This is a genomic window from Clostridium lundense DSM 17049 (assembly GCF_000619945.1).
GTDB lineage: Bacteria > Bacillota > Clostridia > Clostridiales > Clostridiaceae > Clostridium_AO > Clostridium_AO lundense.
On sequence record NZ_JHVC01000015.1, the window covers coordinates 1 to 57671 of the forward strand.

Below are 57671 nucleotides of genomic sequence, written 5' to 3' on the forward strand. Positions count from 1 at the left end.
CTAGGGTGTTCTTGACATGCAATTCATTGTTAATTATATTGTAATTAAGGCATGGAGTTTTACCATGACCTCCATGCCTATAAAATAATTATCATAGAAAGCTATTTACAGAAAAACTTTCACACTCTCTTACTCTTTGATATTTACTTTTAAAAAACGACTTCAGCCTTTTAGACAGAAGTCGTTTTTTAAATTTAGAAGTTAATTATTTTTAAAAATTTATATTTCTATTTTCTATTTCATGTATCATGTCTATTCTTCTTTGATGTCTTTCACCTTGGAAAGTTGCACCTAGCCATGTATCTAATATCATTTTAGCTAAATCTACACCTACAACTCTTGAACCCATAGCTAATATATTTGTATTATTATGTTCCTTGGACAACTTTGCAGTATAGCAGTCACTACATACTACCGCTCTAACTCCTCTTACCTTATTAGCAGCTAAAGATATACCAACCCCAGTACCACAAAGTAAAATTCCTTTTTCGCATTCTCCACTAGCAACAGCTTTTCCAACTAACTCACCATATATTGGATAATCAGTTCTCTCTTCACTGAAACATCCATAGTCTTTATATTCTAATCCTTTTTCTTCTAAATATTTTTCTATTTCTTTTTTTAAAGCAAATGCTGCATGATCACTACCTATAGCTATCACTATTAAAACTTCCTTCCTGATTTTGATTTAATTCTTCCATAGCCTTAAAAGCTGCTCCCAATACTCCTGATTCCTGAGTTTGAGAAGAATATATAAATTTTAAACCTTCTGCTGGAAAAGGCTTTCTTGAGTGTTTATATACACACTCTTCTAAAAATGGTTTTGGGAACCCCTTCATATTTACTACCCCACCGCCAATTATAATATTGTCTGGATCAAATATATTGATTTCTGTAGCAATAGGAATAGAAATTTTTTCTATAAACTCTTTTAGGACTTCACTATCCTTATGTCTCACAAATAATTCACTTATATTTGTATCTTTAAAGTTATCTTCTTTTATTCTTCTTAGTGTCTTTCCAGATGCATATAATTCTATACATCCCTTGTTTCCACATCCACAAATATCATTACAATTTAATACTGGAATATGGCCTAACTCTCCAGCAACACCATTTTTCCCACTTAAAAACTCACCATTTATGCATATGGAATTACCAAATCCGGTCCCTATATAAAAACCTAAAGTTACTCCTTCTTTACTAATACCTTTGTCTATCATGTCCCACTTTAACAAACAATTTACATCCTTGTTTAAAAATATAGGTACTTTAATTTCATTATATAAATAATCTACTACATTTACATTATTGAAGCCTGGTAAATTAGGGGTCGAATAAACTTTTTTCTTATCCTTACTAATAGTTGATGGTAATCCAATACTTATAGCTTTTAATTCTCCTGATAAATTTTTCTTAATGTATTCTAATAAATATTCTTTAAGACTAATTAGAGAATTGCCTGTTTTATTTAATATGGAACTACTTTGAATTATATAACTACACAAGTTTCCTTCCTCACTCACTAATCCAATTCTAAAATTAGTCCCTCCAATATCCACTCCAACTACAAAATTATTCTGCATATCAATCACCTTATTCCAATTTTTTCCTACTCTTTATAAGAAAGTGAATAGTTAAAATCAGACATCATCATTTCCCAAGCTTTTTCTAAATCTTCATCTTTATTAAATAACCCTGATGAACCTACTACAAATACTTCTGCTCCTGCTTCTTTTAACTGTGCAAATGTTTTTTCATTACATGAGCCATCAATTTCTATTATATATTTATATCCTTCTTTTTCTTTAATTTCTTTTAGCTCTCTTATCTTATCTAACATTTCTGGTATAAAAGCTTGTCCTGCAAATCCTGGATCTACAGTCATAACTGTTATCTTATCAAGTCTATTTATATAATGTTTTATTTCATCTATAGGAGTAGCAGGATTCAAAACAACTCCTACCTTCATCCCTAGTGATTTTATTTTGTTAGTAATTCTAAAAACATCTTTATTTATAGTTTCAACATGTAGTGATACATAGTCTGTTCCAGCCTTTTTCAATTCATCTAGAAAATCATTTGGATTTTCTACCATTAAATGTGCATCTATTGGAATCGTTGCCAAAGGCCTTATTTGTTGTATAAAAAATGGGGATAAAGTTATGTTTTTTACATAATGCCCATCCATTATATCTACATGATAAAAATCTGCTTTTTTATTTAATATTTTTATTTGTTCTTCTAATTTTAATATATTCATACACATTAGAGAAGGCGCAAAACCATATTTCATCTAATATCATCCCTTCTTTTTACTAAATAATTTATCTAAAGATACAGCACCAATTATTAATGCTCCCATTACAATTTGTTGATAATAAGTTGCAACATTTAATATGTTTAATCCATTGTTTATAACTCCTATGATTAATCCTCCCATTACAACTCCAAATATCTTTCCTTTTCCTCCAAAGAAGCTTGTTCCACCTATTATTGCTGAAGCTATAGCAAAGGTTTCAAAACCTACACCTGCTAGTGGCTCTGCTGCTCCTAGTCTAGCTGTCATTACTACTCCTGCAATTCCTGAACAAACACCTGAAATTATAAATACTATTAAAGTATGCAATTTAATATTTATTCCAGAAAACCATGCGGATTGACTATTTCCTCCTAACGCATATATATTTCTTCCTAACTTTGTCTTAGTTGTTATAAAAGTCAATATAAGTGCTACTAGTAAGGCTATAATTACTGGAATAGGTATTTTCCAGCACCATCCTGCCAATCCGCTAGTAAAAGATTTGGGGAAACCAAATACTGGTCTGGCATTTGAAATAATTAAAGTGATACCTCTGTATATAGCTTGGGTACCCAATGTAATTATAAATGGATGAAGTCCTGTTCCATTTACTAAAGAACCATTAATTGCTCCAAGTAATGCTCCACAAAGAATTCCTCCAACTAAAACAGCTATTATTACCGGAGTACCACTTATCATCATTTTTGCTGTTATCATTCCTGTCAATGCTATAATAGAACCTACAGATAGGTCTATTCCAGCTATCAATATTGCAAAGAATTCTCCGCAAGCAATTAGTATAGTTATTGAACTTTGCAATGCTACTTGAACAAGATTATTAGGCGTTAAAAAATAATCTGGTGATAATGTGCCTAATAAAGCTGTAATTAAAACAAATATTCCTAATGTCCCATATTTCTGCCACATACTACTAAAATCTTTTTTCATATATACTACTCCTTTTTACATCTAATTTTCAGAAGTAGCAGCTAGAAGAATTTTTTCTTCTGTTGCTTCCTCACTAGTAAAAATAGTTTTTATTCTTCCATCTTTAAATACCGCTATTCGGTCACATACTGAAAGTAGCTCTGGTAATTCTGATGATACCATAAGAACTCCTTTTCCATTTTCAGCTAGCTTTCGCATTATTGAATATATTTCACTTTTAGCTCCAACATCTATTCCTTTAGTTGGCTCATCAAATATTATTAAATTTGACTCTGCTGCTAACCATTTACCTATAATTACCTTTTGTTGATTTCCTCCAGACAATTCAGCAATGTTTTGTTCTATAGAGGAGCACTTTATATTTAAATATTCTTTTTGTTCTAATGAATATTTTTTTTCTTTTTCTATACTTGTTAATCCCCAAGTTCCCTTTGCTTTAGATGTTTTTAAAAAAGGAACTATGGATATATTTTCTTTTATACTAAAATTTTTAAAAAATCCCGTTTCTCTTCTATTTTCAGTTATTAGACCTATGCCAGCCTTAATAGCATCATAAGGCTCTTTAATATCTAATTTCTTACCAAACAAGTACATCTCCCCAGAAGATACAGCTTCTGCTCTAAAAATAGCATTCATAAGCTCACTTCTGCCTGCTCCAATTAGTCCTGCAAATCCTAGAATTTCTCCTTTATACAATTTAAAACTTACATCTTTTACTCTATTATCTCTTCTAGTTAAATTATTAACTTCAAAGATAACTTCATTAGTTCCTTGATAACTTTTATCATTATTTAAATATTTTGATTTTAACTCACGACCAACCATCATTGTAACCAACTCTTCTTCTGTTACATTTTTTGCATCTCTTGTTCCAACATAATTACCATCTTTTAAAATAGTAACCTTATCTCCTATTTCTACAATTTCCTTTAACTTATGAGAAATATATACGATACCTACTTTCTCTTTTTTTAATGCCTCAATTATTTTAAATAAATTATTTGTTTCTTCAATAGTAAGAGAAGATGTAGGCTCATCCATAATTAATACTTTTGCATTCTGTGCTAATGCTTTTGCAATTTCAACTTGTTGTTTTTCAGAAATACTTAGTTCTTCCACTGGAGTAGCAGGATCTCTATTTAGTCCAACTCTTTTTAGAAGTTCTTCTGTTTTTTCTCTTATATATTTATAATCTACTACTGATACACCAAACACCTTTTTTTCTGGTAATTTACCAACAAAAATATTTTCTTCTATTGATAAATCATCTATTACGCTTAATTCCTGATAAATAATGCTTATTCCATTTTCCTTTGAATCCTTTGGAGTAAGGCTTGAATACTCTTTATCACCTAAAACAATAGTTCCTTCAGTTGGCTCATATACTCCACTTAATATTTTCATCAAAGTAGATTTTCCTGCTCCATTTTCCCCTAAAAGCACATGAACTTCTCCAGGTGCTAGCTGAAAATTCATGTTATTTAAAGCAGTTACTCCTGAAAACTTTTTTGTTATATTTTTCATTTCAACTAAAAGATCCATATACTATCCTCTTCCTATTTATCCGGACGCCCGGTTATTTATTTGGGGATAGGCCTTGATAATACATCAAGACCTATCCTTATTTATTATTTATATTATTTAGCTATTAAATTTGAATCTACAGATAAAACTGTTGGTTCCTTATCTGGTGACATTTCTGGTTTATCTTTTATAGCTTTTAATAATTCATTTAAGCTTGCAACACCTATTTGAGCTGGATCCTGAGCTACAGTTGCTCCTAATTTTCCATCCTTTACAGACTGAATTGCTTCTGGAGCACCATCAGTACCAACTACAACTATTTTGTCTTTTTTGCCCGCATTTTCAACAGCTTGTACTACACCAAGTGCCATTGTATCATTTGCACAATAAAATGCTTTTATATTAGGATATCTTTGCAACATATTTGTAGCTACATCTAAAGCCTTTGATCTATCCCAATCTGCTGGCTGGCTAGCTACTAATTTTATACCTTTTGTTGATTCAAAAGCTTTTTTAGCTCCTGCTTTTCTAGCTTCTCCAGAAGCATTTCCTGCTTTTCCTTCAATTATAGCTACGTCTCCTCCAGCAGCTCCTAATTTATCAGTTATAAATTTTGCTCCTTTTTCTCCAACCTTTACATTGTCAGTAGTTATAAATGATACTACACTACCACCTGCACTCTTAAGTTCTTTCATATCAACTTTTTCATCAATATTAACTACATATATTCCTTTTTTGTTTGCCTGTGCTATGGCAGGAATTAAGTTAACAGGTGAAAGAGGTGCTACACCTATAGCTTTATAATTCTTGTTTGTCAAGTTTTCAAGCAATTTAAGTTGTTCCTGAACATCTTCTTCTGAAGCTGCAGCAAAAACATCTACCTTAATATTTTTAGCCTTTGCTTCTCTTTCAATTCCTTCCTTCATTGATACCCAGAAAGGATTAGATAAAGTTTTAAGAATTATAGCTACTTCTGTTCCTGATTTTTCCTCCTGTTTAGTTTCTTTGCTAGCCTTTCCTTCTGTAGGGCTTGTCTTGCCACACCCTACTAATAGTGAGCCTGTAACCACTACACTAAGAGCAAGTGCTACAAGTTTTGAAATTTTTTTCATGATTTCCCCTCCTAAAATATTTATGTAATAATTCATCAGAAAGATAAATTATCTTCATAATATTATGACATCTGAAAACTTGAGTAATCGATTACCCAAAACTTATGAGTCTACCTTTTAATTTAGGTAGTTTCTCTTAATATCAGCTTTACTGGTAGAACTAAATTCATTTCTTCTTTAGTCCCATGCTCAATAATATTAAGCAAAGCTCTTGCCGCAGTCCTCCCTAATTCATTCCTATCTTGCTCTATTGTGGAAATTGACGGATGACTATATTTAGATATGGATATATTATCAAATCCTATAACTTTAACTTTTTCAGGAATACTGATGTTACTTTCTTTTAAAGCAGCTATAGCTCCCATAGCTAACCAATCAGTACAGGCAAATATCCCATCAAATCTTACTTTCTTTTCTATCAAATCTTTTACTACATTTCTAGCCGAATCAAAGTTAACCTTAACATCTGCTATAAGTTCTTCTCTAAGCTGTATATTGTGTTTTTTAAGTGCATCTTTATATCCTAAATAACGCATATTTACAGTAGATAATCCTCTATAGTCTTTTAGTATTAATATATCTCTGCACCCTTTTTCTATAAGTGTTTCTGTTGCTATAACTCCTCCTTTATAATTATCAGAAGTTATATGTACAACATCATCACCAATATCAGGCTTTCTATCTATACACACTATGGGTGTATTAGAAAAATCACTTTCTTTTGATATCTTATCTCTTTTACCAGATATATATATTAATCCATCTACTCCCTTTGAAGCTAAATCTGTAAAATATGCACTTTCTTTCATATCATCTTCATTAGTATTGCATACAAATACAGAATACCCTTTAGGGAAACAGTAACTTTCAATTGCTAAAACTAATCCAGCAAAAAATTCATTTGTTATATCGGGAACTATCACTCCTATAATATTTGATTTACTTGTTCTCAAACTTTTTGCTACCATATTAGTTTGATAGTTAAATTTATTAATTATATCCATTACTTTTTTTCTAGTTTCCTCTGAAAATCTCCCATTGTTATTTATAACTCTAGACACGGTGGCAACTGATACTCCACTTAATCTAGCAATTTCCTTAATTGATATACTTTTTTTGGATCTCATCATTAACCCCCGAGAAAACGATTACGTAATTTATCTATAATTTTACAGCCAATATTTTCTATTGTCAATAGATTTTGAGAAAAACTTTCGAATATTTGTAGAAAATATCAAAATAATGATAATTACCAAAAATTTTACTTATATGTAACCACCAATACTTTTATAACTTAAATCTGTTCACATTCCTGATTTTTACTGTATAAATTTCTTCTGCTTTTCATAACAGGTACTATGTACTTAAATAAGCTTCAAATGGAGTAGATACTTTTATAATTAACTCCATCTGAAGCTTAAAGTTACTTTGTAATATTAACTTGTCTTTCTCTACTATTTACCAATGAATATAATCTTTCTATTGGTAATAAAGCTATAATTATTAAACATATAATTCCATCTGGACCTACTATACTTGTATTTACACTTAATGAATACATTAATGGGGATGTACCTTTTGGTGCATATGAACCAAAAAATATAACTCCAGATATTACATGACATATATATCTCATAAATATTGCTATACCACATCCTAGTAATTTATTGTTTCTAAAATATCCTGCAATACCTAATACTAAAAAAGGTAGTGGATAATCAAATAAAACCTGTGTAGGATGTACTATAAATGGATCCATAATTAGAGTAATTATTCCATATAATCCACCAGTTAAAAATCCTATTTCAGGACCATAAAAAAGTGACATTAGAAGAATAGGAACCATACTTCCTATAGTTATACTTCCTCCCTGTGGAAAATGATATACTCTGCATATCTTAAGTACAGTAGCTAAAGCTAGCATTACACCTATTTGGGACATAATTCTAATATTTAGTCGCACCTTTTTTATTTTAATTAGCGCAAGCAGAATTAAAATTAACCCTGCTATAGTTAATATAGATATAGGTTTAGAAAGAATCTCTTGTATATTCTTTCCAAGATTAATAGATTTAAAGTTGTTAATAATGTCTGTTAAAGTTTGCATAACAATAACCTCCTCATCTTGATTAAGGAAGCTAGTATTGATCAAAAAAATAATCATATTCCTGATTTGAATATGATTTAATAACCAATAGAAGCTTTCCTACGCTGGCATTATCCAGATCAGGTACAAGGGTTATAAACAATAATTTAATATTATTATTTAACTCTCAGCCTAACGGCACCCCTAGCATATATTTAATTAATAATATGTCTCCAAATGAATTTTATACCAAAAACTACAATTGTTCAAGTATGAAATCAAAATAAGTATATCTTTTATTAAACTTCAGCTATCATATTTTAGGTCATTTGTATATAGGTAATATAATGAATATTATTCCTATACAACCTTATATATCCTGTATAATTTTTCGAAAATATAAATTATAATTAATATTATAACATTTTTGGAGGTGCTTTTTTTACATGAGTATTAAACAAGAAGAATTACTAGAAAAAATTTTAAGAGAACTTCAAGATATTAAAGTTATACTTCAAGAAAATTCCCAAAACATTAATCTTCTAACGGAAAAAGAGGACAGCCTAGACTAATTCTATGAATTATTTGGTAGATATTTCTCTTAAATAATCCATCTCCTAAATCAGATACATATGAAATTGCTAATTTTAGCAATATCCTATTGCCTAAAAAAGGAAAGAATTTTCACAAAGATAAAATTCTTTCCCTTTTATTATTACTAAACTACTAATAATATTCTACTATTAGATAATCTTCGGAAAAATTTCCTACGGATAGATCAAAATATTTATGATTTACATGTCGTTCAAAATTATAATTACTACCTACACATCCAATCATATCATGGCCTATGGCTAGGACATTTTCTTTTGAAACACTCACTCTTAAACTATTGTATCTTCTATATGTACTACCTTTTATGTTTATTTTGCCATTATTCCACTCCTCATTTTGATAATGTAATTGTTTCCAATTATACCGTAAAAACACTACATGATAGTACACTTTTCAAACTTATTGCCAATATTTTTCCCAAAGTCCCAATACTTGGTATGTTTGTTTTATATGCAGGTTTTTGTTATAATTTACATAATACTAAATTCACAAATTTAGTTGGTATCATACATAAAAAGGAGGGCAAAATATGATAAAAATTGTAAAACACTTTAAAAGAGCAAAATCAATGCTATGCTTGTTGGTTAGTTTATGTGTTATTTCTCATCCCTTTATTAGCTTTGCTAAAGCACCTACTGCCAATTCAGCTAGTGTAATAAGCACCCCTAAGGATATTGATTTAGGTATATCAAACCTAAACTATAATAAAGATGAGATTTTATCTGTAAATGGTGATAACATAGAAAGTTTTGTTCCAAAAGAAGGTTTAAAATCAAATGAAAAATTTGTAGTGATTGAGCGTAAGAAAAAATCCCTTACAACATCACCAGTAGATATCTCAATTATTGATTCTGTAACTGATCGTACATTTCCAGGGGCATTGCAACTTGCAAATGATGATTTCGTAGAAAATAGGCCTAATGTATTAATGTGCAAAAGAAAGCCTTTAAATATTAGTATAGATTTACCAGGTATGAAAAAAGAGAATACAATAACAGTACAAAATCCTACATATGGTAATGTATCTGGAGCAATAGATGAATTAGTATCTACTTGGAATGAAAAATATTCATCAACACATACTTTACCTGCAAGAACACAGTATTCCGAATCCATGGTTTATAGCAAATCTCAAATAGCAAGTGCTCTTAATGTTAATTGTAAAGTTCTTGATAATTCACTTGGAATTGACTTTAATGCTGTATCAAATGGAGATAAGAAAATGATGATAGCAGCATATAAGCAAATATTCTATACTGTAAGTTCAGAGCTACCTAACAATCCATCAGATCTTTTTGATGATAGTGTTACTTTTAAAGAATTAACTCGTAAAGGAATAAGTAATGAAGCTCCACCTGTTATGGTATCAAATGTGGCTTATGGTAGAACAATTTATGTAAAATTGGAAACGTCATCTAAGAGCAAAGATGTACAAGCCGCATTTAAAGCACTACTTAATAATAACAATGCAGAAACTAATGCACAGTATAAAGATATCTTTGAAGAAAGTTCATTTACTGCTGTAGTATTAGGCGGAGATTCAAAAGAACATAATAAGATTATCACAAAAGATTTTGATGAAATACGAAATGTAATTAAGGGAAATGCAGAATTTAGTGTTAAAAATCCAGCATATCCAATTTCATATACAAGTGTTTTCTTAAAAGATAACTCAATTGCTGCTGTTCATAACAAAACAGATTATATTGAAACTACATCTACAGAATATTCTAAAGGTAAAATACTTATTGACCATAGTGGTGCATATGTTGCTCAATTTGAAGTATCCTGGGATGAATTTTCATATGATGAAAACGGAAAAGAAGTACTAACCCATAAAACTTGGGAAGGAAACTATCAAGACAAAACAGCCCATTACTCTACAGCAATACCACTTCCACCTAATTCAAAAAATATAAGAATTTTAGCAAGAGAATGTACATGCCTTGCTTGGGAATGGTGGAGACCAATTATTAATGAATATAATGTTCCATTAGCAAATGAAATAAAAGTTTCAATTGGAGGAACTACATTATATCCAAGCGCTAATATTAGCTATTAGTAGACAACAAGCTTCCAGTTATGGCTATAATATAACGTGCCTTAACTGGAAGTTTCTATTTTTTCCATATTCTATTCTTTTTTCATTATATAATTCTCCTTGTATCCTTTAAAACAAAATTATAGAACATTATATATAAATTTGTTAAAATAGATTTAGTTCATATCTTAAAATTATTTAGGAAAATTTTTATGAAACTATGATGTATTATTTTAAAAATACGTTAAGGGTGAACCAGTATGAAGAAAAATTTAAAATTTACTACCATAATACTAATTTTTTTAGTACCTACTATAATAATTCTTGTAACTATACTAATTAATGATATAAATAGTAAGAACAATTATAAAGTTCATTATGATAGACTAGATTATTTATACTCCAAGATTAATGTAAAAACAATAGATTTTAAACATGAAATCTTGAACAGTATAAATGAAACAAGGGATAGTTTAATGTTAGGAGAATATTATGATGCGCTAACTAGATATTATATATTAAATAATAATTTACAAAAATCAAAAATATATTCAGATAAAACAATGAATGAATATAGCAAAATTAAAAATGCAGATAACTATATCTTAAATGCTTTTAAAAATGCCAGTATTTTAGATATATGGGATCCTAATAGTAATAGGTCGTTAGCTTATTATAATAGGATGTTAAATATCGCAAAAAAGAAAGATATTATATCAAATAGTAATTTTACAAAGGAAGATATACAGGGTTTAACTTACTCTATGCTTAGCATATTTTATTGCAAAAGTAATAATTTTAATAAAGTCAATGAATATTTAAACCTCTTAAACAACCTAAACAATAAAAATATTCAGGATAAGGAGATAGGTTATATAATAAATTTTGCCAAAGGCATATACAATATATGTTATGGTGATATAAAAAAAGCTGAAAAGGATTTATTACTGTTAAGTAATCAACTTGATAATGAACCTATGAATTTAATGTATATTAAATCAACTGCATATTTAAATACATCAATAGTTCAAATACTTAATGGCGATTTCAAAAATGCTTTAATAGGTATTGATAAAACTGTTAAGTTAAATAAAAATATTAAAAATAATATACTGATTGAGTGTCATATTGCTTATGGATTTTATTATGATAGACAAAACATTTTTGAAAAAGCTAAAGCAAATTATGAACAAGCTCTAAATATATCAGAAGAAACAGCTAATAATATAGGGGCTATAAGGAGCGTCGGATCTTTAATAGCATTATCTCAAAAGAGTAATAAGTCTATAGATAATGAAATACATTATAAAAAATTTTGGGATTTATCAAATGTTAGAGAAAATAGTATTCAAAGTTATATAAATAATATGATAGATTTAAATAATAAGCTTAGTAATGAACGTCTTTCAATTGTAGAAAATGAAAGAACCTTGGAAACAGAAAAGCATAAAATTTTAAATTTAGCCTTAATCATATCAATAGTTGCTTTAATACTTTTAAGTTTAAGTGTACATAGATTATGTTGTGAAGTAAAGGTTAGAAAAGAAAGTGAGTTAAAACTAAAAAAAATTATAAATGAGGATTATTTAACTAAAGCTTCCACTAGAAGCTATGCCTATAATAAACTAAAACATATGGTAGAAGCTAAAGATTCAATATATCTTGCTATGGTTGATTTAGATAATTTTAAAAAAATAAATGATAATTTTGGGCATGACATAGGTGACAAGGTATTAGTAAATTTTGTTCAAATTTGTAATTGTTTTATAACTAATAAAGACTTTGTAGCAAGATTTGGAGGAGAAGAATTTCTAATACTATTAAAGGATAAAACTAAAGAAAATGCTATAGAAATTATAGAGAACATATCCCAATCTTTAGAAAATAAAGATTGGGATATAGATGGCCTAAGGGTTACCGTAAGTATAGGTTTAGTTTATAATAAATATGAAAATGTAGATATGCTCATAAAAAAAGCTGATGAGTTACTTTATATAGCAAAAAAAGCAGGTAAAAATAAAGTCCAGATGTAATAAACTTTTAGTGTGAAAGTCTATTACATTGCTAACAATCTCTAGCATACTGGAACTATGATTTTAAAAAACAATTATAATTTTTGAAAACCCTTATAAAATCTACTTCAATGTCATGTATATCTTCGTACATTAATTTGATACCAAGAAGCTTTTTTAAAAACACTTTTTGTTCAAATGTCAGTAATAATTCCTCATACCATGGCATTTTTTTATGTTTCCCTTTTATTTCGAATGATGAATACAGTAAGTATAATAAAAAATCTCCTAAATAAGAAAAATCCAGATTATAAGGATATTGATTATTATCTACCCATCTTGCTAGACCAAAATCAATAAGATATACTTCTCCATTGTCCACCAAAACATTAGGTATTCTGATATCCCTGTGAACAACACCATTTTCATGGAGATACATTATAATTCTAATTAATTTAATTCCTATGTTAAAAAATTCTTTCCGATTAAATTTATGTTTATATTTAAAAAGTATATCTTCTACAGTACTGCCATTCTTAAATTCCAAAACAAATCCATAAAAGCCCTTTTCATTTATTACGCCTAAAAACTCAGGAATTCTTTTATCCTTTAACTGCGATAATATAATCGCCTCATATGCATTCTTCTCTGAGTTTTTTTTAAAAAGACTCCTTTTGAATTTCTTTATAGCAACCATTTGCCCCAGGTCTGACTTTGCAAGAAAGCATAATCCATATTTGCCTTCACCAATAGGTTTTTCAATAGTATATCTACCAAACTGTTTACCAACATATTTTATTTTTTTGTATAACCACATAATCTTACTTACTTATTCTGTTGCCACACTTAAGACAGAACTTAGCATTAGGAGGTAATTTTTCACCACAGTTCATACAAAACAATACATCACTAACCTTTTCACCACATTGTAAACAAAATTTTGAGCCTGCTGGAATCTTAGAGTTACACCTTCTACAAATTATAGTATTTTGATTCATTACAGGCTGATTATACATAGGTTCATTATTATATTGATTTCCATAATTATTATAATGACCATGAGAGCAACTTCTTGAAGTAATAATATCAAACAATTTACCCAAAAAACCTTTTTTTTGATAATGCCTACTTCCATAATGCCCATTTCTATAATGTTTTCCATTTGATGATCTTGATGAAAAGCTCATATTTATACCTCTTTCTTTTTATAGTTTAAATTAATATACCCATTAAAAATTAGTTTTAATCTTTGCTTTAATGTGTAAATTCAAATAAATATGCATTTTATTTACTTTATTATACCAAGCAAAATATATTAATTACAACTAAATTATTATTTTATATCTTTTAAGATCTTACGTATTAATTGACATTATATTTTCATAGTATTTGCCACAATTTTGCCTAACTTTTACGGAGATTTTCACTTACTTAATAAATTATACTGAACATATAATTTATTAGTTTAATAGATAACTAATTACCATTGAATTAAGGGAGGCGTTTTTAAATGAAAAAAGTATTATCTAAAATATTATTTGCATTAATTATTATTAATATGTTTTCAGTACCAAATAATGCTTTTGCTGCAACAATGAGGTATTATGATAATGTCAAAGTAAATGATTTCCCCGAAAGATTAAAACAGAACTTATCTGTCCATCCATGGCAAGATGGATTTCTTGATATTACAAAATCACCATACAATGCTAAAGGAGATGGAAAAACAGATAACTCTGATGCTATTCAAAAAGCTATTGATGATGCGTATGCCAGTAATCTTATTGTATATTTTCCACAAGGAACTTATTTAATATCAAAACAATTAGTATTAAATCAATACCCAGCATATTGGTTTCAAAAAGAACAAGGTATAAAATTCGACAGCCAAAGAAAATTTGGAAACATACTTGTTGGTTCAACTCAAAATGAACAGAGACCTAAAATTGTTTTAAAAGATAACAGTAATGTTTCTAATAATATATTATTACTATACAGATACTATAACCCCAATGCTAAAGAACAAGATGTCAACGACAGAGCAAAACATTATATAGCAACCCTTAGAGGAATAGACATAGATATGGGAAGCAACCCCAAAGTTAGTGCTGTTTCAATGGATGGTGCACAATACTGTACTATTCAAGATGTTAATGTAACTGGGAAATCTTTTTATGCAGGGATACGAAAAATCCCTGGGGCAGTGGGCAGCGTAATAAATGTTAAGGTTACTGGAGGAGATATCGGTATCTTAAGTGATTCATATGTTCCTGAGGCTCTTGTATCAGGAGTTATTCTTGAAGATCAAAAGGAATACGGAGTAAAAATACTTGATAGTAGAAATTCCCCTGTAAACTTAGTTGGATTTAAAATTATAAGTCCAGATTTGCCAAGTGAAAATTATCGTGCAATTTATGTAGATGAACGAGGTGTTACTGAAAAAGTAGGTGGAAAACAAAGTCGTGCACATGTAACTTTGACCGATGGTACCATAGAAGTAAAGGGCGACAACGGAAAAGCCATAGAAAGTTATAATCAGTATGTAGTAATGAAAAATGTTTATGTAAAATCTAATACTATTATAGATGCAGGTATTAAAAATCCACCTATTGAAAAATTACAAGGAGATAAAAACAATTGGAAAAAGATAAATAATTATGCCTTTGTACCTAAGGAGAACAATGGATCTATACATGTTGATGGAAAAGAATTAGGAAACTCTAATTCTGATGTTCAATACTATGATCCTATATTAAATGAAAATCCTGCTGAAGATTTTATAAAAAAACATATTTGGCCTGTAAAAATGCCATCATATGATGATACAAACAAAGTAAATATTGTTACTGACTATGGTGCAACACCGTACAACAATGATGATGATGACTCTGTGCCCATACAAAAAGCAATTGATGATACTACAACAATAGGCAATCCTAACTTTGGAAAAGAAGTGTTTATACCTAGAGGTCATTTTCAAACAAAAAATATCATTACACTAAAAAAAGGGACAAAAATATTCGGAGCAGGAAAAAATATTTCTGTAATTCATGAGAGTCCATCCTTTAAAATGTCTAGAAACACTTTTATTGTTGATACTGTTGATGACAAAGAAGCTAATATTGTTATGTCCGATTTTGCAATATTAAGACAGGAAGCTTCAAAATCAAAAGGACTTGAAAATAACAAATATTTATTAATGCTCAGAATAAGAGGAAATAATACTGTATTTAGAGATGTTCAATTAGCTGGAGTTGAAGAAAAGCAAGATAATTATTATTTAAATCCTGAAGTGATTTTTACAGGTAATGCAGGAGGAAAAATTTACAATTTAGCAGTTAATACCAATGTAAGAGCTGAATTAGGCGGAAACATACATGGAGATTACAGACGTGTACTTATTGATGGAATAAAAAATCCTCTAAGCATATACCAATGTGGTGTTAATAATTCTGAAAAAGCTTATATGATGGAAATAAGGAATTCCAATAATATATCAATATACGCAATAAAATTTGAGGAACAAAATCAACTATTAAAAATAAAAGATTCTTCAAATATTTCTGTGACGGGAGGATATGGATATTTTACAATTGTTGATAATGTTGATTCTATAATAACAATTGAAAATTCCAAACAAATTTATTTGGCAGGTATCGGAAGAAGTTCCATGAAAAAATATGATGAACGAAAAGATAAGAATTGGATTATAAATGGAAAAGATTCTATAAAAGATGATTTTGATATAATACTTTACAAATCTTCTGAAATATATCCTACACAAACAAGTAAAGAACTACTCCAAAATAATAACTTTGAAAAAGGATTAAATAATTGGAAATCAAATAGAAGTTCTCAAATAAAAGAAGAAACTGCACACGTACATGAAGGATTAAAATCTATTAAAGTTACTAATAGAAAAACCGCAGATGATGGTATAATGCAGGATATAACATCTATTTTACAAAAAGAAGGTCCTGGAAGTTATAATGTAAGTGCATGGATTATGAATGATTTTCAAAAATTATTAAATGTAAATTCAAATAAAGAAAAAGATACAGAAGACAAAAATCAGACTAAAAAAGCTAATAAAAACAAAGATTTAGAAAGTAATAAGATAAAAAATAACGAAATTAATTCTTCAAAGATATATATTAGAATTGAATTAAAACACGATGGTACTACTGAATACTTTACATTAGAGGACAAAGCCTTTAATTATTGGAACAGAACCAGTGGCATTGTGAATTTATCTTGGAAAAATCTTGACTCGGCTAAAATATATATAGAAAACTCCAGTTCAAAAACAGATTACTTTGTAGATGAAATGAGTTTTTCAAAAAATGCTAATATTAGCAGCAATTCTTCTAATAACTATAATAATATAAAACCATACAAACCACTTTATTATATAGGCTCTATTGGTATAGTTGGTCTAGCTATAGGTTTATTTAAAGAATTTAGGCCATAATTTTATTATGTACAAATAAGCATGAAATAATTACATTAGTGGAAACCAATGTAATTATTTTTTATTTTATAATATAAAAAATAACTTAAAAATTAAGGATTTTCATTACTGCATTTAAAAATTATGATATAATAATTCAAAATAATTATATGAAAAAGTAAAGGCAGTGATATGATGGAACCAAAACTTATATATATTGGTGATGATGAAAAAAAAATACAAGATATTATTAAAATGTTTCTAAAAAAGGAAGGTTATGATGTAGAAACTTTCTCTAACGGAAGCACCCTACTAGATGCCTTCAAAAAAAGAGCTGCTGATATGCTTATTATAGATATAATGATGCCTAAACTTGATGGACTAGCTTTGTGTTCAGAAATTAGAAAAGAAAGTAATGTTCCAATTATTATAATCTCAGCTAAGGATAGTGAATCTGATAAAATAGCAGGATTATTGCTTGGTAGTGATGACTATATGACAAAGCCCTTTAGTCCTGTTGAACTTGTATTAAGGGTAAAAAGTATATTTAGACGTATGCAATTTGAGAATATTAAACATAGCACCTTAGATATCATAAATATGGCAGATATTACTATTTATACAGAAGGTAGATATGCTACTTGCAATAATCAAGATTTAAAATTAACACTTATGGAATTCAATGTTCTTTTATACCTTACAAAAAATGCAAATAAAGGTGTAAGCAGAGAAGAACTTCTCAATAGAGTATGGGGTTTTAAAAATTATGTGGATACTAGGGCTACAGATGATGTAATAAAAAGAATTAGAAAAAAATTATTAAATCTAGGTTCCTCTTTAAAAATAGAAACTTTGTGGGGTTTCGGATTTATCATATCAGATAAAAATTAAATAGAAAGGATTTAGTTATGAAAATTTCTAAAACAACCATAAGGAATAAAATATTTTTTTCACATCTAAGTATAATAATAATTTTCCTTATTTTAACTTTTGCCTCATTTAATTTATGTCTTAATTCTTATATAAATAAGCAAAATAAAAGGTCACTTATAACAGCTGGTCAACTCATTAAAAACTCAATGATTAAGTACTCAAACCACCTAAATGTCAATCAAATAAATGAAGACTTAGATCAAATACAATCTTTTTTAGATATTAAATATCTAGTAATAGGTCCTGAACAGCAACTTATATATCCAGAAGAAAAAATAAATGAAGAATATAATTCTATAAAAAACGCCTTAATTTCATCAATAAGTGAAAAACAATGGTTTAAATCAGAAAAAATTAAAAGCTCTGATTTTTATTTTAATGCTTTAGGTAAAAAATATCAGGCCAGAGTATTTCCATTGAAACTATCCAATAGTGTTAATTATTTGATAATATATTGTGATTTAATTAAAACTAGTAAATTTATTGAAACTGTAAATATATTGCTTTTAATAATACTTATTATAACAGCAGTTATTGCTATATTAATATCAAATAATGTATCTAAAAAAATATCCTCTCCTATTTCACAATTAATTAATTATGCAAAAAAAATTGGTAACAGACAATATGATGCTGAATTTATACAATGTGATAGTAAAGATGAAGTAGGCGAACTATCTCACACAATGCATTTAATGGTACAAAAGCTAGTTACCTATGATAATACAGTGAAATCTTTTATACAAAATGCATCCCATGAATTACGTACTCCTCTAATGTCTATACAAGGATATGCTGAAGGCATAAAGTATGGTGTTGTTGACTCAGAAGCTATAGCAATTGATATTATAATTGAAGAAACTAATCGGTTGTCTAAACTAGTTGAAGACTTATTATATTTATCAAAGATAGAGTCTATAAAAGAACATCTCAACTTTGAGGAATTAGATATACAATATGTTATACAAAATAGTATAGAAAAAGTTAGTGGGATTGCCTTAAAAAATAAAAAAGCAATCAATTTTTTACCTATTAAAAATAGTATAGTTATCAAAGGGGATCAAGAAAAGCTAACTAGAGCAATAATAAATATACTTGGAAATTGTCTTAGATATTGCAAAAAAAATATAGATATCATATTAAAAAATGAAGATTCAAAAATAATTATAATAATAGAAGATGATGGTTGTGGTTTTGATGAAGAAAGCATATGTAATATATTTGATAGATTTTATAAAGGTAAAAATGGAAATTTTGGTCTTGGTTTAACCATATCTAAAAGTATTATTGAAAAGCATGGCGGAAATATAGTTGCACAAAATATTACTAATGGTGGTGCACAATTTAAAATAAGTTTTGTGTTATAGTAGTAGGATTTCTTTTCCCCTTACTACTACAACATTATTTTGAACCTATTATCATAACTCACCTAACTTCTTTTTTAAATCTGAGATATATGTATTTTGAATTTTCTTTAAGTCCATAAAGAAATAAGATAAAATTTTAATAATAGGATTTTTAATAAAAATAGTTTCCTTAAAGATTATTTTTGTTCCACCAGTGTTTGTTTCAAAAAATTGTCCTATCCAAGAACCAGCAAACATCTTATTTTCCATATTAAATGCATATTCACTATACTCATTCTTTTTAGTAATAATAAATTTTGTAGCATGACCACTATTGGTATATTCAATAAATTCCCTTTCATCACTAAGAATTTCAATTTTATCAAGATCACTGCGCCATTTATAATCCTTATTATTAGTGACCACATTCCAAACAGAATTTATATCTGAATTAAAGTATGCTGTTATTTCTGCTATTCTCGCTTTTCCCAAAGGTATTCACCTCACTTAACATCATTTGTAATAATTCTCTCATTTGGAATTAACTATGTCAATACCTATTACATATTAATACAACTTATATTTTAATAAACAAATAAGGATACTTGTGATATTTTAAACACAGTATCCTCCCTTTATCTTTACTATCTATATATATTAATATGCAAATTAACTTCTATAAAATTTAGTTTTTAGTTACACAGCAGCTCCCTATTATACATGCTTATTTAAATAAATCATATCTCCACATTAATATTCCTTGATACATATGATAAATTTTACTAAAACCATTATCCATTAATGACTTTACTCCAATAGTACTTCTCATTCCGCTTCTGCAATAAACTAAAACCGCCCTATCTTTATATTGTTTAATAAAATTTATATTTTCATTTATTTTATCATAAGGAATTAAAATTGCATTTTTTATATGCCCTGAATTATACTCTTCTTTTGTTCTCATATCAAATATAATTAATTCCTTATTTTCATCTATAATTTTTTTTGCTTGTTCAATATTAACTTTTGTTTCTATATTAGAATTATCTATTTTTATTTTACCCCCTTCATCTTTTGAGAATGTAGTTAAATTAGAGCAATCTAAACTTTTTATAAAACCTGCCATAATATATAGCACCCACCTTTTCATCCTAATTCTCCAATACAACAGGGACATAGTAAATATTTTGTTCTTTCTTCTCTATTCTATTCACTTTATATTATTTGTGTGTTTTTTTATAAGCATATTTATTATAATATTTTTAGATTATAGTCTACTAACTTACCACAACTTCTCTAATACCAATAATGCTAATCTTCTTTTACTTACTAAAAAAAGAGCCCTTTTAAGAGCTCTTTTAAAGTATTTTTATTACACTTTATTTTTATTTTACAGCTGGTTTAATTACAGTTTTTGATTCATTATAAGCCTCATTTAATTGTTGTATAGGTGAATCATAAGGTTTAGCCCAACCTTTAGATACAGCCAATTCTGTAAGAGCGGTATGTCCTCCAACTATTTGATTTAAACTAGCAGAATATATAGCTCTCAACTCTGGAGTACTGCTTGTTAACGTAGCATCGAGATATACATCAGCTGCAGCTTTTCCAGAAGACAGCATATTTGTAGATATAACCTCATCATTAATATCAATGTTATTTTTAATTAAATTTCCAATTACATTTGCCATTCTATTGTACCTCCTCTGAAACTGATACTTGATTTTCGTTAACAAATTGCTGTAATCCTTTTATTCTACCCTCTGCTGCTAACACACTAGCTTCACCTTGTCTTTTTAAATTTTCATCTGTTATCAGTGTATTTACTGCTCTTTGTACAATTAATCCATCTTGCTCCATCTTCAATAGTGCTGCTAAAGATTGCATTTCTACTTCTGAAAGTTTTCTCATATTGTTACCTCCACTAAATATAATTTATATACACTTATATCATGTGATTTTTATAAAATTAATAATCATGTTAAATTTATCCTATAAGTTAAAACTTATTAATTCATATTTTCAATAATTAAAAAAGCCTAGATATACCATTTATCTAGGCCTTTTAATATAATTTTTTCTATTATAAATCACTATCACTAATCTATCTTTGCTTTAACAAAAGTTACTGCCTTAATTCTTCTTACATCTATATTCTGTAGGCGTTATTCCTTCTATTTTTTTAAAAACTTTAGTAAAATAACCACACTCGTAATATCCAAGATCTGACGCTATATTTACAATAGGTATATCTGTATTTTTAAGCATTGACTTAGCTTTTTCTATTTTATATTTTGTTACATAAGCTGTAAAATTCATTCCCATTTCTTTTTTGAATAATTTGCTAAAGTAATAAAGACTAAGATTTGAAATATTCGCCACATCTTCTAGTAATATTTGTTCTCCATAATTTTCTTCAATATATTTCAATGCTGGTTCTAATATTTTATTTGAACACTTTAATCTTAGAGCATCATCTTTCTTTGTTTTCACATTTATTTCTGGTATTTCTAAAAATGTTAATGTTAGAACAGTATATGCATAATTACAAATGGATTCCATATCTTTAAAAGATTTAAGTTTAATTAAACACTCTTCTTCATTTATCCATTTATGATTTCTAAATCTAAATTTAGAAACTACTTTAATTATTTTTTCTATAAGCAATTGAATCTTTTGCTTAAAATATTCTACATCCTCATTACTTCCTAATGTATAGCTTTCTATGATGCTATTTAATAGTGCTTTTGCCTCATTTTCTTCTTCAGATATAATTTTATCCATTAACAATAATTCTTTTTCTTTAATTCTACTCTTGTTAGTTTTTAGATTATCAATCTGAAGGGATAAAATCTCTAATAACTTTTCTCTTTTAATGGGTTTTAAAATATAGTCGTTTACCCCCAAAGTTAAAGCTTTATGTATTAAATCAAAATCATCATATGCAGTAAGCATAATGATTACCTTATTTTCATTTTGTTTTTTTATAATTTCCGAAGCTTTTATTCCGTCTATACCAGGCATTTTTATATCGATAAATATTATATCTGGATTTAGTTTCATATCAAGTTCTATTGCCTCTCTGCCATTTTCTGCTTCTCCTACAATTGTCACTTGATTATTTAATTTTCCCACCATTATTTTTAGTGCTTCTCTTTCTAAAATTTCATCATCTACTAATAATATTTTATACATTATAGATCTCCTGTATATGCCCTATTTGGGTAAAATTATTTTAACCTCTGTGCCCTTATTTATGATACTATTTATATTAAGATAATAATTGTCTCCATAGTGATGTGTCAATCTTTGTCTTATATTAATAATCCCTATTCCACTTGAGGTATTTCTTTTATATTCTTCTTCTTTTCCAGAATTTATTAATTCAATCATACTATTTTTAATTCCTATTCCATTGTCTTCTATACATATTACTATAGAATTATTGGATTCATAAACGGTTATTTTTATCATTCCGCCTTGTTCTTTTAATTCTAATCCATGTATTATGGAGTTTTCTACAAATGGTTGAATAATCATAAAAGGAATTTCAACTTTTTTACATTCTTCTTTTATATCAATATAAAATTCTAATCTGGATCTAAATCTTACCTTTTGAATCTGTAAGTAAGCCGTTACATAATTAATTGCGTCCTCTAGTTTTACCATTTGATCTACTTTCTTTAAAATATATCTAAGCATTTTTGCTAAATCACAAATAACCTCATGTGTTTTTGGTGCTTCTTCAATTAAAGCCAATGCGGAAATACTATTTAAAACATTAAATAAAAAATGAGGATTCACCTGAGAATATAATGCCTTTAACTGTGCAGATTTTAACTCTTTTTCAATTTCTACTTGCTGTCTTTTAGCTTCCATATATTCAATATTTTTTTCATTAAGTTCCTTTTGTACTATTTTTAAAACACTTTCATTTACAATATAATTACTGATGTGAAACATCATTTGAGCAATGGATTGAATTTTATCAAAAGGAATAGTTTGCAACCTTTTATATGCTTCCATAAGTTCTTTATCCTGTTGTATATTTGTATCACATTGAGTAATACTCTCTAACTCTAAAATTTTACTTTCCTCGGTTAAAACCTGTCCCGCCATTAATGCTCCTAAATATTGACCTTGTACAATAATAGGTACTGCAAAATCTACTAATCCCATGTGGCATTTATATATATATGGTTTACCTTTTCTTACTGCCTCAAGACCTCCTCTTGAGTCACATTTCTCACATAGTTCTCTTAGCTTACTATCTTTACGTATAATGCTACAAAACTCAGTACACCTGCTATGGCTAGTTACAGGTTTTCCTTTGTAATCTGTTGTAATAATTGATAAACCTGTAGCGTTGGCTATATCATCCTGTATTTTCTGGAACATTTCAATTTCTATAATATTCTGCAAATTAGGTGTGTAATTCAATATTTTCTCCTCCAAGTAGATTGTTTTTTATAAAGCACTACTTAAATTATATTAAAATTATTCAAAAAATTCAATTACATTAACTTCATGATATAACATTATTATACAACAAATAAGCATTTATTACATAAAGAATCTTCTTGTAATTTAATTCATTAAGAAAAGTATATACAAGAAGATTCCTTTTAGATTATTAATAAATTTTTATGCAATTTAAAATATGCCTTAATATTAACATATACTGTAATTATCCTAGAAAATTATGCTATAACTTACTGCTGCTATTATTCCTCCAACTATAGGAGCTACTACTGGAATCCATGCATAGCCCCAATCAGAATCCCCTTTTCCAGGTATAGGCAAAATATAATGTGCTATACGTGGTCCTAAATCTCTAGCAGGATTAATTGCATACCCAGTTGTTCCCCCTAAAGTAAGTCCCACAGCCCAAACTATTCCTCCTACAACTATAGGAGCTAATCCGTTAACCATAGGCGTATTTGCAATGCCTAATATTCCAAAGACCAAAATGAAAGTGCCAATTACTTCACATATAAAGTTTGAAGCTGTGTCCCTAATTGCTGGCCCTGTACAAAATACAGCAAGTTTTGCCTCTTTATCTTCTGTTGCTTCAAAGTGAGGTCTGTAGAATATCCAAACTATTACCGCTCCTAAAAAACCGCCAATAAATTGAGCTATGAGATAACTAGGTACATTTCCCCAAGAAAATTTTCCTATTACAGCAAGTCCAAGTGTTACTGCTGGATTAAAATGAGCTCCACTAATAGTTCCAAATATAAAAACTGGTATAACAACTCCTAAAGCCCATCCTGTTGTAATAACAATCCATCCTGAATTTTGAGCTTTTGTTTTATTCAATACTACATTAGCTACTACTCCGTCGCCTAAAATTATGAGAATCATTGTTCCTAACATTTCTGCTAAAAAGTTTTCCATGATGTATTCCCTTCTATGTTAAAATAAATGTTTGTGTAAACTTTATATAATACTTTAATTAAAATGCAGCCTTAAATATTGAAATTATATCTTTTTCATTTCCTTTTCTTGGATTACTGAATGCATTACCATCCTTTAGTGCCATTTCAGCCATGTATTCAAAGTCTTCTTCTTTAACTCCCATTTCCTTTAGGCTTGCTGGAATTCCTATATCTGATGAAAGTTTGAACATAGCATCTATAGCTTTTTCTGCAGCATCCATAACTGATAATCCATCAATATTTTCTCCCATGAATTCAGCTATATCAGCAAATTTTTGTGGATTAGAAATTAAGTTGTATTTTTCAACATGTGGAAGAAGCATAGCATTAGCTACTCCGTGTGGCATATCATATAATCCACCTAATTGATGAGCCATAGCATGTACATATCCTAAGTTAGCATTATTGAATGCCATACCTGCTAATAATGAAGCATATGCCATGTTTTCTCTAGCTACTAAGTTTTCTCCTAGGGCAACTGCTTGTCTTAAGTTTTGAGCTATTAATTTTATAGCTTGTATTGCAGCCGCATCTGTTACAGGATTAGCATCTTTTGATACATAAGCTTCAACAGCATGAGTTAAAGCGTCCATTCCTGTAGCAGCAGTTAAAGCAGCTGGTTTCTTAACCATTAACATTGGATCATTGAAGGATACTAAAGGTAGGTTTCTCCAACTTACTATAACAAACTTAACCTTTGTTTTTGTATTAGTTATAACACAGTGTCTTGTAACTTCACTTGCTGTTCCAGCTGTAGTGTTTACTGCAACTATTGGAGGAAGTGCATTTGTTAAAGTTTCAATTCCTGCATAATCATAAAGGTCTCCTTGATGAGTTGCAGCAATACCAATACCTTTACCACAATCGTGAGCACTTCCTCCTCCAACTGTAATAATCATATCACAAGCTTCTTTTTTAAATACTTCTAAACCTTCTTTTACATTTGTATCCTTTGGATTTGGTTCTACTCCATCATAATATGCAACTTCTATTCCTGCTTCAGTTAAATACTTAGCAGTTAACTCAACTGCTCCACCTTCCATATTTCTTAAGAATTTATCTGTAACTATTAGAGCTTTTTTACCACCCAATATTTTACATCTTTCACCAACTAGGCTTATGCAACCTGCTCCCATAAAATTTACATTTGGTACTAAATAATCATACATTCTCATTTTAAATTTCCTCCTAAGTTTATAATTTATCTTTTATTTATTAAATACTTCTACAGCAACCTGTGCTATAGCCATATCTTCTTCAACAGTTCCACCACTTACTCCAACTGCACCAACTACTTGTCCATCTACTACTATTGGAAAACCACCACCAAAAGGTACTATTCTACAATTGTTAGTTAACTGTAATCCATAAAGACTTTCTCCTGGCTGAATGTTTGGAGTTACTTCATGAGTTCCTATTTTTAATGCTGCTGAAGTAAAAGCTTTATTTATAGCTATATCCACACTTGTTATAAAAGCATTTTCCATTCTGTGCATAAGCATTAAATTTGCACCTGCATCTACTGCTGCAAATACTACTGGTACATTCATGCCAGCAGCTTTTGCTTCAGCTGCTGCAGCCATTTCTTTTACTATCTCTAGGCTTAATTGTTTTAGTTCATTTAATTTTTTCATATTGATTTTCCTCCTTTGTAAATAATCTATTATTTTTCCTCTTCAAATCTAGCCATAGCATATAAAGCATCTGAAAGTCTATTTACATATTTTCTAATCTCTTCCCTAACCTTGTCTTCCCTACTCAAAGTTATTATTATTCTTTCTGCTCTTCTTGCTACTGTTCTAGCTACATGCAACATAGCTGACTGAGTATTTTTCCCTGGAGTTACAAATCCCTTAAAAGGCCCTGCCTTTTCCATATATTTATCTATAATTTTTTCTAAATAATCTATATCACTCTGATTAATTAATTTATTTAAATATTTAATCCCACTTTCATCACTAGCAAGTTCTGCACCTAAAACAAATAGTTTATTTTGTATCTCTACTAATTCAGCTTTAAGTTCTTCCTCTTCTATAAATGAATAAGCTATACCCATATTAGAAATCACTTCATCTATAGTTCCATAAGCTTCAACCTTTAAACTGTCTTTCTCTACTCTGCTGCCACCAAATAAAGCTGTAGTTCCCTTATCTCCAGTTCTAGTATAAATATTACTCATATAACCACTCCCTAAAATTTACTTAAAAGCTATTCCCTTAACCAATCTTCCTGCATTAGCTCCTAAATTCCTTAAAACATCTTCTCCAGAATTTAAATCAGCAGTAAATAATGGTGCTTCTTTTTTTAGCTTGTTAAATGTTAGTGTTATTTTCCCACTTAAATGAATTCCTATACCCACTGCTAATCTTGAATCCTGAGCAGCCTTATAGCTTAATTCAAGAAAGTCTAATCCATTTTGAGCTTTAACTTCACAAGGAATACCCTCTTCTTCAATGCCAAATAATATATCATTAAAGATTGATATATCACTTATTTCAGAGGAGTAGTAAATATATATACTTGGTTTCTCATATTCATAATAGTTAATTAGTTACCTTCTCCATTTCCATTAAAGGCTAATATAAGTCCTGTAGCTACAGCATTTCTTGGTCCCTCTAGTCCTCTTATGTTACCTCTTCCTGCTACTACTCCATACTGAGATAATGCATCTGTAACTAATTGAGGCACTTCAAAGTCTAATGAAGATCCACCTACCAAAACTACAAATTCTATATCTCTAATATTTCCTGTTGGAGATACTATACTTAATGCTCTAAGACAATTGGTAACAAATACTTTCTCTTTTGCACATCTTCTTATGGTTTTTATCTTTTCCAATGAGTTCTGTCCATCTATTGGAATCAGCATACCTTCTTTCAATATGACTACCTTTGCAAATACAGAAGGCTCCAGTGGCTCTTTAAAAAACTCTACAGTACCATCTTCATGTCTTATATGAAATAAACTTTCTACTTTAGCTAAGGGATATTTCTTAATATCTTCTGCTAATTTAAAATCTTCTAATCCTAATTCTGATTTAATTAACATTGTTACCATATTTCCAGCACCAGCTAAATGTATAGAACATATTTGTCCTTGCTTATTTATTATAGATGCATCAGTAGAACCTGCTCCCATATCAAGTATTGCAAGAGGTGTGCTGCTTCCTGGAGTAGTTAATGCTCCTCTTATAGCCATGTCCGCTTCTACTCCTCCAACTTCTACAGTAACCTTTAATTTTTCTTGAAGTTTGTCTGCAATCATCTGCATTTGAAGCTTGTCAGCCTTAACCATAGCAGCTATACCTACTGCATTTTCCATGGAAAACTCTTCTGCTAAGCCTCCCTTAACTTTTTGAGGTATAAAAGTATCTACTGCTAAAAGATCTTGAATCTTGATATCGGTTATCTTCTGATTAGTAAGCTTTGCCATTACTTGCCTTACTCTTTCAAGCATTCCACCAGCATTAGTACCAGACTCACCTTTTATATCTTGCACAGGAACACAAAGTTTAACTGCTTCCATTATTTTTTCAGCGCCTTCTTCTACATCTACTAGTTCTTTACGCTTTAATCCGTCTACATGAATTTTTCCTGCTGGAATTCTTTTTTCCTGTACATCTCCTTTAGGTGTTTTTATAACTACCGCTGACCTGTTTCCTATAAGTGCTCTAGATATAGGAACTATAAGCTTTGTTTCTTCTGAAGTTAGTCCAAATACTGTAGCAATACCATAAGGGTTTGATAGAGTTTCAACTACTCCACCTTGCTCAGCCACTTCAACTGCTGCTTTCATTTTTAACGGAACTTTTTCCAAAAGCATTACTTCATCAACAATAGGTATCTTTTTTTCTAATCTATTATTTATTAAAACTCCGTCATCTCTTTGAACCACGGCTGCTGTTATATTTATTCCTTTTCTTACTGCTGCATTTATCCTTGCAGCTGCTTCTAAGAAATTAACTTTGTTTAATACCAAAACTATAAATTGGTCTTCTTTAGCTAAATCTTCTACATTTAATGAATCCAATTCTTCTACATATATAGTTTTTCCTATTCCAAGACCTATTCCCCCTGGTGTGGAAGGATTATGCCCTATCATAGTAGACTCTGTTATTATAGTTTCAGTTATAGTCTCCATAGCTACATCACCTATAACTGGTGCAGCTTCATTTATCCTTACCAAATGGAGATCTTTTATATCCATTGATACTTTTCTTAAAGCTTGCTTTAAGGAGGAAAAAACTCCTTGTATATTTTCCTCTGTACCTTTTATTCCCGTAGTTGGGACTATCCCGCTAGAAAGGAATTCCGCCTTTTCCTTATCTACCCTAGCTAAGGCCACTTCTGTAGTAGCGTTTCCTATGTCAACACCTGCAATGATTTTCATATTTTTTCCTCCTTAATTAAAGCTTGCTTACTCTTGTCTTAACTTTTGTCTTTTTTCATAAACTTCTGCGGCTTCTTTTACAAAATCCGCATTTACTTTTGCATTGTATTTAGTTTCAAGCTCTTCTGCTATAGCTAAAAGTTCTGCCTTTGTAGAACGATATGGTCTTAGTGCATTATATATTTCTAATATTCTATCATCTGGAACTGCTATAAGCTCTGAAGCTCTTCTAAAGTTTCTAGCTATAGCGTGTCTATTCATTCCTTCTGCAATTTGAGCTTGCATTTCTAAAGTTTCTGGTGATATTCTAACGTCCTCTGGTTTAATTTCTCCGCTTAATACATTTTCCAAAGTTACATCCTGTAGCTTTTTCCCAGTTGGAGTTTTTATAAATTCAGGTCTTTTAGTTGCTAAAGGATAATCCTTCGGATTCATCTTTCTTTGTTCCATAAAATTTTTCTCCCTTCCAAATTAAAACTTAACTTCTATTTCTACAGGTTTTGCATCAACTCTTACATGCTTAGTTTCTTTAATATGAAGTAATGCTGCTTTTGCCATGAACTTAGGTCTTGCCATCTGATCATTCTTAGTTGGAACTGGTGTTGGTGATTCTCCCTTAGCATATTTTGCCGCATTTTTTCCTATTAATCTAAAAGTCTCAAGTGTTATAAGTGGTGCTTGTGGAAATAGCTCTAAGTTATTTAAAGGAAGTAAATCTTTTTGGTGTATAACTGTTGTTCCCTTTGACTGAATTCCTATTCCTATTCCTGATCCACTTAATTTAGCTGCATCGTTAGATATAAATGAAACATCAGATGTTCTAATTATTCTAACTACACGAGCAGTTAATCCTTCTTCTTCTATACCTGCTATAACTTCTCTTAACACATCGCTGTGAGGAATATTAACTATAGTTTTGTTTTGGAACTTATGAAAAGCTGGTGCTAATCCTATGACAACTTCATCTATTTTTGTTCCAACCTTTGCTTCGCCTTTTTCTGTAAGCTGAAGTTCTGGTATAACATATTCATTTGATACATTCTGCATAATTTTTCACCTCTATCAATTATTGAATATCTTCTGGATTTATTACATTCTTAATGCCCTTAATTTCTTCCCATCTCTCTTTACTCATTCTGTAACCTGTTCCTGGTCCTCTATAATCATTGATATCATTAACTGCACTTATAACATCAAAATTTCCATCTAATATTGCAGAAGTTTGTAAGTAATCTCCAGTTACTCTTTGTTTAAGCATATTTAATATATTGCTAGCTACATCATCAAATCCATTTTTACTTAATGCTTTAACTATATCTAAACCTGTAATTCTTTTCTTTAACATTTCTTCTGCTGCTTTTAAATCCTCAACTACATTTCTTTCTGGCATATCTTTACTACCATGAGCATAAGTTGCTGCTTCAACTTCTTCGTCAGTTATAGCTGGGAATCCTAATTCCATAAATACAGCTTGTATTGCTTTTGCTGCTTTATTTCTTATTGCAATAGTTTCTTCTTCTGAAACTGGTCTTAATCCGCCATCTACCATTAAATCTCTTTGAAGAACATTGTAATCATCAAAGTCTTCTGCATCAAAGTTTGAACCTGCAAACATATTATCATAGTTAGGAACTGCACTATATCCTGAGAATATAAAATCTGTTCCTGGAAGCATTTGCATAAGTGTTCTCGCAGTTCTTCTTATATCTGAATGTGAAAATGTTTGGTCATTTCCTGAAGCTACTTCTATATCAAGCATTGTAGTTATTAAGTTTTCAGCGAGCACTGCTCTTATTCCTGAAGGAACTGCTCCAGTCATACCTATACAACTAACCGCCCCATTTTGAAGTCCTTGAACTCCAGCTCCTTTTGTTATATATATACATCTTGCCTCTAAGTAAAGCATTGACTTTCCTTCTGAATATCCCATTAGTGCTTCTGAACCTGTACCTGATGTAAATCTCATTTTAAGTCCTCTTGAAGCATAGGATGATGCTAAAAAGGCTTTTGACCATGGAGTATCATCTCCATCAGTAAATACTGCTTCAGTTCCATATACTGAAACTGTTTCTGCATAGCTTGTAAGACCTCTCATTCCAAGATCTAACTCTGTAGCCTCTTCTACTGAACATTGAGTTAAAACTCCTCCACGTCCTACCTGAGAACCTAATAAAATTGCTAATGCATTAAATGGTGCATATCTTACTATACCTACTGTAGTTTCTTGTTCTAAGAACCCTCTGATACTAGCTTCTGCTGCATCTGCTGCAATTTGCACTGGATTATCCTTTAAGTTTGTAACATGGCATTGATTTGATGGAGTTTTTCTAGCTCTCATCTTTTGAAGTGCCATCATCATTTCAACTACATTCATATGTGATACAACTTCTACTATCTTTGCTGGTGTTATTGATGTTGTTATATTTACTATTTCATCTCTAGTAACATTTATATCTACAAGCATTTGGGAAATTTTTAACGAATCTAGGCTCATGGACTTTTCAGCATTTTCTATATTTATTGCGTAGTCTGCAATAAATCTATCTATTGTATCAAAATACTCTCTTTTCTTTCCATCAAGTTCTACTATTCTGCCATTCTCAATTTTTATGGAAGGCTCTGGATCATTAGGGCTATCCATTGCTATTATTCCTTCTTCTGGCCATTCCCCTATAAGTCCATCTTGGTTTACAGGACGCTGTGCTAAAGCTTGAAATCGTTTTGATCTCATTAATTATTCCTCCCTTTACTTACACTTTATTTATTGTTAAATCTCTATTTCAATCTAGATTGTTATTTTTTTATCTACGATAATGATACTATAAACCTGTTTAAACTTTATCAAACTATATTGTCATGTATTTGTATATTCTTGTCGAACTACAATTTTCCAATTTGGTCATTTGTATATTTTTGCTGTCTAAACTTGTACTTTTTTGCACTACATCAATCTCCTTTTTTACAAATATGGACAAATTAATCTTTACTTACATATAGTATTAACTTATTAACTTGCTGCAATCTTTTCAATTTGTTGTAAATTATAAATTAAGTTAATTTATGTAATATATGAAAAATTAAAAAAATGTTTAAAATTAAAACCAAACAATTAAAGGTATAATATAAAAGAGAACGCTCTAAAAACAGCTGCTTAGAAATTGATCATATCATATTAAAAAATAGGAGGTGACCACTTGGCAATATATCTTTTACTAGCATCCATAGTAATATTGACATGTGTGCTATTTAATAAAATTTCAAATAAAATAGGCATACCTATGCTTTTAGCATTTATTGTTCTAGGTATGGTCTTTGGTTCTGATGGAATTTTCAAAATTCCCTTTGAAAACTACGCATTTGCAGAGCAAATCTGTTCAATTGCTTTAATATTCATAATGTTTTATGGTGGCTTTGGTACAAGCTGGAGCGAGGCTAAACCTGTTGCTGTAAAATCTATCTTACTTTCTACCTTAGGTGTAATACTCACAGCTGGACTGACAGGACTTTTTTGCTACTTTATACTACACATCGAATTTTTGGAAAGTCTACTAATTGGTTCTGTTATAAGTTCTACAGATGCAGCGTCAGTTTTCTCTATATTGCGTTCGAAAAAACTAAATCTAAAGTATAATACAGCATCTATGCTTGAAGTAGAAAGTGGTAGTAATGATCCATGTTCCTATATGCTTACCGCAATCGTGCTATCAATTATGACGGGAAAAGTAAGTACTAGTATGGTAATGTACATGATTTTTGCACAACTTTTTTATGGTATTATCATAGGATTTATTATTGCAATTTTATCTAAACTCGTGTTACGTAGAGTCAATTTTTCTACCGCAGGTTTTGATATGGCCTTTGTAATTGGTATTGCAATTTTATCATATGCACTTCCTTCCATTGTTGGAGGTAATGGATACCTAAGCGCGTATATTGTTGGAATTATTTTAGGTAATGCTGATATAAAAAACAAAAAATCTCTTGTAAATTTCTTTGATGGAATAACAGGACTTATGCAAATGCTTATATTCTTTTTGCTTGGACTGTTGGCCTTTCCATCTCAGATGCCATCAATACTACCTCATTCTATTGCAATAGCACTATTTTTAACCTTTATTGCAAGACCTGCTACAATTTTCGCTATACTTATGCCTGCCAAATGTAAGATTTCTCAATTATTATTAGTATCTTTTGCAGGACTTCGAGGTGCTGCCTCTATAGTATTTGCAATTATGGCAACAGTGAGTGAAGCATACACAAAAAATGATGTATTTCACATAGTGTTTTGCATAGTCTTATTGTCCATCACTTTTCAAGGTACACTGATTCCGTTGGTGGCAAAAAAACTGAAAATGATAGATAATAATTCAAATGTTCTAAAAACCTTTAATGATTACACTGAAGAGGTGGACGTACAATTTATTAAGCTGGCAATTACTAAGTACCATCCATGGAATGATAAAACTATTCATGATATTGTATTGCCTCCAGATACTCTACTGGTTATGCTTATTCGAAATAAAGAGACTATTGTCCCAAATGGAAATACGAAACTTCAGGAAAACGATATTGCTGTCTTAAGTGCAAAACCATTTCAAGATGATAGTTATATTCAACTTGTAGAACAAAAAATCACATCTAACAGCAAATGGCGTGAAAAGAAAATTTCTGAGTTTTCTCCAAATTCCAATGAACTTGTCATTATGATAAAACGTAATGACAAAATTATAATACCAAGAGGAGATACTGTACTAAAAGAAAATGATATTTTAGTGATGAATTCTTCTATGTAATGGTAATTATGTAATTTGGATAATTTTACCTAATTAATGTAACACAAAGTATTAATAATTCATAAATTATATATGATATGAATTTTAATAAGGATGGCGAAAAAATGATAAAATTTCTATCCTTCACAGGTGTCATTACAAGCATTACAGATTTTCACACAGGATCAACTGATGAAAATTTAGGATGTTATAAATTAATGTCTGTACAAAATGAATATGGAGATTTAGTAAATTTTGTTGTATCCCCAACTACTTATTTTGTAGATCATGTGACAGTGGAACCAGGTGATATTGTCACTGGATTCTATGATGGAAATGCACCTGTTCCACTGATTTTTCCACCACAATATAATGCCCTTGTAATGGCTGAAAATGTAGCATATGAAAATGTAAAAGTAGACTACTTTAATAGTGAATTAGTAAGTAGCGACAATACATTAAAATTAAATATTGCTCCTTCTACTGAGATAATACTTCAAAATGACCAAAGCTTTATGCATAATCCTTCAAACCGATATCTAATTGTTGTATATGGCGCTACTACAAGGAGTATACCAGCTCAAACCGTACCATATAAAATTATTGTTATGTGTTAGATGTTATTTAATCTTTTTATTGTACACTCTATGTAATAAAACAAGGGTACCTGTGATATTTTACACACAGTACCCTTATTTTATTACGATTCTAAACTTTCTGTAAATCTACAATATAATTATCCATATAGCTTTTAATGTTACTAAGCTATAAATTAATATATATGATTGATCTCTGTACAATACAGAATTCAATCCTTTTGTAAAATTTCTATTTTAAACTTTAAACTTATTTACTATTTCATCCATACCTGAAGCTATACCATTAAGTTTTTCAGCAGTTTTTGTTATATTGTCAATAGATTGAGTTTGCCTTCCAATAGATGAAGACACCTCTTCAATGCTTGCTGCTGATTGTTGTGATACAGCAGATATTTCTTGTATTGAAATCATTAATTCATCTTTATTTTCATCTACATTTTTAATATTATGGGCTAAATTTTGTATTTGAATTAATGTATTATCAATAGATTTTTCAATACGGGCAAATGCCTCGTCAGACTTATCCATTGCCTCATTTGCTGCGCTTACAGCTTGTATACCATCATCCATAGTAGTTTTTACTGCATTTATTTCCTGTTGTATCTCATTTACAATAAAGCTTATTTCTTTAGTTGACGTAGATGTTTGTTCCGCTAGTTTTCTTATTTCATCTGCCACTACTGCAAATCCTTTACCACCTTCGCCAGCACGTGCTGCTTCAATAGCTGCATTTAATGCAAGCAAATTAGTCTGACCTGCAATAGCTTCAATAGTGTTTACTATATTACCTATAGAACCTGATTTATTTGCTAAATTATCTACATTCACTGATATCTTATTTGTCACTTCACTATTAATTTTAAATTTCTCATTAAGAATACATAATGCTTCAGAGCCTAGCTTACTCATTTGCTTAGTTTCTTTTGAATTATCCTTTACAAGAGTATAATTTTCTCCTGCTGCTTTTATTTCTTTTGTAAGATTCTCAAGCTTTTCTACACTTTTTTGTGAATCCTCAGCCTGCTGAACTGCTCCTTCTTCTATCTCACATGTTGTCTGTGACACAGTATCAATAGATACTAATGTTGTTTGTGATGATGAAAATAACTCTTGTGAATAATTAAATATTTCACCAGAACTATTTCTTAATCTCTCTACTATATAAACTAAATTTTTATTTAAATTAATTACTGCATTAATCATGGTGCCTATTTCATCTCTGTGTTCAGAAAACTTTTCCAAATCTTTTGTCACATTATGTGACAAATTAAATTGAGAAATACTATTTACATAATTAGTAGCCAATATAATAGGTCTTGAAACTTTTCTTCCCAAATATAAAGCTATTATTATTGATAAAACACTGCCTAAGACAGAAATACCACAAATCAATAATTTTAACTTAGATATACCATAGAACACCTCTTTTACAGGTGGTGCAACAGTTAAAGTCCATCCATTAGAAAGCCTAGCATATCCTAATATTTTATCTTGTCCGTTTTTACTCTTATATTTAACATATCCTGATTTATCTTTTTTTAGTTTCTCACAAACCCCTTTATAAATTCCATTACTAACTGTATTTAGATTATCCTTAATTGTAAAATCTGGATGTACCAAATAATCGTAATTGCTATTATATAGCACAGCATATCCTGTATTATACACCTTTATATCCTTTATTAGTTTTATGATATCATCAAACTTTAAATCTACCCCAACTACACCTATTAATAAACTATCTTTAAATATAGGTACCGTATAAGAAACTGCATTTATATCACCTATAAATGAACTATGTGGATTAGACCATTTACCTTCTTTTCCATTTGAAGAATCCTTATACCATGACATTGCTTTATTATTTAAATTAAGTATTTCAAAGTTTCCATTCTTTTTAATATCTCCAAAACATACATTATTACTGCTTTCAGTTAACTGTGGGTTAAAAAGAACATATACTCCTAAATATGATTTATTGCTTCCTGCAGAATTTTTTATTATTGGCATTAAGCTTTCTTTGTATTTTTTCATATACTCAGTGTCTTTTTTTGCTTCTTCTGGATTAAAACTACTGCTTATATTGAACGATAAATCATTTATCATGCATTCAGGTTTATTAAAAATCTGATTTAATTTCTCTGCATTACTCTCACTCATATAAGTTAGTTTTTCTGTTGCTTCTTTATCAATTATATTATTTGCTACATTTAAAGAAACACTGCCTAAAATAATAGCTATACCTATGCAACATGCAATAATAGCTATTATAATCTTACTACTTATTTTTTTCATAATTCTACCCTCATTTCACTCGCATTCAAATCATTCCTATTATAACCATTTAATTTGGCAAATTCAATATTTTATTGAAAATTTATCGACTTTTTTCTCCAAAATAAAACAACTTTTTATGATGCCCTATTTTATCATAAAAAGCTGTAAAACCTTATAAATCATCCCTATTTAATTCTATATTGATTATAAACTTATTATCTTTACTTTGTGCCCAAATTCTCCCTCCATGCAGTTCTACTATGCTTCTTGCAATAGCTAGCCCTAATCCTGATCCTGCAGTTTCCGAATTTCTCGATCCATCTGTCCTATAAAATCTATTAAATATTTTTTCTATGTCTTCTTCTGAAATGCTATGAACCATATTTTCAAAACTTATAATTACATTTTGGCCCTTTTCATGCAAATTTATATTTACATCGCTTCCTTCAACACCATATTTAACAGCATTGCTTATAATATTTTCAAAAACTCTTCCCATTTTATTAGGGTCCACCAATAAATCTACTTTGCTATCTCTAAAATTTTTATTAAATCCTATATGTCTTTCTTTTGCCTGGATCGAAAGCTCACCTATGCTTTGCTCTATTATTTCTATTATATTAACTTTTACTTTTTCAAGTTTAATGCCACCACTCTCAAGCTTAGAATACTCAAACAAATCATCTATTAATACCTTTAGTTTTTTCGATTTTTCTAAAGATATCTTTGCATATTTATCTTTATCCTCAAAATTCGCATTATCATCTGCTGCAAGCTGAATGTATCCGATTAGTGCTGTAAGCGGTGTTCTTAAATCATGAGATACATTTGTTATAAGTTCACTTTTTAATCTTTCTGCAGCTCTTTCTTCCTCTATTTTATTTTTCAACTCAAGTGACATATTATTTATCTCTTTTGCTAAAATTGCTAATTCATCATGACCTTGCAATTTTATTCTATAATCTAAGTTTCCTTCAGAAATTATTTTTATACCCGCACATATATTTTTTATATATTCAGCTTTCCTATTAACTAATAAATAAATTATCATTAGTATAGTTATGAAATTTGGGAATAAGCGGAAAGAAATAATAATTAAACAAAAAGTTGATACTACTTCTCTTGTTGCATTTTTAAATAATAACTGATTAATCCTATTTTTAAATTTTAAATAAATTAATAATATACCTACTATAATTAGTATTTTACCTGATATAATAATACGCATTACGCTTGATACAAACCAAAACATGCCATATGACATAATGCTTGATATTACATCTGCAAATATCACTATAGATATAAAACCTAAAATAATAAATAATAGTTCCCTTGTTACACTTCCAAATAGTAATTCCTTAATTCTATTTTTCAATTTTATATCCCACTCCCCATACTACTTTTATGTATTTAGGTTCTTTAGGACTAATCTCAATCTTCTCCCTTATATTTCTTATATGTACAGCTACAGTATTATCTGCATTATTAAAAGGTTCCTTCCATACATTATCATAAATTTGCTCCGTACTCATAACTCTGCCTCTATTAAGTGCTAAAACTTCCAATATAGAAAATTCTAAAGGAGTAAGCCTTACAAATTTTCCCTCAACAAAAACCTCTCTTGAGGCTCTATTTATAATAAGACCATCAATAATTATCTCATCCTCATCTTCTTGTTTCCCTTCATTAAAATTAAAACATCTTCTAAGTTGAGATTTTACTCTTGCAGTAAGTTCTAATGGATTAAAAGGCTTAGTAACATAATCATCAGCTCCAACATTTAACCCCAATATTTTATCGCTATCTTCATTCTTAGCAGAAAGCATAATAATCGGAAGCTTTTTTTCTTCTCTAATTTTTAAACAGGTCCTTATTCCATCCAATTTAGGCATCATTATGTCTAAAATTATTAAATCAATATCATTATTCTTAAGTTTTTCTAAGGCTTCAATTCCATCACAGGCAGTAATAACCTCTAATCCTTCATTTATTAAATAAATTTCAATTACCTCTCTTATATCTTTTTCATCATCCACTACTAATATGGTATTCTTTTTCATGGATTATAGCTCCTTTCTTATATCCTTCACTCTTCATTCTTCACTAAAAATCGCTCTATTTCTCATCTATGCTTTTTACTCTATAATCTAATTTTTTACGTCTCTTATCATTAACAGTGTACGCTGCAAATAATATCATTAACGGCATCAAAGGATATGAATATCTTTCAAATGTATAATATGGTAAATATATAACATTAAAATAAATCACCACCATAATCAAAAACTTAAAATTTAAACTTTTATCCTTATATTTTATCATACCATAGAGAGCCCAATATAAAATTACAAGATGATAAATAATTACAGAAATATATGATATATTAGCTATCCAATAAAAAGGGGCTCTCCAAAAATAAAAAGTTTTGCCAAATGTATACCAAGCTATATATTTTAATGGTTCTTTTTTTCCATAGATCTCTAATCTTTGAAGTCCTGCTTTTATTTCATTTTTATCATTTTCTAAAGGATCTGTTCCTTTTACATAAGGTACTCCACAACCCTTGCTCTGATCATAGTTAACAAACGTTCCTTGTAAAAATGGATTTCCAGCAGATTTTGTAAACAAAATTACTCTGTCAAAAGTCTTATAATTTCTTATCCACCAAGGTATCATGATAATACAAAATATAGTTGTAACTACAATAGTATACTTGACTATTTCACTAAAACTATATTTGTTTTTTATCCACATAATTAGAATCAACAGCGGGTACGCAGCAATAGTTGGTCTAAATAAACAGGCAGTTGCCCAAACAATTCCACCCAATACATATAACTTTAAACTTTTCTTTTCAATTGCATAAATACTTATGTATATTAGAAGTAATAATAAAAATTTAAAGATCACTTCCATTAAAACAAGGTTTGTTGCATAAATTTCAGCTAAATATAATGAATCCATAAAACATGCTATTAAAGCCACTTTACTATTAAATACTTTTTCTCCTATTAAAAATAATAAATATAAACTTGCACCTTGTAATATTGCTTGAAATATTTTAAATGCTACAATACCATTTATCTTACCGAAAATAGACATAAAAAATGAAAGCACAAAAGTTAATCCTGGCATTATATATACTGTGGACTCTTTTATATTTTCATAAGATAGTCTATTATTATCTATTAAATTCCATGCGCTTCTAATATATTTTACATCATCATTATTAAATTCTTCTAAACTTCCTAAAAGCAGTGAATCTCCATAGGCAAATATAGAGAAAATGGCTATACCTATAAAGACTATTTCAATAATTATTAAATATATATTAATCCTTTTCTCTTCATCCATACCTTTTAATTCATTCATGTACTTTACCTCGTTTATTCTATTATTAAATCATGGCTTTTGATGCTATATTAATATTCTTAGACTGTATACCCTCTCCTACTTCATTCCAACTAAAACAGCTCCTAAAAAAATTAATATAAGTCCAAATATCTTTGCCGTTGTTAAACTATCATTAAATATAGTAACACCTGCAAATGCCCCTACAATGTAACATAAACTTTGAAGAGGGTATATTCTACTCAACTGTTCCTTAGACAGTAAATACAGCCAAATAACTGTAGCAAAAACATATATAATTCCGCCAGAAAATATATAAGGATTAAATAAAGTATTAATTATGCCTTTAAAAGATACTTGAAAATGAACTTTACTCATACCCATCTTCCATAAAACTTGTCCGCATACCAACATAAATATATTAATTATCAATAATAAATACGTCATTTTTTACCTTTCTTCAATTCTATCTTTTAACATAGAATTTTCTTGTACTAGTTTTGTTAATTTTTTTTGCATATTTGAGGTTACTATCATTAAATAAAAAATCATTATTAAGCTAAATATTATACCCATTAAAAACAAAAATGCTGGTGCATAAACTATCCCTATAACTTTTGCAAAATACTCTACAATTGTTGAATTCATTGAAAATATCATTAAAATTAAACTTACTAGGATCCACAACAAACCACACTTAAATTCCAAACTTCTTTTCCGAATAAATATAATACTTATAACTAGGAAAACAAGTGAAATTATAAAACAAAATAAATTCATTATGCCACCCCTCTTTTACTTGGTTGAATAACTGACGCTAAAGTTACTTTTATCATATAATACGCGGATTTCATCGGTGTTATGGAAGATTTCCCCCCTTGCCTTTTATTCATATTAACGCTGATCTCTTTTACATTAAGACCATTTTTCACAGCATACACTATAGTCTCAACTTCTGGATAATCTTGAGGATAGTAATTTGCAAAAAGGCTAATTCCTCTTTTGTTAACCATTCTATAACCAGAAGTTGTGTCATAATATGAACTCTTACATAAAAAAGACACAAGTTTAGAAAAATATCTTATGCCCAGCTTTCTACAAACACTAGGCTTATAATTTGACTTGCAAATAAACCTTGAGCCAATTACCATATCAACGTCACTATCATTAAGTTCATTAGCTAACCTCCCTAAATCCTTTGAGCTATGTTGACCATCTCCATCGATCTGTACCGCTGCATCATAACCATTATAAAGTGCATATAAATATCCTGTCTGCACAGCGCCACCAATACCTAAGTTAATACCTAAATTTAAAACCTTTGCTCCTGCTCTCTTCGCTTCTAATTCTGTATTATCATTTGAACCATCGTTGATAACTACAACATCAAATTCAACATTACTACCTTTTTCAAAATTACTATCTTTAATTTCCCTTACCACTTTATATATATTTTTTTCTTCATTGTAAGCTGGAATTATCGCTAAATACTTCATAATTCTCTCTCACCCTTTCTTTCAAAACTACAGACAAAAACATTAAGTTTATCTGCAAAATGCTAAAAAAATTATAGTTAATAAAAAACTGCTTCTTGTCTTAATCCACTAATTATTTCTTGTTTATACTAATTATTATAAAAACTATTATTAAAGAAACATTTACTAAAATTATGAAGATTTAATGAAGATAATTAAGGACTTTACTATTTTTCTATATAAAAAAGCTCTTCAGTATAAACAATTACACTAAAGAGCTTTAAATTAATTCTATTTATATTTTCTTTTTAACTCAATTTATTCTGATAAATTACTATCTCTATATCATATCCTATTTTATAATTTCTTTCGCTCTAGAAATAAATATTACAGCCTTCTCTATTTAGAACAAGCTTCTATCATGATTTGATCCATACTTGACTGTAGTATATATCCCCCATCTATTCTCATTACAACTCCAGTAATGAAACTAGATTCTGGCATACAGAAAAATGCTATAGCATTAGACACATCACCAACTTCTCCAATTCTTCTAACAGGTGTTTCTTTTATAAATCCCTCTTCAAAAACTTTTAGTGCTCCACTTGTCATTGGAGTTCTTATTATTCCTGGTTGAATAACATTTACAGTTATTCCATAAGGTCCTAGTTCTTTTGCAAGAGTATATGTCATTCCTACCATTCCTGTTTTAGCAACGGCATAATTAACGTTTCCTGCAAATCCAAACACCCCACCTAAAGATGAAGATAGAACAATTCTTCCGTAATTATTGGCTTTCATATACTCACCACATGCTTTTACACAATTGAATGTTCCATACAAATGAACTTTAATAAGCTTATCCCAATGTTCTTCTGACATTTTAGTTCCTAAAGAAGGAGGTGTTGATATACCAGCATTACTAATAAGAATATCTATTCTATTATGTTTTATATATATTGCATCCATCACATTTTTCACCATATCACTATCTACAACATCTAGTTTATATGTTTCTGCATATCCCCCATTATCTTCAATAAGATTTTTAGTCTCTTCCATTCCCTTTTCATTAATATCAGTGACCATTATCTTAGCTCCTCTTTTGGCTAAGCTTAAACAAATTTCACGCCCAATACCTGAACCTCCACCTGTAACTATTGCAATTTGATTTTCTAAATTTTTATTTTCCATGTAGTACCAATCCTTTCTAAAAATAAAATTTAATTTCAGATATTTTTCATCTTACTTAAATTATCTTAAAAATTTCATTCTATTACCATCGGTCACATTTATTAAAAATCTAATACTTTCTACCTATTTTAATCTGTATTTTATAGACAAAATTTGATAAAAATTTCACTTTCACTTATTAAAATATAAAATTTTTTATGGTATACTTTTCATATATAATTAACCAAAGAGGAGAACGTGTATAATGAGAACTCAGATTTCTAATAAAGATTATGATAAAATATTAAATTTTACTTTCCAATTACAAGAAATGAACTACAACTTTATAAATAGTGTACTAAATTCATTATCACAAATATTTGAATTTTATCATCTTACTTTCTTGTTATTTGATGAAAATCTCCATATTAAAGGTTTAGAAGGTCTTAATATGAATGATAGTTTATTTTTAATTTATAAAGACTATTATCACAAAACAGATATATTCTATCCTCAAAAATATATAAATTATCATTCAAATTCATCTATCCTAATTACAGATTTAATGTCTTATAAGGAATATGAAAAAACTGAATACTATAATGATTTCTTAAGTAATCAAAATCTTTATTTTGAAATTGCCCTCCCTTTAAAGAATAATAATAAATTATTAGGCGGCATTGGTATATTTAAAGGAAAAGATGATAAGATTTTTACTAAACAGGAAATTGCTATGTTAAATACTATCAACAAACTAATTTCTTATAAATTAGATAATATTTTAACTATTGATAAAATAACTATGGAGAAACAAATATTTAAAAATTGTATGGAACAACCATCTTCTGCCATAATAATACTCGATAGTGACTATAAAGTTTTTCATTACAATGACACTTTAAAAGAGATTTGCTGCAAAATAACTAAAGAAATGTTATTTCCTAATGCACTACAAAAACTTAGAACTACAATAGCATCAAATATAATTAATTGTATGCACAATAATAACCACTATATAGATATATACCTTAATTTATATAATTTAAAAATAATATCAACATCACTTCCTAGTATTATAAATACATTTGAAACTTTTTATATAGTATACATTGATAAAATTCCAAATTCTTATGAAATGTTTTCACAAAAATATAGCTTAACAAAACGAGAATTAGAAATTACCACTCTTATCTTAGAAGGTTATACTAATAAAGAAATATCTAATAAACTATTTATAAGCCCCCATACTGTAAAAACCCATATAGAAAATATATTTAAAAAAGTTAATGTTAATAATAGGATATCTTTAATTTCTAAAACAACTAATTTTTCTCATGAAAAATAGACTAGCCGCTAAACTCACAGCTAGTCTATTTTAAAACTACATATAAATAAACTATAATTTAAGCAAAGAAAACAAAATGAAAGGCGCATTTATTTATATAAATAGTCTCTTGTTATAGGTAGTTCATTATTTAATCCTTTTGTAAATAAGAATTGATGTACATCTACTACTCCATAATGGAATGAAGCAGCGCAAGAATTTAAATATAGTCTCCACATTCTAATGAATTTTTCATCAAATCCCATTTTTCTAACTTCCTCTAAACAATTTTCAAAGTTTTTAGCCCAACATTCTAAGGTTTTACAATAATGTAGACGTAAGCTTTCCAAATCAACTAAATGCAAATCATTTTCAGGCATATTATAAACTAACTCTCTTATAGATGGTATATATCCACCAGGGAATATGTATTTTTTAATCCATTGATTAACTTCACTCTCTATTTGAGCTGTTATACAATGAAGTAAAGAAACTCCATTTTGTTCTAACAAATTGCTTACAGTATTCAGATAAGTAGGTATATTTTTTTGCCCAACATGCTCTAACATTCCTACACTAATAACTCTGTGAAACTTTTCTCCTGTCCTTATCAGTTCTCTATAATCCATCAATCTAACTTCTACTTGATTTTCAAGATTATTTTCTTTTATTCGTTCATTTACTTTGTCAAATTGTTCATTACTTAAAGTTATTCCAAGTGCTTTAACTCCGCATTCTTTTGCAGCAGTTATTATAAGTTCTCCCCATCCACAACCTATATCTAGTAGCTTTTGTCCTGAATGTAAATCTAATTTTTTTAAAATATGCTCAACTTTATTTAACTGAGCTTGGTATAATGAGTCATCAGATGATTTAAAATAAGAACAAGAATAGCTCATAGTTTTATCTAACCATAATTTATAAAAATCATTACCTAAATCATAGTGATATTGTATATCTTCTTTACTATTTTTTATAGAGTGTGGAGTAATTTTATATAATTTTTCAAATAAAGAAGCTTTATGGAGAAAGCTATCTTTATTCTTATATATAGACTCAATAATTTCTTGAATATTGCCTTTAAAATCTATATCATTATTCATATATGCTTCTCCAAAAGTTAAGAATGGGTCTTTTAAAATATCACTTTTAGATAAATGTTCATTTATTAATATCTTAAATTTTACATCTCCTTCACCAAATTTTTCTATACTACCGTCCCAAAATTGTACTTCAAAAGTATCTGAGAATATACTTTTGAAAAACTTCTTCAAAAATAATTTTTCCATTACTACATATCTCCTTAAGTAATTTTTGTAGAGTTAACCTTCATATTCAGTTGAGGAAATTGCATAATTTTTAAGTTTCATATCTACATTAAAATTTAGTTTTTAATTATAGAATTTCCTCAACTATATATTTATAGTAAATATTATAAAACAAATGTTCAATTTGCATTTTGGGTATAATGGAGAAGAGTTTTAAAGCAAATAGAAGAAAATAATAGCAAACTACTGGTCATACCAATATGGTAATAAAAATCTTAAAATCTCTTTATGCAAAATCTTTTTCCTTTTATATCCATTTGTTTTAATAACTGTAATTATTATACAATGATTGATATTAATTATCAATATCTTTTGGTATTGTTTATAAAATAAAAATACCTTTTGGTTAAATCAAATTTAACCGAAAGGTATAAGCACTTCACTATATTCCATTAATCAATAATATACAATTGTTTATTCATTTAATATTCTTTGAACTATCTCAACTATATAATCACCTTGTACCTTTATATCATAATGATTCTCATAACCACTTACAAACTGATTATGCAATCCATTTATATTTGTTGATATTTCTTTACCATTATTCTTATCATAAATAGTTATAGAAGTTTTATCTGTAATTTTATAGTACTTTATTTCATTTGATTCATTATAAAGATACCAATTTGAAAAATCTTTATCTGTAATTCCTATTTGTTTCATCCTTTCTTTTTTGTCTGCAGTTATCATCTCTAAGTCATCAAAACCTATTACTTTAGTATTCTTATTAATACTCTTTATAGTACCAAAAATAGAGCGGGAAGTTTTTGCTACATCCTGAGGACTAGTCGTCTTTTCCTTGCTTTCTTTAGCTACATTAGTTTTATCTGTATTACTGGTATCTTTTTCTGATTCTTGAGAATTAATAACCTTTTTCTCTTCTTCTGCCATCTTAGTCTCTTCAGTTACATTTGATTTTCCTGTATTAACAGTATCCTTATTTGAGCATCCTACAGCTATTGTAACTAGCATGAATGCAACCACTATTATTACATTTATAATTTTTTTATTTGCCATTACAAATATCACTCCCGGTAAACATTAAAATTTATGTTTATTTGAACTTCATTACCTTTTTATCTTCTAGACACAAACTGCCTATGCTAGTATATTATACTACCATCCCTTTATTAATAAAAAATGAATTTTTTATTAACGATTTTCAATTATTCTCAAAAATCTATCTACATACCTTTTATCAAAATAGCATAATTGATAGTTATCTTTTGAAGATACTTTTTCTACTTTACTAGTACTCATAATCAATTTATCAAATATCTCAAGTTCTAAATAAGTGTCTTCAAATGGGCTATTTGCCTGATAAAAGTTTATTTTCTTCCCATCTTTAAAAGTTACAATATAATAAAAATCTCCTGCACGCCCTGAACTTTCTCTAAAAATTTTAAATGATTTTCCCTCAAATCCAGCCTGAACTTTAGAAATATCATTATAATAATATTTAGTGCCCATTGGATTATAAAAATTATAATCAGTAATTTGATTTCTTGTTACCACAGTAATGCCAGTAATAGCCGCATATAGTAAAACAATGTTTAAAATAATAGTTTTAATAATGTTTTTCTTCAGAAAATCAAACAGCTGAGCTGCCCACTTCCATTCTACATTTTTTACTTTTTTATATAATATTGAAATAAAAATAACCAAAATTTCTATTTCGAAAAATAAAAATATATAACTATAAGGTGGTTTAAACATAAACATTAAATAGTCTCTTGGTACAAATATAACTTGTTGCAACTTTGTAATGCCTGCAAAAATAGCAATAGACAAAACTACTACAAAAACAGTACCTAATAACATAGCACCTGTCCCTTTAATTTTTTTATCTCTTTGTTTCAAAAATTTTCTCCATGTCAATGTAAGAAATATTGTGCTTATTATTGCCAAAATACTGTTTATACCAATAAACTCATAGTTTTTATTATTAATATTCATAAAAAGCCATAAAAGTGGTCCACTAAATATTAAAGTAATAAAAATTTGACTTGATAATGAAGATTGACTGAGTTCCTTCATATCTGCTAAAAACTCAGTAAACTCATCACTTTCAATATATTCAATATCTTTACAGTACTCAGCTAAATCAACATCAGGATTCTTATTTAATTCTTTTAATATTGATTCTATAGTATCTCTTTTACGTTCTAAGTCTAATTCATTTTCATCTAATTCTTTAATTTTATCTTCTAAAATATCCTTCAATAAAGTTTGTCCCTGTTTAATCTCTTTTATTCTAGAAATTGGGACATCCAGCTTACGAAGAATTTTTATTCTTCGTAATTCATTAATATTTTCCTCATCATATTCTCTATAGGCATTAGAATTTCTTTTAACAAAAATTAAGCCTTCGCTTTCATAATAACGAATTGTCTTTGATGATAATCCTGTTAGCAATTCAGCATCTTTTATCTTCATTTTTAGTCTCCTTTATGTAATTAATTTTACATACATTAAACACCTTACAGCTACTGGAATGTCAATAGTCTATTGAAAATTTATTATTTCTAAACTTTATTTTAATCATAAATGTTTTTTATAATTATATCCTACCTCTAGTATTCCTAACAAACACACAAAACCCTTCAATTTCTGCACATTTATTAAAATTTTCTAAAACCATAGTCCGATTGTAAAAACATACTTCAACATTTACTTAAAATTCCCAACTTCTTACTTATTCGCACTTTGTTCATATATTAGCCACTAATTATAAAAAGCTCTGAAGTTATTTCAAAGCTTTTTAAATCATTCTTTAGTTTTATCTTCACTATAATTATCATCAATATCACTTCTTATGTTAGTTGCTATATCAGAAACATTGTTTATTATACGTTTATAAGTATTGCTTAACTGAGTTAGGGAAGTCACCATTCTGTGATTTTTTTTCTTCCTATGTTCCTCTATTTCCTGTGAAATTCTTTTATTTTCTGCTCTAAGTATCCAAGCAATACCTGTAGCTGTTTCATACTGCTTTTGATACTTAATTAAATTTGCTCCTGAAAACTTTATTTTATTATTTTTAATATTTGCTTTTTCCAGTGTTTTTCCTATGATATTAGCAGCATTCTTTAATGAGTCTTTAAATGCATTATCTAATAATGTCATATATTTTTTCGTATCATTTCCATACTTACCAGACGCAATTTCATCTTTAATTTTTTCATATTCTGAAGCATATTTTTCTATAAAATGAACTTTGTTAACATCTCCAAATGAATTTTCGATACGACTCAAAAACTTATGTCCTATTACAGCATCCTTTGATATAACTGAATCGTTTGTGCACTTAAAAACTTCATCATTATACTTTTTTCCCATATCCTTATCTTTAGCTTTATGTTCATTGATATCTGAATTTATTGGGTAGGAAATTATTTTATTAATTTTAATTGAATCCATAGTAATTACCTCTCATTTGTTCAATATACTTTATATATCGAAGAATAAATTTGAACATTTAAGATATAATTTACCATAATTACTAATTTACTTTACTTGTAATCAATTTTATAATCTTTTGAAGGTTGAGGTTTATTGATTCCCTCATGCTTGTTCAATAATAATTGAGTTACATATGAAAATAATTCTTTAATCATCTTTAGACAAGCCTTCAATATCTACATCTAAATTAATATCTTTATTTACATCAGAGCTTAAAACTGTTTTCAATGTATAATGATTTCCTTCAAAATGGAAATCTTTAAAATATAGCTTCAGTTCCTGTTTACTTGAGCTTTTGGGAATTGACATCAAGCTATTTGAATTTGGATTATAGACTTTTGTAGGTGTATTTTTACCATTTACTAAATAAGTTTTACTTATATCTAATTTTAAAGCAGCATCAGCTATGTTTTGAATGCTTAAAATAGCTATAACCCCACTATCCATAATCTCAATGCTAGTTAAAGAAATAGATAGTTTTGAGTTAGAAATGGCTGCAGCAGGATTCAAAACAAATTGTACATTTTTAACCTTATTCTTATCTTTGTGCTTATTCTTATCCTTGCCCTTACCTTTTACATTGTTATCACTAGAACTTAATATGACAGGATTATTAATATCTAAAATTCCATTAACAATATTGTCATTTTCCACAACTTCCTTTGAAGCTTGTACCTTTGGTTCGGTTTTCTCAGCTGCTTTAGGAGCAACAGGAGATTCAGAACATTTTTTATCTGATGCTTTATTATTCATGATCAAAGCTAAAAAAATAACCAAAGCTACTATACAAGCAAGCACTGATATTATGATTAATTTAATTTTCATCCCATGCTTTTTATTCTCTACTAGAACTGTTTTGGTAGTCTCATCATAAAATTCATGTGAATTCATTAACATTGTTTTATTGTATTCTCTATCAGATATAATAGCATTAAGTTCAGACATCATAAGCTTTACATCACTATAGCGGCTTTCAGGATCTATAGCTGAAGCCTTTTGAATAACTTTAACTAAACTCTTAGCTGTATGCTCAGAATAATTCCCCTCAAACATAAGCTCTGTAGGCTGGCTTATAGATTTTCCTGTAAGCATAAAAAACATAGTGGTGCCAAGGGAATAAATGTCCGTTTGAGCATTGGATTGAATATTCACAAGCTGTTCTGGTGCCATATATCCCTTAGACCCTAAAATCATAGTGTCGCCTTCTTGACCTTCCTTATAGATTCGTGCTATTCCAAAGTCAATAAGTACTACCTTGTTGTAAGGCGTTAGCATTATATTAGAGGGCTTTAAATCCCTATATATAATAGGTGGATTAAGGCTGTGAAGGTAATTTAATATGCTACACAGCTGCAATGATATATCTTCCACTAATTCTGAAGACAGCGGACCATTAGCATCTACATACTCCTTTAGTGTCTTCCCTTCAATATAATCCTCAACAATGTATAAATTATCATCTTCATAAAATATATCAATAATTCGTACAATTCCTATATGACTTAAATTCTTTAGTATATTAGGTTCAGCAAGAAAATCCACTTGACTTTTCCAATGGCTATTTACCTCCTTAACTGCCCAAAGATTTCCTAACCTGCTATTCTTGCAGAGGTATACTGTACCCATACCGCCTTGTCCTAAAACCTTTATTATTTCGTATTTTCCATCTAGTATTTGTCCAAGATTTAGCATTTCCTTACCTCCAATTTAAAAAACTTATCTATAAAAATTCTATTATTAATAATGATTTTTTTCTATAGGAAAATTATACACTACTTTATCAAGTTGTGAATGAAGTCTTGATATTATAACAAAAACTGTTTTTCTTCATCATAAGTAGGAATAAGACTCTTATAATCACAAACACCAATATTTTATATATAAAATATTGGTGTTTGTTTTATTATTCATATTTTGCAGTTGCTTTAATCTGTTTTAATCTTTTCATAATATTATTTTCGCCTTTACCAAAATAATCACGAAGATGTAAATATTCTTTATATAAGCTATTATATATGACTACATTTTCTTTAATAGGTTTAAACCCTTTTTTTTTAACTTTGCCTAAATGTCTTGCTATATCATTAGCATTTTTGTATCCAGTAAATTCTCCTTTTGCCGCTGCAATTCCTAAAATAGCACTTCCTAAAGCTCCTGATTGATTAGTATCTATAACTTTTATTTCTTTATTGCACACATCTGAATATATTTGAACTAACATAGGATTTTTTAATGGTATGCCACCTGCAACACATATTTCATTAACTGCTACACCATACTTTTCAAACTGTTCTATAATAGCCCTTGTCCCATAAGCTGTTGCTTCTATTAATGCTCTATAAATTTCTTCTGGTTTTGTTTTTAATGTCATTCCTAATATCATTCCTGTTAAATCGAAATCCATTAAAGTTGACCTTACACCATTAAACCAATCTAATGCTATAAGTCCACTTTCCCCAGCTTTGTAGTTTTCTAACTTTTTATTCAATAACTCAAATTCACTTATTCCTAATTTTTTAGCTTCTTCTTTATAATCATTTGGAAGTGCATTTTCTTTAAACCATGCAAAATGATCTCCTACACAACATTGACCTGCCTCATATCCAAAGTATCCTGGAAGAATGCCATCTTTTACAATACCACATACCCCTGGAATCCCCTTCTCTTTTTTAGATAATAACATATGACAAGAAGATGTCCCCATAATTATAAGCATTTTTCCTGGACCATCTATCTTACTTGCAGCAACTGATGCATGAGCATCTATAATACTGACTCCTATAGGTGTTCTTTCTTTTAATCCTGTTTTATCTGCCATATCCTTTGTTAAATATCCTGCACAATCACCTATTGATTTGATATTAGTTGATAATTTTTGTTGCACAATGTTTTCCATCTTAGAATCCAGCAATTTAAAAAAATTTTTATCTGGATATCCCATTTCATGATGATAAAATGCCTTATAACCTGCAGCACAAGCACTCCTTGTTTCTTCTCCAGTTAAAATCCATATTATCCAATCACAAGCTTCTATTATTCTATCGCTTGCCTCATATATATGAGGCGCTTCCTTTACTATTTGCATTATTTTAGGTATCATCCACTCACTTGAAATCTTACCTCCATATAAAGAAAGCCACTTTTGATTTGTATCTTGGGCAATTTTATAAATCTTATCACAACAATATTGTGCTGAATGATGGTTCCATAACTTTGCATATGCATGTGGTTCATGTTCATATTCCTTTAAACAACAAAGAGGAATCCCTTCTTTTGTTGTAGGTAATATTGTAGAAGATGTAAAATCCACTCCTATTCCAACTATATCTTCATTACTTACTAAATTTTCATTCATAATGCCTTTTAATGTTTCAATTAACCCTATCTCATAATCCTTTGGATGTTGTAAAGCCCAATCAATCCCTAGTTTTTCACCAGTAGGAATACTATCTATCATAACGCCATGCGGATACTCATAGATTTTAGTTAATAATTCCTCACCTGTTTCTATATTAATTAATAATGCCCTAACTGATAATGTTCCAAAATCAATACCTATAGCATATTTCCCCATAACTTTTATACCTCACAAATTTACTTTTTATTTTTATCTGAGTAAATTTCATATTTATAAAAGATTGATATAAGTACCTTTTTTATAAACAAAGTTCTTGTAATACTTTTGTAATATCAGCTAAAGAATTTACAATTATATCTGGCTGGATACTACTTTTACTAATGTCACTCTTTTGTGTTTCTCCACTTAATACTAATATTGATAAAACATCACTATCATTAGTTACTGCTATATCTGTATATAATCTATCTCCAACAATAGCAATTTCATTTTCTTTATACCCAGTTTTTTCAATTATATATTCTAATGTATAATGAGAAGGTTTACCAAAGAATTCTGGAAATCTATTAGTTGAACTTTCAATTAACCTTGCCACAGATCCGCAGTCAGGAATAAGAGTATTCCCTTCCATAGGACAATTTAAATCTGGATTAATTCCTAAATATATTTTTCCATTTCTTATAAAATTACATGCTTTTTCAAGCTTTTCATAAGTAAGGCTTGTATCAAATCCAATTATTACAATATCAGGATTTTCATCATCAAAATTTATATTATATTTTCTAAATTCATCTAGCAAAGATTTTGTTCCAACAACATATACACTTTTTCCTTCATAATTTTCCTTTAAATATTTTATTATAACATGGCTAGAAATCATCATTTGATTAGATTTAATTATTATATTCATATTCTTTAATTTATTTATATAGCTTTCTTGACTCTTTGATGAATTATTTGTAAAAAAATAATACTTCCTATTGGTTTTATTTACCGTTTTTAGAAATTCTGGTGTAAAATCAAATAAATCTTTTCCTAAGTAAATAGTTCCATCCATATCTAAAATAAAACATTTAATATTATTTATCTTTTCCTTTATATATTTATTGTTTAATTCTATATATGAGGTCTGTTCATACTCAAAATAATCTGCTATTTTAGTTGCCATCTTATCCACAATTCCTAAATCCCATAATAATTGCAATAAAGTATAACGATTTCTTACTTCTTTAGCTACTAGTATGCTTTCTTTAATCATTTCATAGTCAACACCTACTTGATTTGGATTAATTGGTGCGTTTAATGATGTTAAAATATCTTCTATCGCTTTAACACTAGGCAATGATTCTTTTATAACCCTTGTAATTTCAGCCCAATGTTCCTCTATTTTCTTAATTCTTTTACCATGAATAACCTTTGAATTTTTCTTTGTTTTACTTTCTAGTTGTATAACTCCATTTGCAGCACAACCATAACTTTCTCTCATCTTTTCTTCCCATGTCTTTTGATCATAACTTCCTACAATTTCTACAGCTTTTTTAAAATCTATTTCTTCCTTTAATAGCATTTCATATAATTTTATAACGGCTACAGTCCCTATACCAACCTTTATTCCATGTAATACTGGTTTTCTTCCCCGAAATAAAAATTTCATTTCCCAGTAGTGTGAAATATGATGTTCACTTCCAGATGCTGGCCTTGAATTTCCAACAAAACTCATAGCAATTCCAGTTCCTATTAAAGCTTCTGTAATATTACTTATTGCCTCTTTTGAACGACACATTACTTTGTCTGCACTTTCAACTACCTTCCTTATAGATCTTTCAACCATTTTAACTATTTCTTTACAATAATATTCTCCATTTATAATATTAGATATCTTCCAGTCACATAGGCAGGTATATTTGCCTAAAATATCACCTAATCCTGCTGTTATCATGTTCATTGGAGCTTTTGACAAAACATTTATATCAGCTATAATGGCTGTTGGAACATGTGTATCATATGTTGTTTTTAAATTATTAACTATAAGTGCTGCTCCAACTGATGCAAATCCGTCCATGGAAGGTGCTGTAGCTACAATAATATAATTTATTTTTAATTTATAACTGATATATTTACACATATCATTAATTGTTCCAGTACCAACTCCAATTATAAGATCATAATTATCTTCCATGGAAAGTTGTATTTTCATTATACTTTCTTCATTGGGTACAACCTCTTCTTTATCTAATACTATCTTATTTATCTTAATATTTGCTAAATAAAATTCCTCTTCAATTTGTTTTCCAGCTGCTGCATATGTATTCTTATCTGCAACCATAAATATTTTCTTGTAAGATTTTTTTTCAATAAACTCAGGTATTTTTTTTATAGCGTCCTCTGATATTTCTACATACTCTAAGGCTGTTTTATGATTTTTTCCACAAGAACAAAAGAAATCATGATGTAAATAATCTGATATAGAATTTATCTCCACATTAATCATTCATAACCATCCTTTGACATGTTTATTTTTTCTATAACATACATATTTATACTTATATTATAAGTATGGCTTAAATTCCATGTCAACCAAGGCACTGACTAGTTTATTAATATGTTAACCACTATAAAGTTAATATTTTGGCTCTTTTAATAAGCATAACTTTTCTTAAAAAATTCTTCTTTTTAAATTTATTAATATTTTAATTTCTTAATATAAATTTTATTTAAGATATATTCTCTTATAAAATACTTCTTATAATAAAACCATCAGTTAAATTTATACAATTAGTTTTAGTCTCTATTATTTTATAACTAATAAATTATAAATTTTATTAATAAATATTAATTGAATTTATTAATAAAACCCATTTATTGAATTAATATTAAATTTATTTATTAATTAACTGTTTGTCTTTTTTATTTCCATTTTGTATACTAAAAGTAAAGGAAAGGAAGTGGTTTGCTTGACATCTTACCGTAAAATAACAACAAAGGATATTGCTGATTATGCTGGTGTTTCACAATCAACTGTTTCTATGGTATTAAATAATAGACCAGACGTTTCTTTTTCTTATGAAACAAGAGAAAAGGTTCTTTACGCAGCAAAAGTTTTAGGATATGAAAAAAATAGTAAAAATAAATTATGCACTGAAAAAGTATTATCTAAACTTATTATAATAATGTGTCCTTCTCTTTCTAATTTATATTATACTATGCTTATACATTCAATTACTGAACAAGCAAACAAATGTGGATATTCTATATTTATAGCTCCTACAATGAGAAATTCTAAACTTGAAAAGCATTATTTAAATATGTATTCAGGATTTAAGGTAGCAGGAATTATTTATTTATATCAATCTACTTTAATATCTCAAATAAAGGAACTGTCTTCCTCAACTCCTATTGTTTTAATTAGCGATAAAAATGAAAGCCTCAATTTAGATTCTGTTGAGTTAAACAGTCATAAAACAGGATATATTATAGGAGAACATATCTTATCACTTGGACATAAAAAAGTGGCTTATGTTTCTACTCCATTACTTCAACATGAAATTCCTAGAATTCAAAGGCTTAATGGGTTGAAAAAAAGTTTTTTGGATCATAATGTTGATATTAATAATATTATAGTAAGAAATGAAGATTTGAAAAACGTTACCAAATATCCATTAGATAAAACTGAATACTTAACAGGTTACAATTTAACTAAACAATTATTAAATGAAAGAAAAGACATGACAGCTTTTATTGGTACTAATGATATGGTTGCTATTGGAATTATTGATGCTTTATCAGAAATGAAATATAAAATTCCAAATGATTTTTCAGTTTGTGGATTCGATAATACTTTATTGTCCTCCTTGCATAAAATATCCTTAACCACTATAGATCATGCTATAGAAGACAAAGGAGGGGAAGCTGTTAATATTATATTGAAAAAATTAAATAGTAAATCCTACTCAAATACACAAAATAGATCTTGTATTATGAGACTTGAATATGAACCTTTTTTAGTCCAAAGAAATAGTACTAGTATTGCACGAACTATAGATATTTCTTAAATAATCTTCCGCTACTCTAAAATTTTTAGCGGAAGATTAGCGGAAAGTACTACTTTTTTACACAACCTCAAAACTCATTTTCATATCTTTTGAAAAATTCATAATATGTACGCACATTTTCCAATTCTGTCCACTTTTTCACATCAACTGGATCTTCATCAAGATCATATATCTTTGCTCCACGCATAGCAAGCAGAAATGGCGAATGTGTTGATATAATAAATTGACATCCTAAAAATCGTGCAGAATCCTCAATAAATTTCATTAATTCCATCTGACGTTTTGGAGAAAGGCTATTTTCAGGTTCATCCAATATATATAGGCCATTTTCACCAATTTTTTCGATAAAATATCGAAATGCACTTTCTCCATTTGAATACTCTCTCACATTATCCATCAATTCATTTCTCACAAACCGTGATTGCGTTTTACTTCTAGCAGTATTCACTTTTTTTAGTTGCTCATAATCTGCTATAGATTTCATTTGGAAACGAGAATATTTCGCATCCAAATATTCTTCAAAAAGTTTTTCTCGTTTTTGGTCAATTCCTTCGTTGAGGTTACGGATATTCAACATATAATCAAATACATCATCACTTGTTATAATTCTGCTATTTTTAGGTATATCCTCTTTAAGCTGCATCTTACACATATTAATATAGTCCGAATAGAAATTAGATTTATTATAAATAGAATCTCGATTAACTTCTGTCTTTTCTGCTATCACATTTAATGCCGTTGATTTTCCTGAACCATTCCCACCATATAAAATGGTAACTGGCTCAAAATCAATTCTTTCAAAACCATGTTTTGATAGTATCTTAAATGGATAAAAGGAATCATAGCATGTTCTTTTTTCCTCTATTAAAAAATCAAATTCCATATCATCATTTGGAAATGTAAAAACATTTAAATAAACCATTATCATCTTCCTCATCATAACATTATATGGGTAATCTTCCTATAATATTATACTTAAAATACATGATACCATGCAAGTTAAACTCTAATGTATCAAAGTGAAAATAAGTTAAGAGGAGCCCTAAAATATATAAATTTTCTAATTTAATGTTATGTCATCAAGAACATAGCATTTCCGTAAATTAAAGCACATCCTTTACTCCCTTAACATATTATGCTATAAAGCCTGTGAAAGGAAAGAATAATATGTATAAGACAAATCCTTATTGTGTTAACACTCCAATGTATAGCTTATACTCTATGTGTAACTCATGTCCTTACTGCATTAATATAGCAATGTATAACTCGAACTTATCGAGGCAATTTACTAATTATGCAAA

At 28.8% G+C, this 57671-nt stretch carries 53 protein-coding genes and 1 riboswitch (1 of these 54 running past the window's edge); of the genes, 11 read left to right on the forward strand and 42 right to left on the reverse strand.

Going from position 1 to position 57671, the window contains the following annotated elements; all coding sequences use genetic code 11:
• Positions 1-211 precede the first annotated feature (211 nt).
• The 8 genes from rpiB to thiT all read right to left on the reverse strand — a co-directional run bounded on the left by rpiB (position 212) and on the right by thiT (position 7993).
• The gene (gene rpiB / locus T514_RS0115975) at positions 212-664 is read right to left on the reverse strand and encodes a ribose 5-phosphate isomerase B (protein ID WP_027625681.1); all 453 of its coding nucleotides are present in this window, start codon (positions 662-664) and stop codon (positions 212-214) included.
• Positions 645-1586 (reverse strand): allose kinase, encoded by a 942-nt coding sequence (gene alsK / locus T514_RS24770; RefSeq protein ID WP_051542081.1) that lies wholly within the window; start codon positions 1584-1586, stop codon positions 645-647. Before alsK ends, rpiB begins: the two co-directional genes overlap by 20 nt.
• A 26-nt stretch (positions 1587-1612) precedes the next feature.
• A complete protein-coding gene (gene alsE / locus T514_RS0115985) occupies positions 1613-2296 on the reverse strand; it encodes a D-allulose 6-phosphate 3-epimerase (protein WP_027625682.1) in 684 nt (227 codons plus the stop codon).
• A 6-nt stretch (positions 2297-2302) separates the two neighbouring features.
• Positions 2303-3250 carry a D-allose ABC transporter permease gene (alsC, locus tag T514_RS0115990; RefSeq protein ID WP_027625683.1) on the reverse strand — a complete coding sequence of 316 codons (948 nt, stop codon included), beginning with the start codon at positions 3248-3250 and terminating at the stop codon, positions 2303-2305.
• A 21-nt stretch (positions 3251-3271) separates the two neighbouring features.
• On the reverse strand, positions 3272-4792 hold the full coding sequence (locus T514_RS0115995; RefSeq protein ID WP_027625684.1) for a sugar ABC transporter ATP-binding protein: 1521 nt from the start codon (positions 4790-4792) through the stop codon (positions 3272-3274).
• A 95-nt stretch (positions 4793-4887) separates the two neighbouring features.
• On the reverse strand, positions 4888-5886 hold the full coding sequence (gene alsB, locus T514_RS0116000; protein ID WP_027625685.1) for a D-allose transporter substrate-binding protein: 999 nt from the start codon (positions 5884-5886) through the stop codon (positions 4888-4890).
• Positions 5887-6008: 122 nt separating this feature from the next.
• Complete coding sequence (locus T514_RS0116005) at positions 6009-7013, reverse strand: LacI family DNA-binding transcriptional regulator (RefSeq protein ID WP_027625686.1); 1005 nt, start codon at positions 7011-7013, stop codon at positions 6009-6011.
• 296 nt (positions 7014-7309) lie between these two features.
• Positions 7310-7993 (reverse strand): energy-coupled thiamine transporter ThiT, encoded by a 684-nt coding sequence (gene thiT, locus T514_RS0116010; protein WP_051542082.1) that lies wholly within the window; start codon positions 7991-7993, stop codon positions 7310-7312.
• A 79-nt stretch (positions 7994-8072) separates the two neighbouring features.
• A riboswitch (TPP riboswitch) is annotated at positions 8073-8188 on the reverse strand.
• Between the two features lie 230 nt (positions 8189-8418).
• On the opposite strand from thiT, the gene T514_RS27585 reads away from it, so the two are divergent.
• A complete protein-coding gene (locus T514_RS27585; protein WP_278246533.1) occupies positions 8419-8544 on the forward strand; it encodes a hypothetical protein in 126 nt (41 codons plus the stop codon).
• Between the two features lie 154 nt (positions 8545-8698).
• On the opposite strand, the gene T514_RS0116020 is transcribed toward T514_RS27585, so the two are convergent.
• Positions 8699-8962: a hypothetical protein gene (locus T514_RS0116020; RefSeq protein ID WP_027625688.1), complete on the reverse strand. Its 264-nt coding sequence runs from the start codon at positions 8960-8962 to the stop codon at positions 8699-8701.
• Positions 8963-9116: 154 nt separating this feature from the next.
• On the opposite strand from T514_RS0116020, the gene T514_RS0116025 reads away from it, so the two are divergent.
• Together T514_RS0116025 and T514_RS0116030 are read left to right on the forward strand one after the other, a co-directional pair.
• Positions 9117-10649: a thiol-activated cytolysin family protein gene (locus tag T514_RS0116025; protein ID WP_156939969.1), complete on the forward strand. Its 1533-nt coding sequence runs from the start codon at positions 9117-9119 to the stop codon at positions 10647-10649.
• A gap of 239 nt (positions 10650-10888) precedes the next feature.
• Positions 10889-12661 (forward strand): tetratricopeptide repeat-containing diguanylate cyclase, encoded by a 1773-nt coding sequence (locus T514_RS0116030; RefSeq protein ID WP_027625690.1) that lies wholly within the window; start codon positions 10889-10891, stop codon positions 12659-12661.
• Positions 12662-12716: 55 nt separating this feature from the next.
• Here T514_RS0116030 and T514_RS0116035 read toward each other — a convergent pair whose 3' ends face one another.
• Together T514_RS0116035 and T514_RS0116040 are read right to left on the reverse strand one after the other, a co-directional pair.
• Positions 12717-13457: a protein kinase family protein gene (locus T514_RS0116035; protein ID WP_027625691.1), complete on the reverse strand. Its 741-nt coding sequence runs from the start codon at positions 13455-13457 to the stop codon at positions 12717-12719.
• Positions 13458-13461: 4 nt separating this feature from the next.
• Positions 13462-13827, reverse strand: a complete 366-nt coding sequence (locus T514_RS0116040) for a zinc ribbon domain-containing protein (RefSeq protein ID WP_027625692.1) — start codon at positions 13825-13827, stop codon at positions 13462-13464.
• Positions 13828-14150: 323 nt separating this feature from the next.
• Here T514_RS0116040 and T514_RS0116045 point away from each other — a divergent pair, with 323 nt between their 5' ends.
• The 3 genes from T514_RS0116045 to T514_RS0116055 all read left to right on the forward strand — a co-directional run bounded on the left by T514_RS0116045 (position 14151) and on the right by T514_RS0116055 (position 19390).
• Entirely contained in the window at positions 14151-17111 is a 2961-nt protein-coding gene (locus tag T514_RS0116045; protein WP_027625693.1) for a glycosyl hydrolase family 28-related protein, read from the forward strand.
• Positions 17112-17285: 174 nt separating this feature from the next.
• Positions 17286-17981, forward strand: a complete 696-nt coding sequence (locus tag T514_RS0116050; RefSeq protein WP_034869417.1) for a response regulator transcription factor — start codon at positions 17286-17288, stop codon at positions 17979-17981.
• Positions 17982-18169: 188 nt separating this feature from the next.
• On the forward strand, positions 18170-19390 hold the full coding sequence (locus tag T514_RS0116055; RefSeq protein ID WP_027625695.1) for a HAMP domain-containing sensor histidine kinase: 1221 nt from the start codon (positions 18170-18172) through the stop codon (positions 19388-19390).
• 51 nt (positions 19391-19441) lie between these two features.
• Here the strand turns inward: T514_RS0116055 and T514_RS0116060 are convergent, their stop codons facing one another.
• The 15 genes from T514_RS0116060 to T514_RS0116130 all read right to left on the reverse strand — a co-directional run bounded on the left by T514_RS0116060 (position 19442) and on the right by T514_RS0116130 (position 31927).
• Entirely contained in the window at positions 19442-19861 is a 420-nt protein-coding gene (locus tag T514_RS0116060; protein ID WP_027625696.1) for a hypothetical protein, read from the reverse strand.
• A 232-nt stretch (positions 19862-20093) separates the two neighbouring features.
• Positions 20094-20495 (reverse strand): rhodanese-like domain-containing protein, encoded by a 402-nt coding sequence (locus T514_RS0116065; protein ID WP_169735827.1) that lies wholly within the window; start codon positions 20493-20495, stop codon positions 20094-20096.
• Between the two features lie 259 nt (positions 20496-20754).
• A complete protein-coding gene (locus tag T514_RS0116070; RefSeq protein WP_027625698.1) occupies positions 20755-21060 on the reverse strand; it encodes a spore coat protein in 306 nt (101 codons plus the stop codon).
• A gap of 1 nt (position 21061) precedes the next feature.
• Positions 21062-21280: a hypothetical protein gene (locus tag T514_RS0116075; protein WP_027625699.1), complete on the reverse strand. Its 219-nt coding sequence runs from the start codon at positions 21278-21280 to the stop codon at positions 21062-21064.
• Between the two features lie 222 nt (positions 21281-21502).
• Entirely contained in the window at positions 21503-22564 is a 1062-nt protein-coding gene (locus T514_RS27375; RefSeq protein ID WP_027625700.1) for a response regulator transcription factor, read from the reverse strand.
• 21 nt (positions 22565-22585) lie between these two features.
• Entirely contained in the window at positions 22586-23809 is a 1224-nt protein-coding gene (locus T514_RS0116085) for a sensor histidine kinase (protein WP_027625701.1), read from the reverse strand.
• Positions 23810-24061: 252 nt separating this feature from the next.
• Complete coding sequence (locus tag T514_RS0116090) at positions 24062-24766, reverse strand: MIP/aquaporin family protein (RefSeq protein ID WP_027625702.1); 705 nt, start codon at positions 24764-24766, stop codon at positions 24062-24064.
• A 58-nt stretch (positions 24767-24824) separates the two neighbouring features.
• Positions 24825-25982, reverse strand: a complete 1158-nt coding sequence (dhaT, locus tag T514_RS0116095; RefSeq protein WP_034869421.1) for a 1,3-propanediol dehydrogenase — start codon at positions 25980-25982, stop codon at positions 24825-24827.
• Between the two features lie 33 nt (positions 25983-26015).
• Positions 26016-26441, reverse strand: coding sequence for a GlcG/HbpS family heme-binding protein (locus T514_RS0116100; protein WP_027625704.1), 426 nt, complete (start codon positions 26439-26441; stop codon positions 26016-26018).
• Between the two features lie 29 nt (positions 26442-26470).
• Positions 26471-26986, reverse strand: coding sequence for a cob(I)yrinic acid a,c-diamide adenosyltransferase (locus tag T514_RS0116105; RefSeq protein WP_027625705.1), 516 nt, complete (start codon positions 26984-26986; stop codon positions 26471-26473).
• A gap of 18 nt (positions 26987-27004) precedes the next feature.
• Positions 27005-27355, reverse strand: a complete 351-nt coding sequence (locus T514_RS0116110) for a glycerol dehydratase reactivase beta/small subunit family protein (RefSeq protein ID WP_027625706.1) — start codon at positions 27353-27355, stop codon at positions 27005-27007.
• Positions 27355-29196, reverse strand: a complete 1842-nt coding sequence (locus tag T514_RS0116115) for a diol dehydratase reactivase subunit alpha (protein ID WP_027625707.1) — start codon at positions 29194-29196, stop codon at positions 27355-27357. Before T514_RS0116115 ends, T514_RS0116110 begins: the two co-directional genes overlap by 1 nt.
• A gap of 27 nt (positions 29197-29223) precedes the next feature.
• Positions 29224-29646: a diol dehydratase small subunit gene (locus T514_RS0116120; protein ID WP_027625708.1), complete on the reverse strand. Its 423-nt coding sequence runs from the start codon at positions 29644-29646 to the stop codon at positions 29224-29226.
• 21 nt (positions 29647-29667) lie between these two features.
• Entirely contained in the window at positions 29668-30243 is a 576-nt protein-coding gene (locus T514_RS0116125; protein ID WP_027625709.1) for a propanediol/glycerol family dehydratase medium subunit, read from the reverse strand.
• 19 nt (positions 30244-30262) lie between these two features.
• The gene (locus T514_RS0116130) at positions 30263-31927 is read right to left on the reverse strand and encodes a propanediol/glycerol family dehydratase large subunit (RefSeq protein WP_027625710.1); all 1665 of its coding nucleotides are present in this window, start codon (positions 31925-31927) and stop codon (positions 30263-30265) included.
• A 463-nt stretch (positions 31928-32390) separates the two neighbouring features.
• On the opposite strand from T514_RS0116130, the gene T514_RS0116135 reads away from it, so the two are divergent.
• Positions 32391-33989, forward strand: a complete 1599-nt coding sequence (locus tag T514_RS0116135) for a potassium/proton antiporter (protein WP_027625711.1) — start codon at positions 32391-32393, stop codon at positions 33987-33989.
• A 104-nt stretch (positions 33990-34093) separates the two neighbouring features.
• Positions 34094-34585, forward strand: coding sequence for a hypothetical protein (locus T514_RS0116140; RefSeq protein ID WP_027625712.1), 492 nt, complete (start codon positions 34094-34096; stop codon positions 34583-34585).
• A gap of 216 nt (positions 34586-34801) precedes the next feature.
• Here T514_RS0116140 and T514_RS24775 read toward each other — a convergent pair whose 3' ends face one another.
• The 8 genes from T514_RS24775 to T514_RS0116180 all read right to left on the reverse strand — a co-directional run bounded on the left by T514_RS24775 (position 34802) and on the right by T514_RS0116180 (position 42864).
• Positions 34802-36862, reverse strand: coding sequence for a methyl-accepting chemotaxis protein (locus tag T514_RS24775; RefSeq protein WP_051542085.1), 2061 nt, complete (start codon positions 36860-36862; stop codon positions 34802-34804).
• A 154-nt stretch (positions 36863-37016) separates the two neighbouring features.
• On the reverse strand, positions 37017-38219 hold the full coding sequence (locus T514_RS24780) for a sensor histidine kinase (RefSeq protein WP_051542086.1): 1203 nt from the start codon (positions 38217-38219) through the stop codon (positions 37017-37019).
• Entirely contained in the window at positions 38209-38904 is a 696-nt protein-coding gene (locus T514_RS0116155) for a response regulator transcription factor (protein WP_027625713.1), read from the reverse strand. The genes T514_RS24780 and T514_RS0116155 overlap by 11 nt, the downstream gene beginning before the upstream one ends.
• Before the next feature lie 55 nt (positions 38905-38959).
• Positions 38960-40216 carry a glycosyltransferase family 39 protein gene (locus T514_RS0116160; protein ID WP_027625714.1) on the reverse strand — a complete coding sequence of 419 codons (1257 nt, stop codon included), beginning with the start codon at positions 40214-40216 and terminating at the stop codon, positions 38960-38962.
• Between the two features lie 78 nt (positions 40217-40294).
• Positions 40295-40573 carry an EamA family transporter gene (locus tag T514_RS0116165; RefSeq protein WP_341350170.1) on the reverse strand — a complete coding sequence of 93 codons (279 nt, stop codon included), beginning with the start codon at positions 40571-40573 and terminating at the stop codon, positions 40295-40297.
• Positions 40574-40645: 72 nt separating this feature from the next.
• Positions 40646-40975 carry a DUF2304 domain-containing protein gene (locus tag T514_RS0116170; RefSeq protein ID WP_027625716.1) on the reverse strand — a complete coding sequence of 110 codons (330 nt, stop codon included), beginning with the start codon at positions 40973-40975 and terminating at the stop codon, positions 40646-40648.
• Positions 40975-41691 carry a glycosyltransferase family 2 protein gene (locus tag T514_RS0116175; protein WP_027625717.1) on the reverse strand — a complete coding sequence of 239 codons (717 nt, stop codon included), beginning with the start codon at positions 41689-41691 and terminating at the stop codon, positions 40975-40977. Before T514_RS0116175 ends, T514_RS0116170 begins: the two co-directional genes overlap by 1 nt.
• 378 nt (positions 41692-42069) lie before the next feature.
• Positions 42070-42864 carry an SDR family NAD(P)-dependent oxidoreductase gene (locus T514_RS0116180; RefSeq protein WP_027625718.1) on the reverse strand — a complete coding sequence of 265 codons (795 nt, stop codon included), beginning with the start codon at positions 42862-42864 and terminating at the stop codon, positions 42070-42072.
• A gap of 244 nt (positions 42865-43108) precedes the next feature.
• Here T514_RS0116180 and T514_RS27590 point away from each other — a divergent pair, with 244 nt between their 5' ends.
• Entirely contained in the window at positions 43109-44188 is a 1080-nt protein-coding gene (locus tag T514_RS27590; protein ID WP_027625719.1) for a helix-turn-helix domain-containing protein, read from the forward strand.
• Between the two features lie 89 nt (positions 44189-44277).
• On the opposite strand, the gene T514_RS0116190 is transcribed toward T514_RS27590, so the two are convergent.
• From T514_RS0116190 to T514_RS27640, 7 genes are all read right to left on the reverse strand, one after another.
• On the reverse strand, positions 44278-45456 hold the full coding sequence (locus T514_RS0116190; RefSeq protein WP_027625720.1) for an SAM-dependent methyltransferase: 1179 nt from the start codon (positions 45454-45456) through the stop codon (positions 44278-44280).
• 453 nt (positions 45457-45909) lie between these two features.
• Positions 45910-46515 carry a hypothetical protein gene (locus tag T514_RS0116195; RefSeq protein WP_027625721.1) on the reverse strand — a complete coding sequence of 202 codons (606 nt, stop codon included), beginning with the start codon at positions 46513-46515 and terminating at the stop codon, positions 45910-45912.
• Between the two features lie 135 nt (positions 46516-46650).
• Complete coding sequence (locus tag T514_RS0116200; RefSeq protein WP_027625722.1) at positions 46651-47934, reverse strand: MerR family transcriptional regulator; 1284 nt, start codon at positions 47932-47934, stop codon at positions 46651-46653.
• 330 nt (positions 47935-48264) lie between these two features.
• Positions 48265-48918 (reverse strand): hypothetical protein, encoded by a 654-nt coding sequence (locus T514_RS0116205; protein WP_027625723.1) that lies wholly within the window; start codon positions 48916-48918, stop codon positions 48265-48267.
• 189 nt (positions 48919-49107) lie between these two features.
• The gene (locus T514_RS25840) at positions 49108-50652 is read right to left on the reverse strand and encodes a serine/threonine-protein kinase (RefSeq protein WP_051542087.1); all 1545 of its coding nucleotides are present in this window, start codon (positions 50650-50652) and stop codon (positions 49108-49110) included.
• Between the two features lie 211 nt (positions 50653-50863).
• Positions 50864-52534, reverse strand: coding sequence for a ribulokinase (locus T514_RS0116220; protein ID WP_027625724.1), 1671 nt, complete (start codon positions 52532-52534; stop codon positions 50864-50866).
• A gap of 82 nt (positions 52535-52616) precedes the next feature.
• Complete coding sequence (locus T514_RS27640) at positions 52617-54809, reverse strand: iron-containing alcohol dehydrogenase (protein WP_027625725.1); 2193 nt, start codon at positions 54807-54809, stop codon at positions 52617-52619.
• Positions 54810-55272: 463 nt separating this feature from the next.
• On the opposite strand from T514_RS27640, the gene T514_RS0116230 reads away from it, so the two are divergent.
• Positions 55273-56370 (forward strand): LacI family DNA-binding transcriptional regulator, encoded by a 1098-nt coding sequence (locus T514_RS0116230; protein WP_027625726.1) that lies wholly within the window; start codon positions 55273-55275, stop codon positions 56368-56370.
• Positions 56371-56437: 67 nt separating this feature from the next.
• On the opposite strand, the gene T514_RS0116235 is transcribed toward T514_RS0116230, so the two are convergent.
• A complete protein-coding gene (locus T514_RS0116235; protein ID WP_027625727.1) occupies positions 56438-57292 on the reverse strand; it encodes an AAA family ATPase in 855 nt (284 codons plus the stop codon).
• A 227-nt stretch (positions 57293-57519) separates the two neighbouring features.
• Here T514_RS0116235 and T514_RS0116240 point away from each other — a divergent pair, with 227 nt between their 5' ends.
• Positions 57520-57671 carry the beginning of a hypothetical protein gene (locus T514_RS0116240; protein WP_242850616.1) on the forward strand. The gene runs 1474 nt beyond the window's last position, so 152 of the gene's 1626 nt are visible here — the first part of the coding sequence; its start codon is at positions 57520-57522; its stop codon lies beyond the right edge, outside the window.

Excerpts from the sequence above, each read along its gene's own strand:
- T514_RS27640 (WP_027625725.1), bottom strand. The coding sequence starts at position 54,809 with ATGATTAATGTGGAGATAAATTCTATATCAGATTATTTACATCATGAT.
- alsC (WP_027625683.1), bottom strand. The coding sequence starts at position 3,250 with ATGAAAAAAGATTTTAGTAGTATGTGGCAGAAATATGGGACATTAGGA.
- T514_RS25840 (WP_051542087.1), bottom strand. The coding sequence starts at position 50,652 with ATGCTAAATCTTGGACAAATACTAGATGGAAAATACGAAATAATAAAG.
- T514_RS0116175 (WP_027625717.1), bottom strand. The coding sequence starts at position 41,691 with ATGAAGTATTTAGCGATAATTCCAGCTTACAATGAAGAAAAAAATATA.
- T514_RS0116220 (WP_027625724.1), bottom strand. The coding sequence starts at position 52,534 with ATGGGGAAATATGCTATAGGTATTGATTTTGGAACATTATCAGTTAGG.
- T514_RS0116030 (WP_027625690.1), top strand. The coding sequence starts at position 10,889 with ATGAAGAAAAATTTAAAATTTACTACCATAATACTAATTTTTTTAGTA.
- T514_RS27375 (WP_027625700.1), bottom strand. The coding sequence starts at position 22,564 with ATGTATAAAATATTATTAGTAGATGATGAAATTTTAGAAAGAGAAGCA.
- T514_RS0116070 (WP_027625698.1), bottom strand. The coding sequence starts at position 21,060 with ATGGCAAATGTAATTGGAAATTTAATTAAAAATAACATTGATATTAAT.
- dhaT (WP_034869421.1), bottom strand. The coding sequence starts at position 25,982 with ATGAGAATGTATGATTATTTAGTACCAAATGTAAATTTTATGGGAGCA.
- T514_RS0116100 (WP_027625704.1), bottom strand. The coding sequence starts at position 26,441 with ATGAAAAAATTAAATGAACTAAAACAATTAAGCCTAGAGATAGTAAAA.
- T514_RS27590 (WP_027625719.1), top strand. The coding sequence starts at position 43,109 with ATGAGAACTCAGATTTCTAATAAAGATTATGATAAAATATTAAATTTT.
- T514_RS0116005 (WP_027625686.1), bottom strand. The coding sequence starts at position 7,013 with ATGAGATCCAAAAAAAGTATATCAATTAAGGAAATTGCTAGATTAAGT.
- T514_RS0116200 (WP_027625722.1), bottom strand. The coding sequence starts at position 47,934 with ATGAAGATAAAAGATGCTGAATTGCTAACAGGATTATCATCAAAGACA.
- thiT (WP_051542082.1), bottom strand. The coding sequence starts at position 7,993 with ATGCAAACTTTAACAGACATTATTAACAACTTTAAATCTATTAATCTT.
- alsB (WP_027625685.1), bottom strand. The coding sequence starts at position 5,886 with ATGAAAAAAATTTCAAAACTTGTAGCACTTGCTCTTAGTGTAGTGGTT.
- T514_RS0116180 (WP_027625718.1), bottom strand. The coding sequence starts at position 42,864 with ATGGAAAATAAAAATTTAGAAAATCAAATTGCAATAGTTACAGGTGGA.
- T514_RS0116190 (WP_027625720.1), bottom strand. The coding sequence starts at position 45,456 with ATGGAAAAATTATTTTTGAAGAAGTTTTTCAAAAGTATATTCTCAGAT.
- T514_RS27585 (WP_278246533.1), top strand. The coding sequence starts at position 8,419 with ATGAGTATTAAACAAGAAGAATTACTAGAAAAAATTTTAAGAGAACTT.
- T514_RS0116170 (WP_027625716.1), bottom strand. The coding sequence starts at position 40,975 with ATGAATTTATTTTGTTTTATAATTTCACTTGTTTTCCTAGTTATAAGT.
- T514_RS0116045 (WP_027625693.1), top strand. The coding sequence starts at position 14,151 with ATGAAAAAAGTATTATCTAAAATATTATTTGCATTAATTATTATTAAT.
- T514_RS0116195 (WP_027625721.1), bottom strand. The coding sequence starts at position 46,515 with ATGGCAAATAAAAAAATTATAAATGTAATAATAGTGGTTGCATTCATG.
- alsK (WP_051542081.1), bottom strand. The coding sequence starts at position 1,586 with ATGCAGAATAATTTTGTAGTTGGAGTGGATATTGGAGGGACTAATTTT.
- T514_RS0116050 (WP_034869417.1), top strand. The coding sequence starts at position 17,286 with ATGGAACCAAAACTTATATATATTGGTGATGATGAAAAAAAAATACAA.
- T514_RS0116075 (WP_027625699.1), bottom strand. The coding sequence starts at position 21,280 with ATGAGAAAACTTTCAGAAGTAGAAATGCAATCTTTAGCAGCACTATTG.
- T514_RS0115995 (WP_027625684.1), bottom strand. The coding sequence starts at position 4,792 with ATGGATCTTTTAGTTGAAATGAAAAATATAACAAAAAAGTTTTCAGGA.
- T514_RS0116165 (WP_341350170.1), bottom strand. The coding sequence starts at position 40,573 with ATGAGTAAAGTTCATTTTCAAGTATCTTTTAAAGGCATAATTAATACT.
- T514_RS0116035 (WP_027625691.1), bottom strand. The coding sequence starts at position 13,457 with ATGTGGTTATACAAAAAAATAAAATATGTTGGTAAACAGTTTGGTAGA.
- T514_RS0116115 (WP_027625707.1), bottom strand. The coding sequence starts at position 29,196 with ATGAAAATCATTGCAGGTGTTGACATAGGAAACGCTACTACAGAAGTG.
- T514_RS0116140 (WP_027625712.1), top strand. The coding sequence starts at position 34,094 with ATGATAAAATTTCTATCCTTCACAGGTGTCATTACAAGCATTACAGAT.
- T514_RS0116130 (WP_027625710.1), bottom strand. The coding sequence starts at position 31,927 with ATGAGATCAAAACGATTTCAAGCTTTAGCACAGCGTCCTGTAAACCAA.
- T514_RS0116205 (WP_027625723.1), bottom strand. The coding sequence starts at position 48,918 with ATGGATTCAATTAAAATTAATAAAATAATTTCCTACCCAATAAATTCA.
- T514_RS24775 (WP_051542085.1), bottom strand. The coding sequence starts at position 36,862 with ATGAAAAAAATAAGTAGTAAGATTATAATAGCTATTATTGCATGTTGC.
- T514_RS0116055 (WP_027625695.1), top strand. The coding sequence starts at position 18,170 with ATGATTAAGTACTCAAACCACCTAAATGTCAATCAAATAAATGAAGAC.
- T514_RS0116065 (WP_169735827.1), bottom strand. The coding sequence starts at position 20,495 with ATGGCAGGTTTTATAAAAAGTTTAGATTGCTCTAATTTAACTACATTC.
- T514_RS0116105 (WP_027625705.1), bottom strand. The coding sequence starts at position 26,986 with ATGAGTAATATTTATACTAGAACTGGAGATAAGGGAACTACAGCTTTA.
- T514_RS0116125 (WP_027625709.1), bottom strand. The coding sequence starts at position 30,243 with ATGCAGAATGTATCAAATGAATATGTTATACCAGAACTTCAGCTTACA.
- T514_RS0116040 (WP_027625692.1), bottom strand. The coding sequence starts at position 13,827 with ATGAGCTTTTCATCAAGATCATCAAATGGAAAACATTATAGAAATGGG.
- T514_RS0116120 (WP_027625708.1), bottom strand. The coding sequence starts at position 29,646 with ATGGAACAAAGAAAGATGAATCCGAAGGATTATCCTTTAGCAACTAAA.
- T514_RS0116025 (WP_156939969.1), top strand. The coding sequence starts at position 9,117 with ATGATAAAAATTGTAAAACACTTTAAAAGAGCAAAATCAATGCTATGC.
- T514_RS0116155 (WP_027625713.1), bottom strand. The coding sequence starts at position 38,904 with ATGAAAAAGAATACCATATTAGTAGTGGATGATGAAAAAGATATAAGA.
- alsE (WP_027625682.1), bottom strand. The coding sequence starts at position 2,296 with ATGAAATATGGTTTTGCGCCTTCTCTAATGTGTATGAATATATTAAAA.
- T514_RS0116090 (WP_027625702.1), bottom strand. The coding sequence starts at position 24,766 with ATGGAAAACTTTTTAGCAGAAATGTTAGGAACAATGATTCTCATAATT.
- T514_RS0116235 (WP_027625727.1), bottom strand. The coding sequence starts at position 57,292 with ATGGTTTATTTAAATGTTTTTACATTTCCAAATGATGATATGGAATTT.
- T514_RS0116160 (WP_027625714.1), bottom strand. The coding sequence starts at position 40,216 with ATGAATGAATTAAAAGGTATGGATGAAGAGAAAAGGATTAATATATAT.